General features: G+C 47.9%; 60 protein-coding genes and 1 pseudogene (1 of these 61 only partly in view). 37 read left to right on the top strand and 24 right to left on the bottom strand.

All coding sequences use genetic code 11. The features are described from left to right. The 4 genes from leuC to leuB all read left to right on the top strand — a co-directional run. On the top strand, positions 1-332 hold the 3' portion of the coding sequence (leuC, locus tag FTU55_RS04815; RefSeq protein WP_005182046.1) for a 3-isopropylmalate dehydratase large subunit. The gene continues 1,102 nt to the left of window position 1, outside the view; only the last 332 of its 1,434 coding nucleotides appear in the window; the start codon falls outside the window, past its left edge; it ends in the stop codon at positions 330-332. A gap of 75 nt (positions 333-407) precedes the next feature. Further along, positions 408-1,058 carry a 3-isopropylmalate dehydratase small subunit gene (gene leuD / locus FTU55_RS04810; protein WP_005182049.1) on the top strand — a complete coding sequence of 217 codons (651 nt, stop codon included), beginning with the start codon at positions 408-410 and terminating at the stop codon, positions 1,056-1,058. 101 nt (positions 1,059-1,159) lie between these two features. Further along, positions 1,160-1,723 carry a hypothetical protein gene (locus FTU55_RS04805; protein WP_016659592.1) on the top strand — a complete coding sequence of 188 codons (564 nt, stop codon included), beginning with the start codon at positions 1,160-1,162 and terminating at the stop codon, positions 1,721-1,723. Positions 1,724-1,763: 40 nt separating this feature from the next. Beyond that, the gene (gene leuB, locus FTU55_RS04800) at positions 1,764-2,843 is read left to right on the top strand and encodes a 3-isopropylmalate dehydrogenase (protein WP_005182055.1); all 1,080 of its coding nucleotides are present in this window, start codon (positions 1,764-1,766) and stop codon (positions 2,841-2,843) included. Positions 2,844-2,923: 80 nt separating this feature from the next. Here the strand turns inward: leuB and FTU55_RS04795 are convergent, their stop codons facing one another. Beyond that, complete coding sequence (locus tag FTU55_RS04795) at positions 2,924-3,319, bottom strand: hypothetical protein (protein ID WP_180046330.1); 396 nt, start codon at positions 3,317-3,319, stop codon at positions 2,924-2,926. Positions 3,320-3,482: 163 nt separating this feature from the next. Continuing rightward, complete coding sequence (gene infA, locus FTU55_RS04790; RefSeq protein ID WP_001284370.1) at positions 3,483-3,704, bottom strand: translation initiation factor IF-1; 222 nt, start codon at positions 3,702-3,704, stop codon at positions 3,483-3,485. Between the two features lie 230 nt (positions 3,705-3,934). On the opposite strand from infA, the gene FTU55_RS04785 reads away from it, so the two are divergent. Then, a complete protein-coding gene (locus FTU55_RS04785) occupies positions 3,935-4,942 on the top strand; it encodes an AraC family transcriptional regulator (protein ID WP_005182061.1) in 1,008 nt (335 codons plus the stop codon). Positions 4,943-5,078: 136 nt separating this feature from the next. Here FTU55_RS04785 and truA read toward each other — a convergent pair whose 3' ends face one another. The 5 genes from truA to asd all read right to left on the bottom strand — a co-directional run bounded on the left by truA (position 5,079) and on the right by asd (position 11,066). After that, positions 5,079-5,876: a tRNA pseudouridine(38-40) synthase TruA gene (gene truA / locus FTU55_RS04780; RefSeq protein ID WP_180046328.1), complete on the bottom strand. Its 798-nt coding sequence runs from the start codon at positions 5,874-5,876 to the stop codon at positions 5,079-5,081. Positions 5,877-5,894: 18 nt separating this feature from the next. Next, positions 5,895-6,863 (bottom strand): asparaginase domain-containing protein, encoded by a 969-nt coding sequence (locus FTU55_RS04775; RefSeq protein WP_180046326.1) that lies wholly within the window; start codon positions 6,861-6,863, stop codon positions 5,895-5,897. A 46-nt stretch (positions 6,864-6,909) separates the two neighbouring features. Beyond that, positions 6,910-8,343, bottom strand: coding sequence for a fimbrial protein FimV (locus FTU55_RS04770; protein ID WP_180046324.1), 1,434 nt, complete (start codon positions 8,341-8,343; stop codon positions 6,910-6,912). 66 nt (positions 8,344-8,409) lie between these two features. Beyond that, positions 8,410-9,822, bottom strand: a complete 1,413-nt coding sequence (locus FTU55_RS04765) for a hypothetical protein (RefSeq protein WP_180046322.1) — start codon at positions 9,820-9,822, stop codon at positions 8,410-8,412. Positions 9,823-9,947: 125 nt separating this feature from the next. Then, positions 9,948-11,066, bottom strand: a complete 1,119-nt coding sequence (gene asd, locus FTU55_RS04760) for an aspartate-semialdehyde dehydrogenase (protein WP_005182074.1) — start codon at positions 11,064-11,066, stop codon at positions 9,948-9,950. 194 nt (positions 11,067-11,260) lie between these two features. Here asd and FTU55_RS04755 point away from each other — a divergent pair, with 194 nt between their 5' ends. Next, positions 11,261-12,388, top strand: coding sequence for an endonuclease/exonuclease/phosphatase family protein (locus tag FTU55_RS04755; protein ID WP_180046320.1), 1,128 nt, complete (start codon positions 11,261-11,263; stop codon positions 12,386-12,388). A gap of 321 nt (positions 12,389-12,709) precedes the next feature. Here the strand turns inward: FTU55_RS04755 and lpxL are convergent, their stop codons facing one another. Together lpxL and FTU55_RS04745 are read right to left on the bottom strand one after the other, a co-directional pair. Continuing rightward, positions 12,710-13,645, bottom strand: coding sequence for an LpxL/LpxP family Kdo(2)-lipid IV(A) lauroyl/palmitoleoyl acyltransferase (lpxL, locus tag FTU55_RS04750; RefSeq protein WP_016659582.1), 936 nt, complete (start codon positions 13,643-13,645; stop codon positions 12,710-12,712). A 100-nt stretch (positions 13,646-13,745) separates the two neighbouring features. Continuing rightward, on the bottom strand, positions 13,746-15,656 hold the full coding sequence (locus FTU55_RS04745) for an ATP-binding cassette domain-containing protein (RefSeq protein ID WP_104487702.1): 1,911 nt from the start codon (positions 15,654-15,656) through the stop codon (positions 13,746-13,748). A gap of 35 nt (positions 15,657-15,691) precedes the next feature. Between FTU55_RS04745 and FTU55_RS04740 the strand changes: the two genes are divergently transcribed. From FTU55_RS04740 to FTU55_RS04685, 12 genes are all read left to right on the top strand, one after another. Further along, positions 15,692-15,937, top strand: coding sequence for a SlyX family protein (locus tag FTU55_RS04740; protein ID WP_005182087.1), 246 nt, complete (start codon positions 15,692-15,694; stop codon positions 15,935-15,937). 221 nt (positions 15,938-16,158) lie between these two features. After that, on the top strand, positions 16,159-17,181 hold the full coding sequence (locus FTU55_RS04735) for a hypothetical protein (protein WP_180046318.1): 1,023 nt from the start codon (positions 16,159-16,161) through the stop codon (positions 17,179-17,181). Positions 17,182-17,251: 70 nt separating this feature from the next. After that, the gene (locus FTU55_RS04730; protein ID WP_180046316.1) at positions 17,252-17,701 is read left to right on the top strand and encodes an ammonium transporter; all 450 of its coding nucleotides are present in this window, start codon (positions 17,252-17,254) and stop codon (positions 17,699-17,701) included. Positions 17,702-17,734: 33 nt separating this feature from the next. Beyond that, positions 17,735-20,371, top strand: coding sequence for a type I DNA topoisomerase (gene topA / locus FTU55_RS04725; RefSeq protein ID WP_005182090.1), 2,637 nt, complete (start codon positions 17,735-17,737; stop codon positions 20,369-20,371). A 93-nt stretch (positions 20,372-20,464) separates the two neighbouring features. Next, a complete protein-coding gene (locus FTU55_RS04720; protein ID WP_163142891.1) occupies positions 20,465-21,268 on the top strand; it encodes an NYN domain-containing protein in 804 nt (267 codons plus the stop codon). 4 nt (positions 21,269-21,272) lie between these two features. Next, positions 21,273-22,031: a hypothetical protein gene (locus tag FTU55_RS04715; RefSeq protein ID WP_180046314.1), complete on the top strand. Its 759-nt coding sequence runs from the start codon at positions 21,273-21,275 to the stop codon at positions 22,029-22,031. Positions 22,032-22,087: 56 nt separating this feature from the next. Continuing rightward, complete coding sequence (locus tag FTU55_RS04710) at positions 22,088-23,227, top strand: glycerate kinase (RefSeq protein WP_168396959.1); 1,140 nt, start codon at positions 22,088-22,090, stop codon at positions 23,225-23,227. Positions 23,228-23,278: 51 nt separating this feature from the next. Further along, complete coding sequence (locus FTU55_RS15095) at positions 23,279-23,467, top strand: hypothetical protein (protein ID WP_228289027.1); 189 nt, start codon at positions 23,279-23,281, stop codon at positions 23,465-23,467. Between the two features lie 231 nt (positions 23,468-23,698). Beyond that, a complete protein-coding gene (locus FTU55_RS04700) occupies positions 23,699-25,690 on the top strand; it encodes an ATP-dependent helicase (protein WP_163169941.1) in 1,992 nt (663 codons plus the stop codon). A gap of 92 nt (positions 25,691-25,782) precedes the next feature. Beyond that, complete coding sequence (locus FTU55_RS04695; protein WP_005182105.1) at positions 25,783-26,034, top strand: RNA-binding protein; 252 nt, start codon at positions 25,783-25,785, stop codon at positions 26,032-26,034. 178 nt (positions 26,035-26,212) lie between these two features. Then, positions 26,213-26,716 (top strand): DUF6586 family protein, encoded by a 504-nt coding sequence (locus FTU55_RS04690; protein ID WP_005182107.1) that lies wholly within the window; start codon positions 26,213-26,215, stop codon positions 26,714-26,716. 102 nt (positions 26,717-26,818) lie between these two features. Then, complete coding sequence (locus FTU55_RS04685) at positions 26,819-27,097, top strand: hypothetical protein (protein ID WP_005182110.1); 279 nt, start codon at positions 26,819-26,821, stop codon at positions 27,095-27,097. A gap of 60 nt (positions 27,098-27,157) precedes the next feature. On the opposite strand, the gene FTU55_RS04680 is transcribed toward FTU55_RS04685, so the two are convergent. The 4 genes from FTU55_RS04680 to FTU55_RS04665 all read right to left on the bottom strand — a co-directional run bounded on the left by FTU55_RS04680 (position 27,158) and on the right by FTU55_RS04665 (position 31,060). Further along, on the bottom strand, positions 27,158-28,876 hold the full coding sequence (locus FTU55_RS04680; protein ID WP_180046312.1) for a cation:proton antiporter: 1,719 nt from the start codon (positions 28,874-28,876) through the stop codon (positions 27,158-27,160). Between the two features lie 147 nt (positions 28,877-29,023). Continuing rightward, positions 29,024-29,179, bottom strand: coding sequence for a 50S ribosomal protein L33 (gene rpmG, locus FTU55_RS04675; protein WP_003654787.1), 156 nt, complete (start codon positions 29,177-29,179; stop codon positions 29,024-29,026). A 16-nt stretch (positions 29,180-29,195) separates the two neighbouring features. Next, positions 29,196-29,432: a 50S ribosomal protein L28 gene (gene rpmB, locus FTU55_RS04670; RefSeq protein ID WP_000048256.1), complete on the bottom strand. Its 237-nt coding sequence runs from the start codon at positions 29,430-29,432 to the stop codon at positions 29,196-29,198. Between the two features lie 164 nt (positions 29,433-29,596). Continuing rightward, positions 29,597-31,060 (bottom strand): coniferyl aldehyde dehydrogenase, encoded by a 1,464-nt coding sequence (locus FTU55_RS04665; protein WP_163146150.1) that lies wholly within the window; start codon positions 31,058-31,060, stop codon positions 29,597-29,599. A 115-nt stretch (positions 31,061-31,175) separates the two neighbouring features. Here FTU55_RS04665 and FTU55_RS04660 point away from each other — a divergent pair, with 115 nt between their 5' ends. The 7 genes from FTU55_RS04660 to yddG all read left to right on the top strand — a co-directional run bounded on the left by FTU55_RS04660 (position 31,176) and on the right by yddG (position 36,826). Beyond that, positions 31,176-31,886 (top strand): TetR/AcrR family transcriptional regulator, encoded by a 711-nt coding sequence (locus FTU55_RS04660; RefSeq protein WP_005182118.1) that lies wholly within the window; start codon positions 31,176-31,178, stop codon positions 31,884-31,886. Positions 31,887-31,956: 70 nt separating this feature from the next. Next, complete coding sequence (gene purU, locus FTU55_RS04655) at positions 31,957-32,823, top strand: formyltetrahydrofolate deformylase (protein ID WP_005182122.1); 867 nt, start codon at positions 31,957-31,959, stop codon at positions 32,821-32,823. A 206-nt stretch (positions 32,824-33,029) separates the two neighbouring features. Continuing rightward, on the top strand, positions 33,030-33,815 hold the full coding sequence (locus tag FTU55_RS04650; protein WP_180046310.1) for an energy transducer TonB: 786 nt from the start codon (positions 33,030-33,032) through the stop codon (positions 33,813-33,815). Between the two features lie 20 nt (positions 33,816-33,835). Then, positions 33,836-34,459, top strand: coding sequence for a MotA/TolQ/ExbB proton channel family protein (locus FTU55_RS04645; protein ID WP_005182127.1), 624 nt, complete (start codon positions 33,836-33,838; stop codon positions 34,457-34,459). Then, entirely contained in the window at positions 34,459-34,863 is a 405-nt protein-coding gene (locus tag FTU55_RS04640) for a biopolymer transporter ExbD (RefSeq protein ID WP_005182129.1), read from the top strand. The genes FTU55_RS04645 and FTU55_RS04640 overlap by 1 nt, the downstream gene beginning before the upstream one ends. Before the next feature lie 158 nt (positions 34,864-35,021). After that, positions 35,022-35,936, top strand: a complete 915-nt coding sequence (locus FTU55_RS04635) for a DMT family transporter (protein ID WP_180046308.1) — start codon at positions 35,022-35,024, stop codon at positions 35,934-35,936. Continuing rightward, positions 35,936-36,826, top strand: coding sequence for an aromatic amino acid DMT transporter YddG (gene yddG / locus FTU55_RS04630; protein ID WP_180046306.1), 891 nt, complete (start codon positions 35,936-35,938; stop codon positions 36,824-36,826). Before FTU55_RS04635 ends, yddG begins: the two co-directional genes overlap by 1 nt. A 43-nt stretch (positions 36,827-36,869) precedes the next feature. On the opposite strand, the gene FTU55_RS04625 is transcribed toward yddG, so the two are convergent. Further along, the gene (locus tag FTU55_RS04625; protein WP_005182132.1) at positions 36,870-38,117 is read right to left on the bottom strand and encodes a YihY family inner membrane protein; all 1,248 of its coding nucleotides are present in this window, start codon (positions 38,115-38,117) and stop codon (positions 36,870-36,872) included. Between the two features lie 111 nt (positions 38,118-38,228). Here FTU55_RS04625 and wrbA point away from each other — a divergent pair, with 111 nt between their 5' ends. Next, positions 38,229-38,825 (top strand): NAD(P)H:quinone oxidoreductase, encoded by a 597-nt coding sequence (gene wrbA / locus FTU55_RS04620; protein WP_075167263.1) that lies wholly within the window; start codon positions 38,229-38,231, stop codon positions 38,823-38,825. A 302-nt stretch (positions 38,826-39,127) separates the two neighbouring features. Further along, complete coding sequence (locus tag FTU55_RS04615; RefSeq protein ID WP_045796412.1) at positions 39,128-39,310, top strand: hypothetical protein; 183 nt, start codon at positions 39,128-39,130, stop codon at positions 39,308-39,310. 57 nt (positions 39,311-39,367) lie between these two features. On the opposite strand, the gene FTU55_RS04610 is transcribed toward FTU55_RS04615, so the two are convergent. From FTU55_RS04610 to FTU55_RS04595, 4 genes are all read right to left on the bottom strand, one after another. Further along, positions 39,368-39,748: a hypothetical protein gene (locus FTU55_RS04610; RefSeq protein ID WP_005182135.1), complete on the bottom strand. Its 381-nt coding sequence runs from the start codon at positions 39,746-39,748 to the stop codon at positions 39,368-39,370. A gap of 216 nt (positions 39,749-39,964) precedes the next feature. Next, positions 39,965-40,540: a xanthine phosphoribosyltransferase gene (locus FTU55_RS04605; RefSeq protein ID WP_005182137.1), complete on the bottom strand. Its 576-nt coding sequence runs from the start codon at positions 40,538-40,540 to the stop codon at positions 39,965-39,967. An 89-nt stretch (positions 40,541-40,629) separates the two neighbouring features. After that, positions 40,630-41,343, bottom strand: coding sequence for a DUF3108 domain-containing protein (locus FTU55_RS04600; RefSeq protein ID WP_045796415.1), 714 nt, complete (start codon positions 41,341-41,343; stop codon positions 40,630-40,632). A 152-nt stretch (positions 41,344-41,495) separates the two neighbouring features. Next, positions 41,496-42,179, bottom strand: coding sequence for a hypothetical protein (locus FTU55_RS04595; RefSeq protein WP_127799001.1), 684 nt, complete (start codon positions 42,177-42,179; stop codon positions 41,496-41,498). A gap of 240 nt (positions 42,180-42,419) precedes the next feature. On the opposite strand from FTU55_RS04595, the gene FTU55_RS04590 reads away from it, so the two are divergent. Further along, entirely contained in the window at positions 42,420-43,298 is an 879-nt protein-coding gene (locus FTU55_RS04590) for an energy transducer TonB (protein ID WP_180046304.1), read from the top strand. Here the strand turns inward: FTU55_RS04590 and FTU55_RS04585 are convergent. The 4 genes and pseudogenes from FTU55_RS04585 to miaB all read right to left on the bottom strand — a co-directional run bounded on the left by FTU55_RS04585 (position 43,295) and on the right by miaB (position 46,747). Next, positions 43,295-43,586 (bottom strand): annotated as a pseudogene (locus FTU55_RS04585) (antibiotic biosynthesis monooxygenase). The gene FTU55_RS04590 and the pseudogene FTU55_RS04585 sit on opposite strands and share 4 nt — an antisense overlap. Before the next feature lie 89 nt (positions 43,587-43,675). After that, the gene (gene ybeY, locus FTU55_RS04580) at positions 43,676-44,158 is read right to left on the bottom strand and encodes an rRNA maturation RNase YbeY (protein ID WP_005182166.1); all 483 of its coding nucleotides are present in this window, start codon (positions 44,156-44,158) and stop codon (positions 43,676-43,678) included. A 19-nt stretch (positions 44,159-44,177) separates the two neighbouring features. Beyond that, positions 44,178-45,251, bottom strand: a complete 1,074-nt coding sequence (locus FTU55_RS04575) for a PhoH family protein (protein WP_016659561.1) — start codon at positions 45,249-45,251, stop codon at positions 44,178-44,180. A gap of 41 nt (positions 45,252-45,292) precedes the next feature. After that, on the bottom strand, positions 45,293-46,747 hold the full coding sequence (miaB, locus tag FTU55_RS04570; RefSeq protein WP_005182171.1) for a tRNA (N6-isopentenyl adenosine(37)-C2)-methylthiotransferase MiaB: 1,455 nt from the start codon (positions 46,745-46,747) through the stop codon (positions 45,293-45,295). A gap of 260 nt (positions 46,748-47,007) precedes the next feature. Here miaB and FTU55_RS04565 point away from each other — a divergent pair, with 260 nt between their 5' ends. The 6 genes from FTU55_RS04565 (at position 47,008) to FTU55_RS04540 (ending at position 52,100) form a co-directional block, all read left to right on the top strand. Beyond that, positions 47,008-48,984, top strand: coding sequence for a transglycosylase SLT domain-containing protein (locus tag FTU55_RS04565; protein WP_373686116.1), 1,977 nt, complete (start codon positions 47,008-47,010; stop codon positions 48,982-48,984). A gap of 75 nt (positions 48,985-49,059) precedes the next feature. Beyond that, positions 49,060-49,713: a ribonuclease I gene (locus FTU55_RS04560; protein WP_168408491.1), complete on the top strand. Its 654-nt coding sequence runs from the start codon at positions 49,060-49,062 to the stop codon at positions 49,711-49,713. Between the two features lie 178 nt (positions 49,714-49,891). Beyond that, positions 49,892-50,878 (top strand): malate dehydrogenase, encoded by a 987-nt coding sequence (locus FTU55_RS04555; RefSeq protein ID WP_005182191.1) that lies wholly within the window; start codon positions 49,892-49,894, stop codon positions 50,876-50,878. A 193-nt stretch (positions 50,879-51,071) separates the two neighbouring features. After that, positions 51,072-51,326, top strand: coding sequence for a DUF2789 family protein (locus FTU55_RS04550; RefSeq protein ID WP_005182193.1), 255 nt, complete (start codon positions 51,072-51,074; stop codon positions 51,324-51,326). 145 nt (positions 51,327-51,471) lie between these two features. Continuing rightward, positions 51,472-51,732, top strand: a complete 261-nt coding sequence (locus tag FTU55_RS04545) for a DUF2789 family protein (RefSeq protein WP_005182196.1) — start codon at positions 51,472-51,474, stop codon at positions 51,730-51,732. Between the two features lie 110 nt (positions 51,733-51,842). Next, entirely contained in the window at positions 51,843-52,100 is a 258-nt protein-coding gene (locus FTU55_RS04540; RefSeq protein ID WP_005182199.1) for a DUF2789 family protein, read from the top strand. Between the two features lie 94 nt (positions 52,101-52,194). Here FTU55_RS04540 and FTU55_RS04535 read toward each other — a convergent pair whose 3' ends face one another. Continuing rightward, positions 52,195-52,722, bottom strand: a complete 528-nt coding sequence (locus FTU55_RS04535) for a hypothetical protein (RefSeq protein WP_005182203.1) — start codon at positions 52,720-52,722, stop codon at positions 52,195-52,197. 60 nt (positions 52,723-52,782) lie between these two features. Further along, complete coding sequence (locus FTU55_RS04530) at positions 52,783-53,385, bottom strand: 2OG-Fe(II) oxygenase (protein WP_005182206.1); 603 nt, start codon at positions 53,383-53,385, stop codon at positions 52,783-52,785. Positions 53,386-53,501: 116 nt separating this feature from the next. Between FTU55_RS04530 and FTU55_RS04525 the strand changes: the two genes are divergently transcribed. The 3 genes from FTU55_RS04525 to FTU55_RS04515 are packed head-to-tail and all read left to right on the top strand — an operon-like array spanning position 53,502 to position 56,343. Further along, on the top strand, positions 53,502-54,359 hold the full coding sequence (locus tag FTU55_RS04525; RefSeq protein ID WP_005182209.1) for a 23S rRNA (adenine(2030)-N(6))-methyltransferase RlmJ: 858 nt from the start codon (positions 53,502-53,504) through the stop codon (positions 54,357-54,359). A gap of 46 nt (positions 54,360-54,405) precedes the next feature. Beyond that, entirely contained in the window at positions 54,406-55,230 is an 825-nt protein-coding gene (pssA, locus tag FTU55_RS04520; protein ID WP_075168287.1) for a CDP-diacylglycerol--serine O-phosphatidyltransferase, read from the top strand. 24 nt (positions 55,231-55,254) lie between these two features. Beyond that, complete coding sequence (locus FTU55_RS04515) at positions 55,255-56,343, top strand: DUF6670 family protein (RefSeq protein WP_005182214.1); 1,089 nt, start codon at positions 55,255-55,257, stop codon at positions 56,341-56,343. The last annotated feature ends 162 nt before the right edge of the window (positions 56,344-56,505 follow it).

The following is a 56,505-nucleotide window of genomic DNA, read 5'->3' as shown; positions in this document are numbered from 1 at the left end:
CTGCGGCAGACGTGATTAAAGGCCGTAAAGTAGCGCCAAGCATTAAACAGGCGATGGTGGTACCAGGTTCTGGTTTGGTCAAACAGCAGGCAGAAGCAGAAGGTTTGGACAAGGTCTTCCTGGAAGCCGGTTTTGAATGGCGTGAACCAGGCTGCTCGATGTGTCTGGCCATGAATGCCGACAAGTTACAGCCAGGCGAGCACTGTGCATCGACCTCAAACCGTAACTTTGAAGGTCGTCAGGGCAATGGTGGTCGTACCCATCTGGTCAGCCCGGCCATGGCAGCAGCAGCGGCAATTGCCGGTCACTTTGTGGATGTTCGTTCATTCTAAGTTTAAGCCCTCATCCCAGGCCGCTCCTTGCTGGAGCGGATGTGAGAGAGACTACGGATTCATTGGAACATAAATATGAAAGCTTATACCGTTGAACAGGGTATCGTTGCACCTTTAGATCGTGCCAATGTCGATACCGATTTAATTATTCCAAAACAGTTCTTGAAATCAATCAAACGTACCGGTTTCGGTGACAACCTGTTTGATGAATTGCGTTATTTAGATGAAGGCTATCCGGGTCAGGACAATTCAACCCGTCCTAAAAACCCAGATTTCGTCTTGAACCAGCCGCGTTATCAGGGCGCCAGCATTTTAATTTCACGTGCCAACTTTGGTTGCGGTTCCAGCCGTGAGCATGCGCCGTGGGCTTTAAGTGAATACGGCTTGCGTACAGTCATTGCCCCAAGTTTTGCGGATATCTTCTTTAATAACTGCTTTAAAAACGGCATGTTACCGGTGATTTTAACCGAAGCGCAGGTTGATCAGCTATTTAAGGAATGTGCAGCCAATGAAGGTTATCAGTTAACTATTGACCTTGAAGCACAGGAAGTCCGTACGCCAAACGGTGAAGCATTCAAGTTTGAAGTTGATCCATTCCGCAAGCATTGCCTGTTAAACGGTCTGGATGATATTGGTTTGACCTTGCAAGATGCCGATGATATTCGCGCGTATGAGGAGAAAACCAAAGCCGCGCGTCCGTGGGTGTTTGCGGAAATTCAAGCTTAAGTTATTTCGTAAATAGGCATAGCACGGGCGTCGAACTCTTGTTAACATTCAAGGCATAATAATTTAAATATTCTGCTTTTTGATGAGGTTGGGCTCGGGCTATGTTGAAGGTTTTTCGTCGGCTTGCTGTATTGGGGGGAGTGGCTACGCTGTTAACAGCATGTCAAACCTGGGATACAGCACGTCTAAAACAGGTAAAAGAGACACAGGCATCCCAATCCAATGCACGTATTTATTGTTCAGGTACCGAGCATTGCGAGTTTGAGCGCTTGAACCGGGTCATGATCATGGATGCTGAAAGTCAGCGTCTGAGTCGTGAAGCCATCAAGCAGGGATTGGTGCGCTTGCAGGCAGATTCACTACGACAGCCTAATCCGCTATATCTGTCGGTTCCGGCCAAACAGCATGAAGTGGTGATCCGGTTCTATCCGATTTCCCGTGATCAGGCCGAAACCTTGCACGTCATTCATCAGTTTAAGCCGCGTCAAACGTACACTTTTAAAATGTACCGTGACCGCAGCAAGCATAAAGGCAGTCTGCTGAATGTTTCGGCGCCAGAGCCGCTGTGTGTGGATCTTTTACAAAACCAGAAAATTATTCGACGTTTCTGCAAACCTTATAATGTCTTACATGGACTGGGGGAATTTGTGGAACAGAAAATTTAGTCTCCACAGTCGTTGACTGCTACAGGAAATGGAAAAACTCATGTCAAAACATATTTTGATTCTTGCCGGTGACGGTATTGGCCCAGAAATCGTCACAGCAGCGGAGCAGGTGCTTACGCGTGTTAATGAAAAGTTCAATCTGGGCTTGACGTGGGAACAGGGATTGTTAGGTGGTGCCGCGATTGATGCGCATGGTTCACCTTATCCGGATGTGACGTCTGAACAGGCGAAAAAAGCCGATGCTTTATTGCTCGGTGCAGTTGGTGGTCCAAAATGGGATACGATTGAGCGTTCGATCCGCCCGGAACGTGGCCTGTTAAAATTACGTAGCGAATTAAACCTGTTTGCTAACCTGCGTCCAGCGATTCTGTATCCGCAACTGGCTGATGCGTCTAGCTTAAAGCCGGAAATTGTATCGGGTCTGGATATCCTGATTGTACGTGAACTGACGGGTGGGATTTACTTTGGTCAGCCACGTGGTATTCGCGAGCTGGAAAATGGCGAGAAACAGGGCTTTAACACCGACGTCTATGCTGAATCAGAAATCAAGCGTATTGCCAAAGTGGCTTTTGAAATGGCCAAACTGCGTGGTGGTAAAGTCTGCTCGGTGGACAAAGCCAACGTGCTGGAAGTAACTGAGCTGTGGAAACAGACCGTGACCCAGTTACACGCTGAACAATATCCAGAAATCAACCTGTCACACATGTATGTCGACAATGCGGCAATGCAATTGGTACGTGCACCAAAACAGTTTGACGTACTGGTAACCGGTAACCTGTTTGGTGACATCCTGTCTGATGAAGCAGCAATGCTAACCGGTTCTATCGGTATGTTGCCATCAGCGTCGCTAGATGAAAATGGCAAAGGTATGTATGAGCCATGTCATGGTTCAGCACCAGACATCGCTGGCCAGAACATTGCCAACCCGTTGGCGACCATCTTGTCTGTGGCAATGATGCTGCGTTATACCTTCCGTGAAGAAGCTGCCGCGAAAGCGATTGAAGATGCAGTGGGCAATGTGCTTGATCAAGGTTTACGTACGGCTGACATCATGTCTGAAGGCATGAATAAAGTGGGTACTCAGGAAATGGGTCAGGCTGTGGTTGCTGCATTGGGCTAAGTCTCGACAGCAAATCAAAAAACGCAGCTGCAGGCTGCGTTTTTTTATGGCTATTGAATAGCTAGGTCTAGATTCAGCGCTTAACAGGTGCGACCGGTATAGTGTACAGAGTGGGCAATATTCTGTTCCAGCCGGAACACAATCTGGCAGTGCAGGTTAACATTATAGCTGTTGGCTGGGCCAATGGGCGCTGGAATATGGGCTGGACCGGTGGCCGGGGCATTCGATACAGGAATCGGAATGCTGATTGGGCGTATAACGGTGTAGGTGAGCGCCTGTGGGCTGATTTGTGGTGAACTGACCTGTTCGTAACCGAGCAGGCTTAAATCGAGCTGCTGGCGAATCTGCTGGCTGGACTGGCCGACAAATTGGGCCAGATAGGCATCACGTTCAGCTCGGGTACTGGACGGCGTGGTTACACAAGCGGAGAGACTGAACGCGAGGAGCGCCAAAGCAACGGAGCGAGAGACAAACATGCGCGATCTCCATTGAATAAAACTTCATTCTAGGCAAGGACAGCCTAAAAATATGTGTATATTCGATAAGCGGCAGATCTCGACGCCATTCTTGGCTGTTACACAGCATCAGCAGCCAATAAAAAAGCCACTGTTGAAGGTGGCTTTTTGCTTGCGCTAAAACTTAGCGTGCACGATAGGTAATACGACCTTTCGTTAAGTCATAAGGCGTCATTTCAACTTTCACGCTGTCGCCAGTTAAAATGCGAATATAGTGCTTGCGCATTTTACCTGAAATATGGGCAATCACCTCGTGACCGTTTTCTAAACGTACACGGAACATAGTATTAGGAAGCGTTTCGGTGACAACGCCTTCGAACTCGATGAGTTCCTCTTTATTGGCCATAGCCTACCTGATGATCAAATTGGAAAGGCGCAAATTATAGTCAATTTTTTTGAAAAAATCAAGGTGAAACCCGCCGCAGATGAATCATCTGTCAGTAAAATAAGCGAACAAAACATTTAAATTTTTTCTACAAAAAAACGTGGTGGATGGTTGTCAGTTTGGTCAATCACAGTTAATCTAAAATCAATCTTTTTAAGTATAAATGAAGAACATACAAGGAAGGTCTTTGCGTGGGTCAGCTAACTGATGCATCGGTTGTATTGCGATTAGGCTACCAAGCGATTCGTCGTGCCGGTTTGCCAACCGAAGAAATATTAACAAAAGCAGGTGTCGCACTTAATCAGGTTGAGGCCAATGATCGTACGCCTTTGGGCGCGCAGTATGCGTTTTGGGTGGCGGCGGAAGAAGTCAGCCGTGACCCGGATATTGGTTTGCATCTGGGTGAACATTTGCCACTCTATCGGGGGCAGGTGATTGAGCATCTGTTTATTTCTTCGGAAAACTTTGGTGAAGGTTTAAAACGGGCACTGGCCTATCAGCGTTTAATCAGTGATGCCTTTGATGCCAAACTGGTGATTGAAGATGACCGCTGTTATTTAACCAATGGTCAACAGCCGTGGGCTGACAATATTGTCAATCGTCACTTTTCTGAATGTGCCATGTCGGGCATTTTACGTTTCTTCAAGTTTATTACCGAAGGCAAATTCCAGCCGCTATATATCGACTTTAATTTCCAGCAGGGCGCTGCCGATGATGAATATTTCCGGGTCTATGAGTGTCCGGTCAGTCTGGGGCAGAATGAAACACGGTTGTATTTCGATCCTTCCATTTTAGAATACCCGCTGTGGCAGGCCGAGCCGGAGCTATTACAGTTACATGAGCAGCTGGCGCTGGAGAAACTACAGGAACTGGCGCGTTATGATCTGGTCGGTGAAGTACGCCGGGCGATTGGCTCGACCCTGGAAAGCGGGGAAACCACATTGGAAACCGTGGCTGCGCAGCTGAATATCACGCCGCGTCGTTTACGTACCCAGCTGAGCGAGGCCAATACCAGTTTCCAGCAGATTCTCTCGGATTATCGTTGTCGTCTGGCTAAAAAGCTGCTGGCCAATACCAATGAAAGCGTGGAACGGATTGTGTATCTGACCGGATTTTCTGAACCGAGTACCTTTTACCGGGCCTTTAAACGCTGGACCAATGAAACACCGGTCGAGTACCGGAAACGTAAACAGCGTTAAGCATCTCCGCAGTCCCCCTTGATTAAAGGGGGATTTTTTTAGAGTTGCCGCTTGATGCAAGGGTGACTTTCGTTTTTAAAGCTTGGAGTGGCAAGAATGAAACCACTCCCTGAGTAAAAGGGGGGGCGGAATACAATTATTCCGGCATATTCAGCCAATGCGGACCTAAAGGCACTTGAGGCAAGTCAAACTGCTCTGGATAGTGCGCCTGGATAAAGTACAGGCCATCGGGTGGGGCGGTAATGCCAGCCGCTTTACGATCCTGTGCGGCAAAAATTGTATCAATATGGTCAATATCATACATACCTTGGCCAATTTCCAGCAGACAGCCCATGATATTCCGCACCATATGATGCAGGAAACCATCGGCCTGAATATCGAGCACCAAATAATGCCCATGACGGATCAGGCGGCAATGGCTGACGGTACGGACCGGCTGATTGGACTGACAGGCTGCGGCACGAAAACTTTCAAAATTATGCGTGCCTTCAAACTTTTGCGCGGCAGCAATCATCTTGTCGACATCCAGCGCATAGTAGGCATGGGTGACCTGTTTATGCAGCAGGGCCGGGCGCTGTGGATGGTTATAGACCACATAACGGTAGCGGCGCGCACAGGCCTTAAAGCGGGCATGAAAATCCATGTCCATAGCCTTAATCCACTGAATGGCAATGTCTTTGGGTAGCTGGCTATTGGCTCCCATCAGCCAGCCGCGTTCAGGGCGAATGGCTGCCGTGTCGAAATGTGCCACCATGTTGGTGGCATGCACGCCTGCATCGGTACGGCCAGCGCCATGCAGGATAATCGGTTCATTGGCAATTTTGGAGAGGACCTTTTCCAGCGTTTCCTGCACGCTCGGGACGCCTGGTTGCTGGGTTTGCCAGCCCCGGTAGCGAATACCACAAAATTCAATCCCGACCGCAAAACGTTGCATATTCACCTCAAATTGGCCTTAGTCATACCAATGCTGTTGCCATTGTTCTCTGCGCGGGTATTGTAAATACATTTTTAATGCTTTTGCATACAGATCTGCATGTCCAAAGCCATCATTGACTAAAATTTTACTGTTCTGGATCCAGCTGCTGATCGCATAACGCTGATCCAATGGGCCAAATGGCACTTGGGTGGTCAGAATCACGGCACAATCTTGCGTCTGTAAGGACTGTAGCAACGTCAGGAGTGTTTCATTTACAGCCAGATTACCAGTACCAAAGCCTTGTAAAATCAGGCAATGCGGTGGCTGCTGGGCGATCAGTTTCAAATTGGCGAGCTGCTGCTCTAAACCAATCGGCTGCATCATCACACTCATGCAGTTGAAGTGTTGTGCTTTGTCCAGATCTGCAGCCTGTACCAAGTAGGCGGCTTGTTCTTTTTGATTTAAAGCACTGCTGGCGGCCTGACCCTGAAAGGCATCCAGCTCGGTGGTGTGGCATTTTAAGGCGCTGCGACCATGGAAACATTGATGATGAAACGCCAGATACACGCCAACCGGCAATTGCAGCACCGATTCCAGGGCAAAATTCAGGTTATCCAGCGCATCGCTGAAGTCACGGGTGTTCTGTCCATCTATGGTCAGCAGTGGATACTGGCTGCCAGTCAGCACTACATGTGCAGACTGCGCGATAAAGTGTGCCAGCACGGCACTGGCATAGCTTAAAGTATCGGTGCCATGAATGACGACAAAATGCTGAAACTGTTGTAACTGCAGCTGCTGGATAAACTGCACCAGACGTAACCAGTCGGTCGCGGTACAGCGGCTGCTGTCCTGAATCACCGGCGCCACAAAACATTCTACCGACAGATGTAGCGGTAGCACATGACGCAGCTGGGGAAGAAACTGCTTTGCAGGCATGGGGCTGAGTGGCTCACCGACACAGCCAAAGGTACCGCCCATATAAATTAATGCAATTTTTTTCATCATAAAAAAAGCAGCCAAGGATGACTGCTTTATCTTAGTGAGATTTACTTTAAGAAGCTATTTGATTGAGTAACTGCGTGGCGTGTTGCTGCTGTGCTGCAGAATAGTTTGCTTCTTTTTCTGCCAGCAGGGCACGGGCCGCATCATAGGCACCCAGCTCAATATATTGCTGAGCTAGCTCCAGATTCAGCTGGATTTCATTGACTTCGGCCAGTTCAGGGAAGGACTGAATCAGCGGATCATGCGGATCAACCGCGGTTGCCGCCACGGCAGCCATAGCGGGTTCTTCAACCATTGGTGCTTCAGGCGTTGCTGGTGTCGCTTCAATGGTTGGTGCGCTATCTAGGTCAAACTGGAACAGCGGTGCAGTGTCTGTTGGTGCGGTAACCGCAGGTTCTACCGGCTGTTCAGCCACCGGTGTAGGACTGATCGAGAAATCAAAACTAAATTCTGATTTTTCTTCCGCAGGTGGGGTGGTGACAGCTGGTGTGGTCGCAGGTGTGGCTTCAGTTGCAGTCTTTTCCAGCTCAAACGAGAAATCCAGTGCCTGAGGTTCTTGTGCAGCCGGAGTCACTGGCTCAACCGGTGTTACCGGTGCAGCTTGGGTTGGTGTTGGTTCCAGCTCAAACGAGAAATCTAATGCCTGAGGTTCCTGCGCTGCTGCTGGAGCCGGTTCGATCGGTGTAGCTGCTTGTGTGCCGGCAGCCGAGTCAAAAGACAGATTAAATTCAAGAGGTTGAACTTCTTCTGCTTTTGCTGGCGCAGGGGTGTTAACAGGCGCAGCCGAGGTACTTGGGGTAAATTCCAGATCTGGTACCGGAGCGCTTTCGGTTTTTGCGACTGGCGTTTCGGTTTTGAGTGACTGTTGTAACTGGTCAAATGACGTGCTGGCTGTGCTTGAACTGCTGGATTGAATCAGTGCATCAAAATCCGCAGGGGGTTGTGTTTTTGCGCTAACTGGTGTTTCAGAAAATGCTGCAGTAGTTGGCGCTGCAGAGGCCGGTGTTTCTGCTTTGGTTTGAGAAGCTTTCTGTGCTTCGATTTTAGCTTCAGCCTGAGCCAGAATATCTTCCAATCCCAGATTCTTCAGATGATCCAGCAATTGGCGGGTGGCAAATTCATCTTTTTGGGTCAGATGCACGTCCAGTAACAGCAGATACAGTTCATGCAACGACGGGTCACGTTTCAGCGCCTGATTAATCTGCGCTTCGGCCGAGAAAAAGTTACGGTCACGAATCTGGGTCTCAATGGTCTGGCGTAAATCTGCCGGAAGTGGTGTGCTTCCTTGTGGTTCGGCAACAGGCTCGGCCACTATGGCAGTTTTGACCGTAGTTTTCTTCGTAGTGGTGCTTTTCTTGGCCTTGGTTTTACTGGCTGCAGCCGGTTTTTTTGCTGCTGGTTCGGATTCTTTATTGGCTTCACGCTTTTTTAACACCAGCGCGATGACCAGTAACAAAATAAATGGAATCACATAAATCAGCATGTTGCTACCCCTTAGGCAGAGAGGGATAAACCATCTCTCCTGAAAAAAATCATGTTGAGTAATACGTTAGAGTTTTGGCTTATTTTCGGCTTGTTGCTTTTTCAACTGTTGTTGCAATTCAGCAAGACGCGCATTGAGTAATTGAATTCTTTGATCCTTCTGACTTAATGCCAATTCTAACTGTGTTACGTTTCTCTGTAATTTAACGGTTTTCTCACGCGCTGTCATAACTTTTAGTGACAACTCTTCTGAGGTTTGCGCGCTTTGTGTGTTCTTTTTGGCAGAACCTTGGGCAGAATCTTGCTGATTTTCTGCCACCAGACTCATTTCGGCCTGACTGATCCGGTATTTGGCCTTGCCAGACTGGCGTGAAGGCTGGGTTGCCGGGATTGGCACGGTCTTTTTCGCGGCTTTTTGCCCGCTGCTGACGGCCTGTAAATTCAAGGTTGCACCGCGGCGTAAACGGTTGGCATCGCCCTGAATAAAGGCATGTTCATTGTGGGCTTTAATCTGCTGCATCACTTCGCCGACCGGCTGCTGGTTCTCTGCGGCGATACGTGAGGCAATGGCCCATAGCGATTCATTGGATTGCACCACATGCCGTGCTGTGGTTGATGCTGGCGCAGATGGAGCAGGTGCTTTGGGTGCTGTAACCGGTGCCGGCTTTGCCGGTGCTTGCTGTTGCTGCGCTTTTAACTGCTCGGCATATTTCTTGACCAGTGGATCTGCTGAAACCGAGGCAGATGTATTTACGGCAGCTGTGTTGCCCGCGTTATGTGTAGAGGCCGGTTGAGCTGATGTCGCCGGAGTTGATGGCGTAACCGCTGACACAGGGCTTGCAGCCGGCTGTGCTGCTGCGCTGACAGCTGCTGTAGTTGATGGACTTAAAGCCGGTGGCGGGCTGGCTTGAATCGCTAGGGGTGCTTCTACACTGCGCGTGGTGCTGGCAGATGCCGTGGCTGTGGTATAGGCGGTACTGGTCGGCAAGTTTAAGGCAATGTCCCGTTCATTCACGACCATGACCGGTGTTAGTGGCTGCTCTTTCGGTTGCAACTGCGCGCGTTGTTCTGCCAGGGTACTGCGTTTTAGTGAGGTTTTAATATGCTGTAAACGCGTGGCCGAGCCTTCACGAATTTTGACCACAATATTCAGTTCGGTATCGGTCAGTGGCCGAGAAGAGGTAATGGTAATCACCCCGTTGCCGGCACCATCACGTCGGGTAAAGAAATTTAAATGACCCGGTGGACGATGGCTGGCACCAATGGCCATCAAGTCTTCTGCCGAGGCCAGACTGACTTCAATCGGCGCATTGACATTGGACTGACGGAAGTTCATTTCAGCATACAGCAATTCCCCAGGTGCTGACTGAATCTGAACAGGATCGACATTAATCGCATGAATATGTTGTGAGGCAAGAATAGCTAAAATCGCGATCTTTAATTTGTTATATACGGTCATCTTAATCGTTAGCTCGGTCATTTATCGCATAGCGAAAAGAATAGATTAGCGAGTTGTAAGTCGATTGTAAAATATTTACAGGCTAGTTACATAAAAAGCCGATCTTTTCAGATCGGCTTTTGGTAATTTACTTTTGCTTAAAAGGCTTACGCGTTTTTATAGTCAATTAAGATGCGTAGCATACGGCGTAATGGTTCTGCCGCACCCCAAAGCAACTGGTCACCGACGGTGAACGCGCCCAGGTATTCTTTACCCATGTTCAGCTTGCGTAAACGGCCCACAGGAACAGTTAAGGTACCGGTTACTGCAACAGGGGTTAAATCTGTCATAGAGGCTTCACGGGTATTTGGTACCACTTTCGACCAGTCATTGGCGCTGGCGATGATATCTTCGATTTCATCCAGAGGTACATCTTTACGCAGTTTCAGGGTAAGGGCCTGAGAGTGACAACGCATGGCACCAATACGGACACAGTGACCATCAATTGGTACGATTTGCTGGTTGCCTAAAATCTTGTTGGTTTCAGACTGACCTTTCCATTCTTCTTTCGACTGGCCATTTTCCAGCTGTTTGTCGATATATGGAATTAAAGAGCCAGCAAGCGGTACACCAAAGTTGGCTGACGGGAAACCTTCGCCACGTTGCAGTTCAGCAATTTTAGAGTCGATGTCCAGAATTGGAGAACGTGGGTCATCTAGCAGTTCTTTGGTGTTGTTATACAGGTAGCCCATACCGGTGATCAGTTCACGCATGTTTTGCGCGCCTGCACCAGAAGCAGCCTGATAAGTCATCGAGGTTGCCCATTCCACCAGATTGTTCTGGAACAGACCGCCTAAGCCCATCAACATGAGTGAAACCGTACAGTTACCGCCCACAAATGTTTTGGTGCCTTTCACCAGACCGTCTTTAATCACGTTCATGTTCACCGGATCAAGTACGATAATTGCCTCATCATCCATACGCAGGGTAGATGCTGCATCAATCCAGTAACCGTTCCAGCCTTCGGCTTTCAGTTTCGGGAACACGTCTGAGGTATAGTCGCCACCTTGACAGGTAATAATGACATCCATTTGCTTCAGACTGTTAATGTCCGTTGCATCCATAAGTGCTGGGGCAGTTTTACCGCCAAACGCTGGTGCTTCACCACCGGCATTACTGGTAGAGAAATAAAATGGCTCAAAATGAGCAAAATCATTCTCTTCAACCATACGTTGCATAAGGACGGAACCTACCATCCCGCGCCAACCGACCAGACCTACTTTCATGTCACTTTGCCTCGGTGCGTAAAAAAACAAAAAGGAGTATGAGTGTATCAAAAGGGGACACAACTGCAAGCTCTACATAATCAAAACATCATTATTATTGAGTGAAATAACTTGTTTGTGTTACATACAAAATTGATAACGTTAGATTTCTATTTAAAAAAAACGAGAAAAATGAACTTTCTAAGTAGGTGCATATGATTTGGGTGGAAATGCTGGCCATTTTCGTCATCTGGATCAGCTTCTGGTCGCTGATTCCGCGCGATGAATGGTGGTTTCGAGGTGCCGATTTTCCCAGATTGCAGGTTCTGATGCTGGGGATTGTGGCCTTTGTGCTGATGCTGCTGTGGGATGCGGCCTGGGATACGCTGCGCTATGTGATTTTAACCGGCCTGATTGCCGCCCTGGCGTACCAACTGAAAATGGTGCTGCCTTATACCTTTATCTGGAAAAAGCAGGTCAAAAAGGTCAAGCCGGAGCAGTTAAATCCCGATCAGCAAATTTCGTTAATGGTTTCCAATGTATTGACCACCAACCAGAAATATCATCTGCTCATTGCTGAAATCCGGAAATACCAGCCCGATTTGGTACTGACGCTGGAAACCGATACGGTCTGGCAGCAGCAGCTGGCGGTGATTGAACCGGATTATCCTTATCGCGTGCCGGTGCCGCTGGACAATTTATATGGCATGCATCTCTATAGCCGCCTGCCCTTAAAAGAGACTGAAGTGAAATTTATCCTTAGCGATGAAATTCCGTCAATTCATACCACAGTGATCCTGCGTTCAGGCCAGCCGGTGCAGCTGTACTGTCTGCATCCGAAACCGCCGAGTCCGACTGAAGCCAAAGATTCGACCCTGCGTGATGCCGAGCTATTAATTGTCGGCGATCAGATTAAAGATCTGGATGAAAGCTGTATTGTGATGGGCGACCTGAATGATGTGGCCTGGTCCCGCACCACACGTCTGTTTCAGCGCATCAGTGGCCTGCTGGACCCGCGCGTCGGCCGGCATTATGTCAATACTTTCCATGCAGATTATCCCTTATTGCGCTGGTCGCTGGACCATGTGTTTCACAGTACCGATTTTGCCTTGGTGGAGATGAAGCGTTTGCCACATATGGGCTCAGATCATTTTCCGGTCTATGTGGTGTTACAGACCGGTCGGGTGTTTGAGCACATTCAGGAAGAGCTGGAACAGACTGAACCCGATGAAGAAGAAGCGCAGGAGGCGATTCAGGAGGGTATTGAAAAAGCCGAGCGGGAAGAAAAAATCGTGACCGATGATTTGGCTCAGGATTATAAGCAGGGCAGCAAGACGCCATGAAATTTGAGGAAAAGTGTAAGAAATGGCTTACACAGATTTAGGCCGATGGCCAATAGCTGAAACCGAGCAAGCTGCGTATTCTAAGCATATCGGCAGATGGAGTTGGGAAAGGAGAGTCCCGTTAAGGAAGTTGAAGCCGGTGGATTGTCATAATGGAGATGATGCAGGAATGGAAAGCCAGAGATAACAACAAAAAAGTTTTGAAAGCACAACCTCATAAGCCCGAGTTTTGCAGGATGCAGAACTCGGGTTTAACTTTATGGGCTGTCGTGTCCTGGTATTTTAATCAGTATATGGTATTTGGCTTGTAGAAAGATTGGCTTAATACAGCTGCTCATAGCCTTGTGGACGGGTCTTAAAACGGCGATGGAACCACATATATTGAGTCGGCGCGATGCGCAGCTGACGTTCAATAATCAAATTAACACGCGTCGCGTCATCGACTTCATCTTCACTTGGTAAACGCTCAACCGGTGGTTCAATCAAGACATGGTATTTCGGATTTTTAAGATCGCCATGGCGGTAGAAATACAGCGGAATTGCGGCGGCTTTGGTCATTTTCAGTAAACGACGATGCGCAGTCACGGTGGCTGCCGGCACGCCAAAGAATGGCGCCATTACACCTTGTTTCAGGCCAAAATCCTGATCCGGACTGTACCAGATGGCATGGCCATTTTTCAGGTTACGTACCAGACCACGCATATCATCATGGTCAATCTGATGGGCATAAATGGTGGCCCGGCAGCGGTAAATCAGCATATCTAACAGCGGATTGTTCTGCGGACGATAGACCACATCGGGTTCAAAATACTGGGCACATAAATAGCCACCGGCATCAAGCAGGGTCGAGTGGGTGCCCAGCAACAAGACGCCTTTGCCTTCCGCTTGCGCCTGCTGAATATATTCCAGACCTTCAATACTGACCCGGCCCTGGAACCATTTCGGGCTATACCAGGCATTTAGGGTTTCAAATACGCCAATCATCTGGTCAACAAAAACCTGGCGCGCGTTGTCCTGCACCTCTTGCGCAGACCATTCCGGAAAGCAAAGCTCCAGATTGCGGACAGTGGTTTTACGGCGTGAATGCAGATAGCGAAACGCCAGCTGGCCCAGCCACTGGCCTAAACGGTACTGAATGGCCCACGGCAAGATTGCCAAAATCATCAGGAAGATAATACCGATCCAGATGCTCCAGTATTTCGGTAGCAGAAAGGACCATTGAAATTCACCAGGTTGATAATCTTGCGGTTGCGGCATAGTGACGTTTTAAAATGAAGGTTAAATGCAGTGTAGCATGAACGATTTTGAAGATAAAAAGCATCTGCCGCTGTCCGGCAGATGCTGCGGAACGGTTGAATTAACCGCCTTTGCTCATATTTTCCAGCTCATCCCAGCGTTCCAGTTTTTCCAGCAGGATTTCTTCAATTTCTGCCAGACGCTGCGAAGCCTGGGTTGCAGCTTCGGCATCGGATACAAACCAGGAACCATCAGCCAGTTTTTCTGACAGTGCAGCCTGTTCTGTTTCCAGCGCTTCAATTTCAGCCGGCAGTTGGTCCAGTTCACGCTGATCTTTATAGCTGAGTTTCTTTTTCACAGGCGCCGGAGCAGCTTCTACTTTTGCTGCTTCTGCCTTGGCCTGGGCCTTTTTCACCGCCATTTTCTGGTCAACCACGGTTTGATCCGGACGCTGCTGTAAATAGTCCTGATAGCCGCCGACATATTCTTCAATATGGCCTTTGCCATCAAACACCCAGGTCGAGGTGACCACGTTGTCCATAAAGGCACGGTCATGCGAAATCAGCAGCAAGGTGCCTTTGTATTCAGCCAGCATTTCTTCCAGTAGTTCCAGCGTGACCATATCCAGATCGTTGGTCGGCTCATCCATCACAATTAAATTGGATGGTTTCAGCAAGAGTTTGGCCAGTAGCACGCGGTTACGTTCACCGCCGGACAAGGCTTTGACTGGGGTACGCGCACGTTCCGGGTTAAACAGGAAGTCTTGCAGATAGCTGTAGATATGACGGCGCTGTCCATTGACATCAACAAAGTCGGAACCTTCAGAAACGTTGTCCTTGACCGATTTTTCCAAATCGAGCTGGTTACGCAGCTGATCAAAATAGGCAATTTCCAGCTGGGTGCCGATTTTAACGGTACCGCTGTGTTCTACTTCATCCAAAATGGCTTTAATCAGGGTGGTTTTACCGACCCCGTTATCTCCGACCAGACCAATCCGGTCGCCACGCATGACAATGGCCGAGAAGTCTTTGATTAGCGGCTTGCCATCATAGCTGACGCCCAGATGCTCAATATCAAAGACCAGTTTGCCTGAACGCGCAGCTTCCTGTACGCCCATGTTGACTTTGCCTTGCTGGAAGCGACGCGCTTTGGATTCTTCGCGTAAGGCTTTCAGGGCACGAACACGACCTTCGTTGCGGGTACGACGCGCTTTAATACCCTGACGGATCCAGGCTTCTTCTTCGGCCAGTTTTTTCTCAAACAGGGCATTCTGTTTTTCTTCTGCTTCCAGCTGCTGGGCTTTGAGATCCAGATAGCGTGAATAGTTGCCTTCATAACTGCGCAGAATCCCGCGATCCAGTTCGACAATACGGGTTGCCAGACTGTCGACAAAGGTCCGGTCGTGCGAAATAAACAATAAGGTCAGGTTGTTCTGATCGAGCAGGAATTTTTCCAGCCATTCGATACTTTCAACATCTAAATGGTTAGTCGGCTCATCCAGTAACAGGATGTCCGGTTGGGTCAGCAGGGCACGGGCCAGCAGCACGCGGCGTTTACGGCCACCGGAAAGATCTGCCAGATCGGCATTCGGGTCCAGCCCCATTTTGCTTAAAATAGAGTTGACCTTGTTTTCCAGTGCCCAGCCATCAAGCTGATCCAGTTTGTGTTGCAGTTCACCCATGCGCTCGCAGGCGGCCATATCGCCCAGTACGCAGGCATCATTGGCGGCATGATAGGCACGCAGGACCTCTGCTGCTTCACCGGCACCATCGGCGACAATATCGGCAACCTTGCCCGAATCCATCGGGACATCCTGGGTGAGCATGGACACGGTTAAGCCATTTTGAATCGAGACTTCACCGGCATCGGGCAGTAAGCTTCCTTCAATCAGTTTAAGTAAGGTAGACTTACCTTCACCATTACGGCCGATCAAACACACTCGTTCGCCACGTTCAAGAGTAAAGTTCGCGCCGTCGAGCAGGGCGGGTCCACCAAACGCGAGTTGGACATCCCTTAGGGTAATATAGGCCATAGTGTTTCCTGAAAAATCTCAAATGAGGATTTAAAATGACTAAACAACAAAATCTAAATGATCAGGCGTCATTTTCCGCACCCATTGAAGATTTGCAAGTCCGAATTGCATTTTTAGATGATTTAGTTGAACAGCTGAATGAGCAGGTGACTAAACAGAATCTGGAAATTGCCGACCTCAAGAAACAAATGCAGCTGCTTTATCAACGGGTTGAGTCGGCTGACCTGTCAGAAGGCATTGCTCCCTTCGATCCGCTGACCAATATTCCGCCGCATTATTAATCTGTCAATTGCTAGAGCATCCCGCACAATCTATGAATACACCCGCAGCCTGAATGCGGGTTTTATGTTGAGGTATCTATATAAAGCGGGGGCTAGTGGGGCGGTTTAGCTCCAGTCGCTTTTGAGGCAGCGATCACAGCGCCGCAATAAAAAAATTTGACCTTTATCTCACTTCCGGCTCTAATGCCCACTTTCGGCTCTCAGATCCTTTATTTTTTGTCATGACCCAGAAAGTTGTACTTTTAGATCTTGAACAGAATATGCCTACGGCACAACTGCTGCGCGATATTCTGCAGCATTATTCGACACTCTACCTGTTTAACTGTGCCGGACGCTTTGAGTACGCGCTGGATGACCTGACTGAACTGGCCAGCTGGATGAACAGCGCTCAGGTGGTGGTACTGGACACCCCAGAAGCACCGCATAAAGAGTTTGAATATGCCGTGGTGGTCGGGCAGTTAATGGCATTACTTGAGCCAGATAGCCATGTCGAAATTATTTCGGCCCAGGACAGCAGCGATATTCTGGTGCAGATGCTACAGGCCTCGAATATCAGTGCCCATCTGATTTTGATTCAGCCAGAAGATGCGGCGCAGCCACTTCATACGCCAAAATACAGCTTGCCGAGTATTGCCACCATCCAGCAAAAACCGTATTTGCAACTGGTCAAAAAATACTGTGATGCTCTGGCAAAAATGAGCGGTAAACCGAATACGGTCGAGAAGCTGAAAAACTCCATCAGCAATATTTTGCAGGTGGTGCCGGAAAAAGCCCAGCGTCTGGTCGGTTTGTTAATTAATCTGAAAATTATCAAGCGTTATGATGAGCAAATTGCCTTTCGCAAGAAGGTGCTGAAACAGTGGATTCAGCTGGATTTAAATGCCTCTGCTGAAAAAACACCGGTGGCCAGCAGTCTGGATCAGGCCTTAAAACAGTTACAGTCGACAGAAAGCGGAGCTGCTCCTGTTATTGAACAGGACTCTGTCGCCGTGCCGATTCAAAGTGCGCAGCAGCCGCTGTTTAAAAACTTTGACCAGATTGATCCGGTACAGCTGGAAGTGGCGCGTAAACTGCGCGAACTGAAAGCCGATAAACCCAAAGATATTTATGCCTTGCGTGACCTGTTAGAACAGATGTTTCCCCAGTCCGACGTGCGGTTATTGCTCAAGGAACTGCTGGAAAAAGGCTATATCTACTGGAACGGGCATGAAGTGGTCTATAGCCACGAAATGTTCCTGAATTAATTTTATCGTGCAAACTTGCGTTTTATATGGCGCTTATGCAACTCTAATAAAAGAACATAAAGGTTGAGCTATGGAAAATACTGGAATTTGGGTGGCACTGGCCATCATCATTTTTGTGCTGGGCTCGATTTTTGGTTTGCGTGTCAGTCCAAGAGAAAAAGCCCTCGGCCTGATGCGTGAAAAAGCCCGCAAGATGGGCCTGCATCCGCGTCTGGTGGCTGCGCCGGACTGGACCAAAATTCCGATGGCCACAGAAAGCCGTGCCAGTATGGTGGCCTATTATAGCGTATTGATTCCAGAGGCTCGCCTGCCGTTAATGCGCGCCCGGGTGGTCGATCAGAAGCTTGAGCTGGTGCATGGTGAGGAAAAATTTAATCATACACCCGTTGCATTAAAGGGCATTTATGCTATTGATATGCAGGCAAACTGTGTAGGACTCTATTGGGATGAAGAAGCTGACCTGAAAGCCACCCAACTGGATGACATCAAGGCATATTTACATTCTTTGGCTGAACTTTAATTTAAAACATTTTCACAGGAACTACGGTTAACTATGGCGAACGCTCCTCGCTCCACATCGAAAAGCACTACAGCAAAATCTGCCGATGGCGCTAAACGTGCCTTGGTGATTGTGGAGTCGCCTGCAAAAGCGAAAACAATCAACAAATACCTCGGTTCGAATTACATTGTAAAGTCGTCGGTCGGTCACGTGCGTGATTTGCCTACAGGCGCCAGTAAAAGTACAGAAAAGAAAACCACCACACGTGCCAAACTGACCGAAGCACAAAAAGCAGAAAAAGCTCAGCAGGCCTTGGTCAACCGCATGGGGGTAGACCCGGAGCATGGCTGGAAAGCCCAGTATGAAGTGCTACCGGGCAAGGAAAATGTTGTTGCTGAATTGAAAAAACTGGCATCGCAGGTCGATGAAGTCTATCTGGCAACGGATTTGGACCGTGAAGGGGAAGCCATTGCCTGGCATTTAAAAGAAGTCATTGGCGGTGATGATGCGCGTTATCAGCGTGTGGTATTTAACGAAATTACCAAAAATGCCATTCAGGAAGCCTTTAAGCATCCGGCACGTCTAGACACCAATAAAGTCAATGCGCAGCAGGCGCGCCGTTTCCTGGACCGTGTGGTTGGCTTTATGATTTCGCCATTGCTGTGGGAAAAAATTGCCCGTGGTCTGTCAGCCGGTCGTGTCCAGTCAGTAGCCGTCAAACTGGTGGTAGAGCGTGAACGTGAAATTCGTGCCTTCATTCCGGAAGAATACTGGCAGGTATTTGCCGATACCAAATCTGCACAAGATGATATTCGTCTGGAAGCAGTCAAGCAAAATGGCAAGACCCTAAAGCTGCGTAACAAGGCTGAAACCGATGCCTTGCTGAACCTGATTAAAGATGCAGACTATACGGTGGCTGCACGTGAAGACAAGCCGACCAAGGTGAATCCGAGTGCGCCGTATATCACCTCAACGCTGCAACAGGCGGCCAGTACCCGCTTAGGTTTCTCGGTCAAGAAAACCATGATGCTGGCACAGCGTCTGTATGAAGCCGGTTTTATTACCTATATGCGTACCGACTCGACGTTCCTGAGTGATGACGCCGTGAATATGGTGCGTACGCATATTGAATCTGAGTACGGCCAGAAATATTTACCGGCCAAGCCAAACCGTTACGGCAACAAAGCCGGCGCGCAAGAGGCTCACGAAGCGATTCGTCCATCCAATGTTGGTCTGAAAGGCGACAGCCTGGCCGGTGTCGAGCGTGATGCCCAGCGTTTATACGATTTAATCTGGCGTCAGTTTGTGGCCTGTCAGATGACTCCGGCCGAGTATTTATCATCGACCATTCTGGTCAATGCTAACGGGGTAGAACTGAAAGCCAAAGGCCGTACCCTGGTCTTTGATGGTTTTACCAAAGTGCGTGGTCAGAACAAGTCTGATGATGATGTATTGCTGCCTGCAGTGAAAGTCGGCGAAGTGCTGAAACTGCAAAAGCTGGACCCATCACAACACTTTACCAAGCCGCCGGCACGTTTTACCGAAGCCTCGCTGGTGAAAGAACTGGAAAAACGTGGCATTGGCCGTCCATCGACCTATGCGGCGATTATTTCCACCATTCAGGACCGTGGTTATGTCAAGCTGGAAAACCGTCGTCTGTTTGCGGAAAAGATGGGTGAGATTGTCACCGACCGTTTGGATGAAAGCTTTAACAACCTGATGAACTACGACTTTACCGCGGACTTAGAAGGTCAGCTGGATAAAGTGGCCGATGGTGAACGCAACTGGAAAGATCTGCTCGACAGCTTCTATGGCGATTTTAAAACCCGTTTGACCAATGCACAGGGCGAACAGGGCATGCGCCGTAATCTGCCGGTGGAAGTGGATGCCGTGCATTGTCCGGAATGCGAACGTCCAATGCAGATTCGTACCGGTACCACCGGGGTATTCCTGGGCTGTTCCGGTTATAACCTGCCGCCAAAAGAACGCTGTAAAGGCACTTTGAATTTAACGCCAGTTGAATCTCTGGCGGCCCTGTCAGATGATGACAGTGCTGAAACCGCCGACCTGATGTCGAAAAAACGCTGCCCGATCTGTGAAACTGCCATGGATAGCTACGTGATTGATGGTGGCCGTAAATTGCATATTTGCGGTAATAACCCGGACTGTGCCGGTTTTGAGCTGGAAGAAGGCGAGTTCAAGATTAAAGGCTATGATGGCCCGACCATTCCATGCGATAAATGTGATGGCGAAATGCAGCTGAAAACTGGCCGTTTTGGTCCGTATTTTGCCTGCACCAGCTGTGACAATACCCGTAAAGTCTTGAAAAACGGTCAGCCTGCGCCGCCGCGTGTCGACCCCATCAAGATGGAACATTTACGCTCGACCAAGCACGATGACTTCTTTGTCCTGCGTGATGGCGCTGCCGGTCTATTCCTGGCGGCCAGCAAGTTCCCGAAAGTGCGTGAAACCCGTGCACCGAAGGTGGCGGAACTGCGTACGGTTGCTGACCAGCTTGATCCAAAATATCAATTCATTTTGCAAGCACCCGATGTAGACCCAGAAGGCAACCCGACTCTGGTGAAATTCAGCCGTAAAAATCAGGCGCAATATATTGGCTCTGAAACCCCTGAAGGCAAGCAGACCAAATGGAGTCTGGTATATCAGGATGGCAAATGGGTTGAAGCCTAAAAGCTAAAAATAAAAAATGCCGACATCAGTCGGCATTTTTTATGTCAAAATCAACTCCACAATAAATTTGAATAATAAGCGCTTGGGGAACCGGTGGATATCCAAACAAAAAAATTTGCGGTGTTAATTGATGCCGATAACTCTTCGATTCACGCTATTGCTTCGGTGCTTGAAGAAGTCGCCAAATATGGCATTGCCAGCGTGAAACGGGTCTATGGGGACTGGAGCAGTGAAACCCTGAAAAAGTGGCGTGATGTGCTGTTGCCGCATGCCATTACCCCGGTACAGCAGTTTGCCTATACCAAAGGCAAAGATGCCACCGACATGATCCTGATTATTGATGCCATGGATTTGCTCTATGCCGGAGCGCTGGATGGTTTCTGTATTGTGTCCAGTGACAGTGACTTTACTCCGCTGGCCTCGCGGATTCGTGAAAATGGCCTGAGTGTTTATGGTTTTGGCAAAAAATCGACCCCGGAAGCATTTAAAAAAGCCTGTGATAAATTTATTTATATTGAAAACCTGATCTCTGAAAATGAACTGAAAAATGCCGAAGAAGATGAAATCAGCCCGGTTCAGGACAAAAAGAACATAGAAAGTGCAAAAAATTCCGAGCTAAAATCCAGCACTGCGCCGAAAGAAAACCCGGCTGCGGAGATGATGGATCGCGCCACACTGAATCTGATTTATAAAGCAGTCAAAGACAATGCCGATGAAAATGGCTGGGCCAATCTGGGCATGGTCGGGCAATATATCAGCGCGGTAAAACCGGATTTTGATTCCAGAAACTATGGCCGGGCCAAGCTTTCCGGACTCATTAAAACTCTGAATCTGTTTGAAACCAAAATTGAAATGAGTCAGATGTATCTGAGAAAACTCAAAAAACAGAGCGCTTAAGCCGATGTGGAAAAAGATTCGTATCCTGATCCTGTTGCTGATTCTTTTCATTGTGGCGGTAAATGCCTATCGTGACCAGAATCAGGACTGGAATAAACCAGTGCGGGTGCTCTTGCATCCGGTGAATGCTGATGGACATGACAGCACGCAGCTTTATATCCAGCAGCTGTCTAACAGCAGTTTTCAAACGGTGCAGCAGTATTTGCAGCAGGCCGCAGCACAGTATCGCCAGCAACCGGTATATTTTTATCTGCAGCTTGGCCGGGAACTGAAACAGTTGCCGCCACAGGTACCGGAACAGGCTTCTTTACTCGATAGCATCATCTGGAGTCTCAAGTTCCGGTTTTATGCCTGGCGTCAGCATCAGTCAGTTGATGGCGCACCGCATGTGACCCTGTATTTAAACTATTATGATCCAGCTCATCAAAAAGCTTTAAAACATTCTACCGCGCTGGAAAAAGGCCGGATTGGTTCGGTTAACCTGTTTGCCGCCGAGCGTCAGAACCAGCAGAATCATGTGGTACTGGCACATGAATTACTGCATGCTTTTGGCGCCCGTGATAAATATGATCTGGCCACCGGACTGCCGATTTATCCGCTGGGTTATGCCAACCCGCAGCAACAGCCACGCTATCCACAGCAGAAAGCTGAGTTAATGGGCGGGCATATTCCGCTAAGTAGCAGCACCAGCAAAATGCCGGACAGCCTGCAATACACCGTCATTAATGACCTGACCGCTGCGGAAATTGGCTGGCTACGCTAATATGCGGATAAGTCAACACTTATCCACAATGGACACCCACGCTGGGGATAAACCACATGCCACTTCGTTTTGTGATTGCACCAGATTCCTTTAAAGAAAGCCTGAGCGCAGTACAGGCCGCCCAGGCCATGCAGCGCGGAATCTTGCGGCAGTTTCCGGATGCAATCTGTCGCTTAGTACCGCTGGCCGATGGCGGTGAAGGCACCGTCGATGCCCTGTTAAATGCATGTGCCGGGCAGAAAGTTTCGTGTCGGGTACGCGGCCCTTTGCCGCAGCAACAGGTTGAAAGCTACTTTGCCCTGATTGACGACGGCAAAACTGCAGTCATTGAAATGGCCAAGGCCAATGGTATTCATCTTATTCCGTTGGCGCAGCGCAATCCGGCGCTTACTTCTACTTATGGCACTGGCGAGATGATCCGCCAGGCGCTGGATCTGGGCGTGTCTAAAATCGTGATTGGACTGGGCGGCAGTGTCACCAATGATGCCGGCAGTGGAATGGCGCAAGCGTTGGGGGTGAAATTTTTAGATCAGGCTGGCCTGGAGGTGCAACCTTGTGGCGGCAATTTAAAGCAGATCTGCGAGATTGACCTTAGTGCTTTGGATGCCCGTTTGGCAACCACCGAGATGCTGATTGCCAGCGATGTCAATAATCCGCTCTGTGGGGAATATGGTGCCTCGGCCATTTTTGGACCGCAAAAAGGTGCCACACCGGAGCTGGTCAAAATTCTCGATCAGAACTTGGGTTATTTTGCCAATCTGGTTGAAACAACGCTCGGGGTTAATGTGCAACATCAGGCCGGGGCCGGTGCAGCGGGTGGACTGGGCTTTGGCTTGCTTGCTTTTGCACGCGCAAAAATTCAGTCAGGTGTTGAACTGCTGATTCAGCAAACCGGGTTGACTGAAAAAATTACACAGGCCGATGTGGTCCTGACCGGCGAAGGGAAAATTGATCGGCAGACCTTCATGGGCAAAACCCCATTTGGCGTGGCACAGGTTGCGAAAAGCTTGAATAAACCGGTCTATGCGTTTGCAGGAATGATTGGTGAAGATATTGAGCCACTGCTGGAGGCGGGATTTACACAGATTATTGGTATTAATCCACCTGATATTTCAGTGGAAGATGCGATTCGAAATGCAGAAAACAATTTAACCGACAGCGTCGAAAATGTCATGCAATCACTAAAGAAAGCGTGACAAACCCAGATGCCAATAGGGTTTAAAAATAAAATGCTAAATGGGGAAATGATGAAAAAGATCATCTTGGTTTTGATATTAAGCTGCATCACTGTACACAGTTTTGCAAAACCGGCCTACCGCGAAAATATGCAAAATTATCTCAAGAAAAACCCTGTGCAGCAGCACTCACAGCCGAGAGTGCTGTCTTTTCATTTTGATGAGGTGCATCTGAGTGTTTTAAAATCTGCTGGCAATTGAAAAGAAGGTCACGCTGATTGTGGATTCAGATGTCGACATGAATCATCAATTTCCCCTTCATTTACGCAATTCGAACTTTTTTGAATTTTTGGACGTAACGACCCGACAGCTGGGGCTGCAATACGAAGTACTCAATTCGAAAACGATCCGGGTTTACAAATAGGCTAGTTTTTATGTTGATGGGATGCTTATGATAAGATCTCGCTTTGAATTTTCGAGAAATGATTTGGTATGTCACTTGCACAGCTCATCGACGAGTTAAATCCCCAACAGAAAAATGCAGCCACCACTGAAGCAAAGCACAGTTTGGTCTTGGCTGGGGCAGGCTGTGGCAAAACCAAAACCATTGTGGCGCGTGCGGCGTATCTGATTGATCAGGGCGTTCCGGCCAACCAGATTCAGATTCTGACTTTTACCCGCCGTGCCGCTGCCGAAATTGTAGCGCGGGTCGAACTGGCGCTGGGCGAGCAGGCCAAGGGCTTGCGTGCTTCGACCTTCCATACCTTCTGTATGTATCTGCTGCGCCGGATTCCAAAAGCCTTTGGGCTGGAACAGTTCTCGATTATTGATCGTGATGACCAGATCATGATGTTTCGTTTACTGCGTGGTAAAGATGACAAGAAAAATCCAAATGCCTTGCCCAAGCCGCAGCAGCTATGTGACCTGTATTCATTTGCCCGCAATACCCGGCAAAAACTGAGTATTGCCCTGGAAAAGCAGCTGCCGGAATGTCTGGATTATAAAGATCAGATTGCCGAGATCATGAAAGAATATGAAGCGCGCAAGCAGGCGCGTCATTTTCTGGATTATGATGATATTCTGGCAATTGTCGCTTCGGCGCTGGCCCAATCAGAGGGGCTGGTCGATTATGTCGCGTCGTTGTGCCAGCACATGCTGGTCGATGAAATGCAGGACACCAATCCTTTGCAATGGGCCTTACTAGAGCCGTTAAAAGAGCGGGTGCAGCTGTTCTGTGTTGGTGATGATGCGCAGTCGATTTACGGTTTCCGTGGTGCAGACTTTGAAAACATTCATCACTTTAAAGAACGTGTTCCGGGTGCCCAGATTTATAAGCTGGAGCGTAATTATCGTTCAACCCAGGAAATTTTGGATCTGTCGAACTGGTTGCTGGAGCAAAGTCCGATCGGCTATGACAAACGGCTGGAGGCGTATCGTGGCAGTGGCTTAAAACCGCGCATGCATATTTTCCCGAATGAGTTTGATGAAGCCAAATGGATTGCGATTGATATCAAAGAGCGTCACTTTATCCAGGGGGCAGCATGGCAGGAGCATATGGTGCTGGTGCGTTCCAGCTTTGCCGCGCGGCATATTGAAGCGGCCTTTATTGCGGCCAATGTTCCGTATCGTTTTATTGGCGGCATGAAATTACTGGAATCGGCACACGTTAAGGATTTGCTCAGTCTGCTGCGGGTCATTGCCAATCCGGCCGATGATATTGCCTGGATGCGTTTTCTGACCCTGTGGAATGGCGTTGGAGATGTCGGTGCCAGTAAATTGGCACAGCAGTTATTGTTGAATCCGGAAATGGAGCAGATTGCGGAAAAGCTGGAGAAATTTGGCCGGATTCCGGATAAAACCATTTTGATTATGAAGCAAATGGCCGTACTGAAACAGGAAGTCGACGTCTGTGTCAGTCTGGCGATTGAGGCACTGGTGGAGCAGCTGGAACAGAATTACGCCAAAAAAGACTGGTCAAAACGGCTTAAAGATTTTGATCTGGTCAAGCAGCTGGCCAGCAAACACGGTCAGCTCAGCGAGTTTCTGGAAGAATATGTACTCGATCCGATTTCGATTAGTGAAATTGAGCGCCAGTCAGATGATGATGTGGTCACGCTCATTACCATCCACTCGGCCAAAGGCACCGAGCAGAAGGTCTGCTATGTGGCCAATGTCACTGCCGGGCAGTATCCACATGCACGGGCGCAAGGGAATTTTGACGAAGTTGAAGAAGAACGCCGGGTGCTGTATGTGGCTTTAACCCGGGCGCAAAACGAGCTGATTCTGACCAAGCAGAACATCAGCTGGTGGGCCAGAGATACGGTCGATGAACAGGGACGTACTGTAGAAAGCTATTTTCTGAACGATTTGACCCGTAACCTGTGTCAAAGTGAAACCCATTATAAAACCCGTGAACAAACTGTTAAAAGTGCACTGATCGAACGCCAGAAGATTCGTTTAGATTTTGGGATTGATCTCGATTAAACTAGAGCCATGTGTTGTGCAGCTTGATGCACAATCTCCAGAGTAGAGTAGGCGCATGCTTTTGGATGATTTGGCCTATTTGGAAAAAGTAAATGAAAATTCTTGTACGTAATTTAGAGCGTTCTATCACCGATGCTGAACTGCTGGCGCTGTTTCAGCCGTTTGGCACAGTCGAATCTGCGGTGATTGTTAAAGAGGCTGACAGTGGCAAGTCCAAAGGGTTTGGCTTTGTGGAAATGCCGCATGGTCGTGAAGCCGTCAAAGCGATTAAGGGCCTGAATACCCTGAAAGTCAAAGGTGCTGGCATTCGCGTTAAAGCTGCGGAAGACAAGCCGAAAGCTTGAACATCAACAGGAGTCCTTAGTGGCTCCTTTTTTAACGCTGCATTTTTCTCTATTTAAACTTATCGTAGAAAATATCGATGCTGATGATAGCGCTCATATGTATTTTTTGTTGGGCATTTGGACGCAGAGCGTTTAAGCTTAATGTTGAAATAAAAGCCAAAATTTAGGAACGCTATTCATGTCCCGTGTTGCTCGCTTTCATGCCGACCGTACCAATCAAAAACTGTATTTTGCCCGTCTTTCATGTCAGCAAGCCGAACAAACCGAACATATCCAGCAGGCGCAGGCACATCGCGAAGCAGCGGTGTTTCATCTGCATGGTGCAGTACTGGCCTTTTTGCAGGAACTGGTGCGTTACTACCGCCTGAATGAGCTGCAGCCGACCTTAAAATCAATTGAAGAAGCTATGGCGGCCAAAGGTCAGGTATCGCCTGAAGTGGTGATTTTGCAAAAACTGGCCAAAGAAGGCTTTATTGCCGAATTAAAACGCGCTTATCGTCTTTGCCAGTACACACCGGAGCCAAGCGCACCAGAGCCGGAAGATGAAACCTCATCGAACCTGATTATTAAAGTCACCCAAACCCCGCAAGCATGGCTGCCAGATACCAAAATTCTGCGTGAATGGCATCGTGAGCTGATGCAGTTAATTGATGGTTTCAGAAATGAGATGGTGGAATTCTAAACCCGACCTGTGCCCCTTGAATTCTGAAAACCTGACATCATATTAACTATCTAAGCGATGCAAAGAGTCCATCTTTGCCACCATGTTGAACATGGAGGAATTATGTCTATAGAACAGTTAAAAGCCTTATTTGGAAATCAGGACGCGATTTTGGAATTGGTTCAGCTTGAAGGTGGTGAGTTGGCATTGCGTAATGCTGGTTCAGAACAGGAACCTCTGGTCAAAATCCAGTTTAATGATGAAGTTAAAGCCCTGCTGGGAGACCAAACGCCAATTGTCGCCCAGCACATGATTCAGGCCGCGTTATTTGGGCTGCTGGAAAAGCAGGTTAATGAATGGCAGGCCGAAGTGGTCGATGAGCAGCCGAAGTATCTGAGCTAGCCAGATCATGCTCTGTAATGCAAAAGCGCACCCGAAGGTGCGCTTTTTTGTGCCTGACGCTTAATGTGAGGGTGGTTGATGATGGGCAATTTCAATCTGGTTTAAAATATGATTGCTCATGTTCTTGGCCATTTCTTCTTTGGCAAAATACACCTCACCAATATTGTCACGGCGAATGACTTCGGCTTCTTCTTTGCTTTCCGCACAGATCAGCACCTGAATTTGCGGATTCAAAGTGGTGGCAATATCAACAATTTTATGAATATCAATAATGTCCATGGGTGAAATCACCAGTAAACGGGCATGCTGAATATGTGCCTGAATCAGTACTCCAGGCTCAGTGGCCACACCAGATACCGCAGCAATGCCTTTTTCCCGTAGGTTTTCGACAATCTCACGGTTTTCTTCGGTAATCACCACCTTAATATTTTCCGCCATCAGGTTTTTGGTAATGCGGCGGCCGACTTCGCCGTGGCCAATAATCACCACCTGATCGCGCAGATAATCTTGCGAGACTTCATCAGGTAACATCGCCAGCGGGTCGCCACTGCGTTCCAGCAAACGGGCCAGATGTGAGCGCTCGCGAATCCAGTGCTGTACCGGTTCAATCGCCGAAAATAGGAAGGTGTTTAAGGTAATGGAAATCAGGGCACCGGCCAGAATCAAGTTTTGGCCTTCTAGAGACAGCAGCTGTAATGATACGCCGAGCGTGGCCAGAATAAAGGAGAATTCACCAATCTGCGCCAGTGAAGCACCCACCGTTAATGCCGTGTTAATCGGATAGCGGAAGAACAGGACCAGGGCCATGGCGGCAATGGTTTTACCAATCATAATAATACCGACCACTGCCAGCACATGCAGTGGTTCTTCTAGCAGAATCCGCGGGTCAAATAGCATCCCCACCGACACGAAGAACAGGATCGAGAAAATCTCCCGTAGCGGCAGGGTTTCTTCTTCAGCACGATGGCTAAAGTCAGACTCTTTCACCACCATACCGGCAAAGAAGGCGCCCAGTGCCATCGACACACCAAAGACTTTATAGGCACCAAAGGCAATTGACACGGCCGCCGCGACCACAGTCAGGGTAAACAGTTCACGGGAACCTAGACGCGCCACCACCTGCATAATCCAGGGTACCAATCGTTTTCCGACAATCAGCATAAAGGCAATAAAGCCGGTGACTTTTAACAGGGTAATGCCCAGTGTCAGCCAGATGTTTTCATCAGCTGCACTACCGGCAAGTGCCTGTCCACCCAACAGGACCGCAGTAGCCGGTAACAGTACCAGCACCAGTACCATCACCAGATCTTCGACCAGCAGCCAGCCCACGGCAATCTTGCCGTTGACCGAGTCTAGCAGGCCGCGATCCCCCAGTGCTTTGAGTAGAACTACCGTACTGGCACAGGACAGGCTAAGACCGAACACCAGTGCAGAGCCGAAACTCCAGCCCCACATCATCGAGACTCCAATCCCCAGTAAAGTGGCGACAGTAATCTGCAGGATGGCACCGGGCAGGGCAATCCGTTTGACTTGCATCAGGTCATTGAGCGAGAAATGCATCCCGACGCCAAACATCAGGAACATCACACCTAGTTCAGCCAGCTGGTTGGCCAGGTGAATATCACCGACCACGCCGGGCGTATTTGGACTAATCAGGATACCGGCCACCAGATAACCGATCAGGGGCGGTAAACGTAAACGGGCGGCAATATAGCCGAACAGTAAGGCCAGTCCAAAGCCGACAGCCAATAAGATAATAAGTTCTACATCATGCGGCACTAACAACTCCTTAAGCCAAGGTTAAGGGTAAAAAAGACAAGCACAGAGAGTGCCAGATTGAAAAGATCAGGAAATTTTAACAACTGGAAGAAAAAAAGTGCAAAAAAAACGACCTGCAGAGAGGTCGTTTTTTTCAAAAAGCCAAAATTATTTGATTTTAGCTTCTTTGAAGATTACGTGTTGACGGATTTTTGGATCAAATTTTTTGATTTCCATTTTTTCCGGCATAGTACGTTTGTTTTTAGTCGTGGTATAGAAATAACCTGTACCAGCTGTAGAAACTAAGCGAATCTTATCACGCATTGTCCTGACTCCTTACTTAGATCTTTTGACCTTGAGCACGTAGGTCAGCAACAACCTTTTCAATGCCCAATTTGTCGATAATACGCATACCTTTAGTGGTTAAACGAAGACGTACAAAACGTTTTTCGCTTTCTAACCAGAAACGGTGGTGGTGCAGGTTCGGCTCGAACCGGCGCTTAGTTTTGTTGTTGGCGTGTGAGACGTTGTTACCAACGACTGGACGCTTGCCGGTAACTTGGCAAACCTTAGACATGGTGTAACTCCATTGATTTAGCCAACAGCAAATCTGTATGGCCAGTCAAAAATAAACGGATGAATTCATTCAAGGGGCGTTTTATACCAAAAATGCGCTTAAAAGACAAGCGATTTCCAGGAAAACGCAGCACGAGCCATGCTAATAGCTCATGCCTTGATCATTTAGCGAAGAAGTATCTTTGAAATTAGTCTGTGAATCGGCTTATTGAACGGCGGCAGGATGTATTTCAAGCTATACAGCTTCGGATTAGACATCACCGAGCGTTCATGCGACAAACTGAAGAATCCTTCGGGACCATGATATTTGCCCATCCCTGACGCACCGACACCACCAAATGGTAAGTCATCCTGTGCGACATGGGTCAGTACCATGTTTTGTCCGAAATGCCCTGAATGGGTACGCTGTGCGACATAGTCGGCACGCGCCTGATCAAAGTCGAAGTAGTATAATGCAAGTGGACGCGGACGGCTATTAATAAACTCGATTACATCATCAATTTGTTCATATTCCATGATGGGCAGCAGTGGTCCGAAAATTTCCTCTTTCATGATGCGCATTTCGGTGGTGACCCCGGTCAGTACGGTCGGAGCGACTTTGCGTACATCGTCCAGCAGTTCATTTTGCGGATTGATTTCAATCAGTTGGGCGCCCTGTTCACGGGCATTGTCTAAATAGCCCTGCAGCCGGTTGTACTGCTTGTCATTAATAATGGAGGTGTAATCCTGATTGTCGCGCAGACTTGGATACATCTGCTTAATATATTGTTCATAATGATTCAGGAATTCGGCGGTTTTGCCTTTAGGCAGGAACATATAGTCCGGTGCCACGCAGGTCTGTCCGGCATTCCAGAGTTTACCAACGGCAATCCGCTCGGCAACATCAGCCATATCACTTGATGGATGCACCAGCACGGGCGATTTACCGCCCAGCTCTAAAATCACCGGCACCAGATTTTCGGCTGCCGCCGCCATCACGGTTTTACCGACATTGGTCGAACCGGTAAAAATCATTTTATCGAAGGCCAGATGACTAAAGGTATCGGAAATTGCACCACCACCGGTAATGACCGCCACCAGTTCCTGTGGGAAGGCTTCAGCAATGGCATTTTCCAGCACGCGGCCAAAATGCATCGATGCACTGGAAATTTTAATCATGGCATGGTTGCCGGCTGCTAAAGCGCAGATTAACGGACCGACCGACAGTAACAGCGGATAATTCCACGGTGCAATAATGCCGACCACACCCAAAGGCTGATATTGCACCCAGGCTTTGGCCGGCTGATGAATAATTCCGACGTGTCGCTTGGACGGTTTCATCCAGCCGCTAAGGTTTTTGCTGTAGTATTTGATATGTTCAAGGCAGGTGAGTAATTCGCCAATTTTGGTCTCGTCCATCGAACGGTTACCATAGTCTTCATTAATTGCTTCGGCAAACTGATCCTGATATTTCACCAGCACCCGTTTTAACCGTGTTAGACGGTCAATCCGTTCTTTGGCAGTTGGCAGCGGATAGCGCTGATAGGCGTATTTCTGCAGGGCCAGAACATCATGTAAACGTTGTGCATCAAGGTTATGGGGCGTGCTGTCGGGAGTGGTCATCGAAGTTGTTTTTGTTTGACTGTTCATGGCGTGTTACCATTCGATTGAATCAATTAATTTAGTTTTTAGAGTATTTACTCTAAATAGTCAAGTTACTTTATCTGTTAGTTTCTTAACAGTTTGAAAGAATGGTTACTTTAGGATGTCACACTCGAAAACGGTGAAAACCAAAGAACGTATTTTGCAGTTAAGCCTGCAACTTTTTAATGAACGTGGCGAACGTGTCGTGACGACCAATCATATTGCAGCTGAATTGGGCATGAGTCCGGGTAATTTGTACTATCATTTCCGCAATAAAAACGAAATTATTAAAGAGCTGATGGAGCAGTATCAGGCCGAAACCCTGAGCATGCTGGCCTTGCCAGATGACCGTCCGCTGGATGCCAACGATAAGATTCATTACTTTCAGGTCCTTAGCAGCCAGTTATGGAACTACCGCTTTTTGCATCGGGATGTCTATCATCTGGTGGAAAATAACGAAGATTTCCGCAAAATGTATCCGCGTTTTGCCGGACAGGTGATGCAGCAGGGACAAAAAATTTATAAAGCTTTCGTGGAAGCCGGTTTAATGGAAATGACCGACTCGGAAATTGAAGCCTTAATTATTAACCTGTGGATTGTGCTGACCAACTGGACCAACTTCCTGTATATGTCGGGGCATATTACCGACTCGAATACGCTGGAAGAGAAGTGGGTCTGGCAGGCGCTGCGTCAGATGGTATTCCTGGAAGGGGCGTATTTGCGTGGTGAAAGCCGTCAAACCTATGAAGGCCTGTTACAGACCCTGGGTTCATCGGAACTGTTTGCCAGCTTATCTTCAAGCAAGAATACAGAAACTGATTCCCCTATTTAGTCTGTTAAGGAAACGCGCTAGAATAGCCGGCTTATTTTTTCAATTTAACTGATTAGTGATATAAACCAACATGAATATGACGACTGCGAATACTGCACGTTTACTGATTACTTGTGAGGATAAGCCAGGTATCGTGCAGGCTGTATCGAGCTTTTTGTATCATCAGGGAGCAAATATTACCGCACTTGATCAATACGCGACTGAAGCTCAGGGCGGGCGTTATTTCATGCGCGTTGAATTCGAGCTGGATCATCTGCAAAGCCGTCGTGAAAGCCTGATCCAGACCTTTGCCAGCAATGTGGCCGAGCGTTATGAAATGCAATGGCGTCTGGCCTTGGTGGCCGATGTGAAAAAGGTCGGTATTTTAGTGTCTAAAGTCGATCATGCCTTGCTGGAACTGTTATGGCGTCATGCGCGTGGTGGTCTGCCGTGTGAAATCACCAAAGTGGTGTCGAATCACGAAACTTTACGTGAAGCGGTTGAGAACTTTGGTATTCCATTTGAAGTGGTGCCGGTTAACAAGGAAAATAAACGCGAAGCCTATGCCAAAATTGATGAATTGATGCAGGGCAATGATGTACTGGTGCTGGCACGTTATATGCAGATTCTGGATGAAGAATTTGTCAGCAAATGGGAAATGAAAGTGATCAATATTCACCATTCCTTCCTGCCAGCTTTCGTTGGCGCCAACCCGTATCAGCAAGCCTATGACAAAGGCGTGAAACTGATTGGGGCAACTGCGCACTATGTGACCGCGGATTTAGACCAGGGCCCGATTATCGAGCAGGATGTGGAGCGTGTTAGCCACGATTTTACGGTCGAGCAGCTGCGTGAACTGGGTCAGGATGTGGAGCGTAACGTGCTGGCGCGTGCAGTGAAATGGCATCTGGAAGACCGGATTATTGTTGATGGCAATAAAACAGTGGTATTCCAATAAGTTGTTGTGAATCACCAGATTTAAAGGCATACTTTTAGTATGCCTTTTTTATTGATTATTTGAAAAAGCCATTAAAATAGCCAAATTAATTGTTGCAAATGAAAACACTTCTCATTTATCATTGCGGTACTTTAATTGTGCTAACCGATGAGCTTGATAGGTCAAATCTGAAACTGGCTATCACCTCTTTAAGGTAACTGAGTTTAATGAGTCCATCTTCTACTCCCATGATGCAATCTCCTCATCCCATGAAAAAGAAAGTGCTGTCTGCACTGGTGGCCGTAGTTATTGGCCATATCGGGGTGTTGTGGGCGGTTAGCCAGATGGAATCACCGGAACTGAAACCGATTGACAAGGAGCCGCTAAAAGTCCGCTTTGTCAAAATTCAGGAACCACCAAAACCTTTACCGCCACAACCAAAAGCAGAACCAAAACCGGCACAGCCTAAGCCACCAGAAGTCAAAGAAGTGAAAGTGGTTGAAAAAGCATTGCCACCACCACCGAAAAAAGTGGAAAAAGTCCAGCAGGTGAAAAAGGCCGAAGCGCCAAAACCTGTGGTCAAACCGGTTGAGCCAACGCCGCAGCCAACCCCAACGGTTACCACCACGGTTTCTGAAACCAAAGTGGTGAAACCGGCACCGCAACCGGTGGTACAGCCTGCGCCAGTAGCGCCGCCTGCACCGGCTGTGCCAGCAACCAAATCGGTATCCATTGGGGGTTCGGGCGTGCAGTGGAGCCGCTCACCAAAACCATCGTATACCAACCGAGATTTACAGGGTGAAACCCGTAGCGTGGTGGTCTTAATTGAAGCCAATGAAAAAGGCTCAATCACCAGTGCGCGGATTACCCGTTCAAGCGGCATTGCTGCTTTAGATGAAAAGATTTTACGCGCTGTGCGTAGTGCAAAATTCAAACCGTACAAGGAAAATGGCGTTGCTTATCCAATTCGTGCCGAGCAACCCTTTGAATTGACATTGAATCCTAACGGCTAACTTTAATCAGGAGTTCGAGTATGAACTTTTCAGTTTATTGGCAACATGCAGATGCAGTCAGCAAAACACTGTATTTCGTGTTACTGGCAATGTCGATTGCGACCTGGACAATTTTTGTGCTGCGTCTGATGGGCACCCGCCAACTTAAACAGCAAGCCTATGCTCAACTCGCTCAAGCGCTGAACAGCCTGAAAGCCAAATTTGCGCCTTTAAGTTTTGAACAGCGCAAGGCCGTGGCAGAGCAGGCGCTGTTACGCCAGATTTCGGCAGAAAAAGCCTCTGCAGAAAAAGGCGTATCGGTACTCGGAACTATTGCATCGCTGGCACCGTTTGTCGGTCTGTTTGGTACCGTATGGGGGATTTTCCACGCGCTGGTAGCGGTGGGTAAAAGCGGTCAGGCTGGCCTTGCTCAAGTGGCGACGCCTGTCGGTGAAGCACTGATCATGACCGGTTTTGGTCTGGCTGTCGCAATTCCAGCAGTTATTGCCTATAACATCTGTAGCCGTTTTAACCGGACCTTGTCACATGAGCTGCAAGATCATGCACACAACCTGTTAATTGACACCATGCTACAGCAGGATTCTGCGACCGCTCAGGCTGAAGTGAAAACTGCACAGCAAGGTTTAGTGGGAGGTCAGGCTTAATGGCATTTCAATTGGGTGAAGACAACGATAGCGGCATGAATGAGATGAACCTCATTCCGCTCATCGACATTATGCTGGTCTTGATGATCATCTTCCTGGTGACAGCGACCGTTGCCAACCCATCAATACCATTAACCTTGCCAGAAACCACGGCAGAAATTATTGATCCACCACCACAGGCGATTACCGTTAGCATTAATGCTTCGGGTGAAGTGGCCTGGGATGATCAGATCATCAGTCTGGATGAGCTGGAAAACCGTTTAAATGCGGCAGGCGAGCAGGAACGTAAGCCAACGGTACAATTACGTGCCGACAAAGATGCCCGTTATGATACCGTTGCCCAGGTAATGTCACGTGCGAGTGAAGCCGGACTCAGTGATATTGCCTTTGTCAGCGATAACTAAACGTGACAGGCCAGACTCAGGACGACCCATCACGGGTCGTTTTTTTATGGCAGCTGTTTATGTGCAAATTGCAGGAAAAGCGTGCAGCACATATTTTAAATGCCTGCCAATTCAATTAAGGTAGGCTAGGGAAAAACGAGAATTTTCAAGGAATTTTGGTGAAACAACGACAGGCACTGGATGCCAGAGCAGCCAGCATAATGTTTGTGCTGTGTATTTTCTGGGGACTGCAGCAGGTGGTGCTGAAAATTGCCGCGCCTGATATTTCACCGCTAATGCAAATGGCGCTGCGTTCCGGGATTTCTGCGCTGCTGGTCTGGCCGTTAATTCGGCTGGCTCAAGGTGTGCATTTATGGACACCGACGTATTTGTATCCGGGCTTGCTGGTCGGGCTGCTATTTGCCGCCGAATTTTTTATGCTGGCTGAAGCCATCCGCTTTACCTCGGCCTCCCATACCGTGGTGCTGCTGTATACCGCGCCAATTTTTGTAGCTTTAGGCCTGCACTGGAAGCTGCCCAGTGAACGGCTTTCCCTGCTGCAATGGAGCGGTATTCTGCTGGCTTTTCTGGGCATTGTAGTGACTTTTTTGGGGCGTGACAGTCAGCTCAGTGCCGCAACCAGTTCCATGCTCTATGGCGACTTTCTGGCTTTATGTGCCGGTATTTTATGGGCGGCCACTACCATAGCGGTGCGCTTAACCCCGCTGGCCGAAGCACCAGCCACCCAAACCTTGTTCTATCAGCTGCTGGGCGGTTTTATCGTGCTATTCCCTTTGGCCTACTGGTCCGGACAGGCGGTGGTGCACTGGAGTCCGGTCGCGATTGGCAGTCTGTTGTTTCACGCCATTCTGATTTCTTTTGTCAGTTATTTAATCTGGTTCTGGTTACTGAAAAACTATCTGGCCTCACGCTTGGGGGTATTTTCTTTTTTAACCCCATTATTTGGGGTGCTGTTCGGCGTGTGGCTGCTGGGTGAGCAACTGGAACACAGCTTTATTATGGGGGCTATCCTGGTGATGCTGGGCGTGGTCATGGTCAGCGCACAGGGCTGGTTCAAGCGGCGCGTGGCCTGATGCTGGGCCAATCACAACGTTTTACTGCGCTGGGCTTGAGCTCGCTGCTGATCTGGGCCAGTCTGGTGGGTGTGGTCAAGCTGATCAGTGAACAGCTCAGTCCGGTGCTGGCACTTGCACTGATTTATAGTGTCAGTGCGCTGGTGATTCTGTTACATCAAGGCTGGCCTAAACTTAGCCAGATGCCGAAAATCTATCTCTGGGGTGGTGGGGCGCTATTTGTTAGCTATGAAATTCTGTTCCTGCTGTCGATTGCCTTATCGACACAGCGCGAACAGGTGCTGATGATTGCCATGATCAATTATCTATGGCCGCCGCTGAGTATTGTGCTGGCGATTCTAGCCAAACAGCTACGTTATCACTGGGCGGTAATTCCAGGCTTTGTGCTGGCCGTACTGGGCTTGATGCTGGTGGTCAATCCGGAGATCTGGAACTTGGCCCAGCTCTGGAGCGTACTGACGGAAAATCCGTTGGCTTATAGTCTGGCATTTTTAGCGGCCTTGTTATGGCCCTGCTACGGGGCGCTGACCCGAGCCTATGCCCAAGGCAGCAATGCAGTGTCACTGTTTTTTGTGGTGACTGCGGGTTTGCTGTGGGCGCTGCATGTAGGACTGGATGAGCCATGGCAATGGCCAAGCCTTTCGCTATGGGGATGGATTGTGCTGGCCGGTGCCCTGATTGGGATGGCCTATCATAACTGGAACCAGAGTATTCAGTTTGGCCGTATTCAGCTGCTAATTCTGGCCACCTATTTTATTCCGGTGCTGTCTTCATTGATCTCGATGTGGCTGTTGCAGCTACAGCCTGGCTGGGTGTTCTGGCTCGGCTGTAGTCTGGTCAGTCTGGGTGCGCTGATCTGCTGGAAAAGCACCAGCGAAATTTCCGCTTAGCTGGCGCTTATTTCCCGGCCTTAAAGATCAGCAGGTGCTACCTCTATTTTTCTTCAAAAATTTTCGACAATGGAATCGACAGCTTGGCTGCCAAATAGTCATCAGCTTCAATCAGTGCCGGTCCGAGTTTCTGCATCCATTCATCATCCGGATGAATATTGCCGACATCTTTGCGCTGCGGCAGCGGATAAGGCAGCTGGGTATAAAAACTCCAGAAATTGACCTGCGATAAATTCCGTACCAGCACCAGTTCATCGTTATCGGTGCGTTTAATCAGGTTTTGCTGCTCCAGCATCCAGATATAATTTGGTAAGCGGCCAATTTCATCGCGGCCCAATACTTCCAGTGCTTCCTGCTCGGTCACGCTTTCGCCTTTTTTCTGCTTTTGATAAAACAGCTCCAGCAGGTCCAGCAGCATAATCATCGGATGGCGTTTCTGGTCTTTGCCGGAATTAAAAGCGGTGAGGGCAAAGCTAATTTCTACGCCCAGCAAAATAATATTCCACGACAGAAAAATCCACAGCAGGAAAATTGGCACGGCAGCAAAGGCGCCATAGACAATTTCATAACTGGTGAAATTCGACATGATAAAGCCGAACAGGTTTTTTAATGCCTCAAATACCACCGCACTAAAGACGCCGGCAATCAGCGCGGCTTTAATTGGTACATTGCGGTTGGGAATGGTCCAGTACAGAATAAAAAAGCCGACAATGGTCAGGGAGAAGGAAATAATCCACAGAATAAAAGCGCCGTTGACCTCATAACCGGCAAAGTTATTGCTCAGCACATTCATCGAGGCAACGGTAGATGACAGCACAAAGGCGCTGCCAAGTAAAATCGGCCCCAGCGAAATAATGGTCCAGTAGCGCATAAAACCCATAATCCCGCCGCGGGTTTCTTTCACTCGCCAAATCCGGTTAAAGGCAGTTTCGATACTGGTCAGCATCAGTACAGTGGTAATGAACAGGAACAGAATCCCGATAATGGTGAGATTGCTGGATTTATCGGTAAAGGCATTCAGGGCCTTATCAAAGGCGATGGTGGTTTTGGGCAGAAAGTTGCTGTAAATCAGCTGCTGTAACTGCTGACGCGCCGGTTCTAAAGCTTTAATCGAGGAGATGATGACCAGAAAAACCGTCAGCATTGGCACCACCGCAAACAGTGTGGTATAGGTGAGCGAGCCGGCCTGTTCACGACAGCGGTCTGCTTCAAAACGGCGTAATACAAACAGCACGAATTGAAACCACTGGTGGTCATAAAAGGGCAGCTTTTTTAAATACTCAACAATCATGCGGCTAAAGTCTCGATTTTTTAGTGATCTTTCTGTGTTTTCCTGTGCCAGCTTAACCAAAAATACAGCAAAATACCGTATAGTTTTCTTTTTTACTCTACAGATAACATTATGCAACCCTATGTTTTAGTTCTGTATTACAGCAAGTATGGCAGCACCCGTGAAATGGCCCATCTGATTGCCAACGGGGTAGAAGCAGCAGGCGTAGCGGTAAAAATACGTACAGTACCGAATATTGCCCCGGTGGTCAAAACTGCCGAGCCGAGTATTCCGGCCGAAGGCGATATTTACTGTAGCCTAGATGACCTGGCCAACTGCGCTGGTCTTGCGCTTGGTTCGCCGACCCGTTTTGGCAATATGGCCTCGGAAATGAAATTCTTCTGGGATCAGACCACCAGTCTGTGGCTAAGCGGCGCTTTGCATGATAAACCGGCCTGTGTATTTACTTCTTCCGGTTCACAGCACGGTGGCCAGGAAAGTACCTTGCTGACCATGCTACCGCCGTTATTCCATCATGGCATGATGATTATGGGACTCAGCAATGCTCATCCGGCTTTATCCAATACCAAAACCGGCGGTACACCGTATGGTGCATCGCATGTCAGCGGCCCGCGTCATGACCAGAGCTTAAGTCAGGATGAAAAGAAACTTTGTGAAGCGCAAGGATTACGTTTAGCAGACGTGGTGAAAAAACTGCACAGCGCTTAAAAAATAGCTTTAAAAAAAATAGCAGCAGCAAGGCCAAAATAGCGCTCAGATCCGTTAATGGCTTTCTGCTGTTGATGCTGGTTTTTTGATTGTTAATTTAAATGAATTTCATGTGAAAATGACTGCTTCTGGTGATTTTCGACCACCCCAATTCGGCGTCTATCTAATAGTCTTTCTATACACAGCCTATGCTGTGACGGTTCTCTCCCTATTCATGATCGGTTGGGTGCTTTCCTGTGGAGGAAAAGAGCACCTTGCCGTCATGCACACTGAGAAAAATCCAAACTACTGAGGAATACGAGATGAAAATGTGGTTCGTTATGGGATTCAGTGTACTGAGTCTAAGTCTGGTGCTGTCCAATGCAGTAGCAAGCGTGGTGCATCATCCGGATTATCCTGAAGAAAAAGCACAAACCAAAGCCAAAGATCAGGCCAGCTCAAAAGAGCCAGCGGCGACTGAACAAGGCGCCCCGACACAGAAGTAATGTATGCGGTGCTCCGTTGGTGAGCTCGCACCCTCCATCGACCTCACCTCAAAGGTGTTAGAGTTTTTCTTTAAAGCGGTGTTTGCAGTTGAGGCACTGAAAATCCAGGAAGATATTCTGGTCCACAATGACCCCGGCTTTTTTACCAAAGCGATGACCCAGAAAACCGCCGGTAATGCCGACACTAATTGCACCCACAAAGGTACCAATGGTGCCGCCCATAATCACCCCTAACGGTCCGGCCACGGTGCCTATGGCAGCGCCTAAAGAGGCACCGGAGGCGGCCCCGCCGACAGTTCCGGCTGCTGTTCCGGCCGACCCGAGCAATACTCCGCCAATTTTTTGTAAGTTTTGTTCATGGTTGCGCTTTTCAACCTGATTTGAGCCACATTTCGGACAGACGATACTGTGTTCCATCAACGGATTGTCTTGTGTCATGAGTGTAGAGTGCCTTCTAAAAATGCTGGGTCAATCCAAAGAGCCAATAGCTTAGGACAAAAGGCGTTAGCTGACCTTGGTCAAAACGCTCAGAATTTGCCGTTAGGCTTATGCTAAGCCATTCGGTCTGGAGCGTGGTAGAGAATTTTGTAAATCACATCGCCATAAAAAAAGAGCACCTGAGTGCTCTTTTAGATATAAATTGCAGGCGAAGTCTTAGTCGCGAACAAATTCAACCGTACCATTGGCCAGTGACTTGACACGCGCCAGAGATTCAACCCGGTAGCCTTTTTCCAGGAGCAGGTCACGACCTGGCTGGAAGGATTTTTCAATCACAATACCAATACCGACCACTTCCGCTTGGGCCTGATGAATCAGGTCAGCCAGACCTAAAGCCGCCTGACCATTGGCCAGGAAGTCATCAATCACCAGTACTTTGTCGCTTGAGCTGATGTGCTTGTTTGAAATCGCAATGGTGCTTTCGACCTGTTTAGTGAATGAAAACACTTTAGAGCGATACAGGTCATCTTTTAGGGTTAAAGACTGATATTTACGTGCAAAAATCACGGGAACGCCCAGCTCTAAACCTGCCATGACTGCCGGTGCAATACCTGACGCTTCAATGGTAATAATTTTGGTGATGCCGGCATCTTTAAACAAACGCGCAAATTCTTGACCAATTTGCTGCATCATGACCGGATCAATTTGATGGTTTAGGAAAGAATCGACTTTCAGAACTTCTTCAGACAGAACGATACCTTCAGCTAAGATTTTCTGTTCTAGTGCGTGCACGGGAGAATCCTCAACAGCAGGTGCTTTTTAAAGCAAAAGCGTATTTTAAAAAGCACCTGAAAAAATGCAAGCAAAAATCGAGAAAATGATTAACTTGTTGGGCCTTTATAGCCGGTTAACAGCAGGCCATAAGAGTTCTTCTTGTCCAGATGGGTCACTTTCACCGGTAAGTAGTCCAGTTTTGGCGCTAACCAGAAAATGGTTTCACGGCCCGGCTTGTCATGCTTAATCGCCACTTTAATGGTGTCAAAGGTGCCATAATTGGTTTTTACGCTTTCACTGCCTTGGCGTACAAATTTACGTGCTTCGACCTCCTTGGCATCGGCCAGGTAATAGGTCGATTTGAGCGAACCATTTTTTAAGTCTTCACGAATCTGCAATTCGGCATTTAGCTCATCGAGTACACCGGCTTTCCAGGCAAATGAACGCGACTCTTTGTCTTTTTTGGTATTAATTTTTTTCGCAGCCGGATTAAAGTGAATACTCATGGTGTTGTTATGAATCAGGATTTTGCTGCTGCGGCTAAAGCTGGAAGAACCAATTTTGCCATTTTCAAAGGTGAAGCGGCTGGTTTCCGTGGCCGAAGCAATCCCGCCGGCTTTGGCGGCAAAAACATAGTTCCACTGATTGCCGGATTTGCTTAAGGTTCGGGTCGCAGAGCCAAGGTTTTTGCCGTTATAGCTGAACTGATAACTGGCCTGGAATGGACTCATGGCAAAAGTCTGGCTTGAGAACCCTGCAAATAACAGTGCAGTCGAAACTCCCGCTGCCATGCCCATCGTTTTCAATACGTGTTTAGCCATAAGTAAATTGTTTCCTATGCTGTAAATAAGCGCACATTGTGCTTTGTTCTATTATGCGCTTGAATGATGAAGAGAAAATTTGCAAATATGCACTTTATGTAAAGCTTGTGTAGCAATCCTGATAGGTATCTGCAATCTCTTTCCCTGAGCTTTTAGCTCTTTTTCTGTTTGATGGGCGTCACTTCTGTGGCCGTTTGTGCTTCTTCGGCTTCTTCACGATCGCGATCTTCAGCAATTTTTCGAAATAGGGCGGTTAGGTTGACATTGCCCATGACCACCAGTTCGGCTTCACGCAACACCGCATGATTGACATGCACTTTGCCCAGAGTGTCAATGATCGAGCGGTTCTTACCCAGCCAGCGGTTCAGGTCTAAATGTAATAGATCATCTTTAACTTTAATTACATTCAGTTTTTCCAGAATCATGCCGAGTGGATCTTTGTTCAGCACTTTCTGATAGAAGAACAGCGCAAACCGAACACCCAGCTTATGCAGGATACTTGGATATTTGGCTTCAATCACCTGGGTATCACTAATCTGTTCAAATACAATCAGCTGGACATTTTTATTCAGTTCCATCTGCACCAGTTTCAAATCTACCGACAAGGTAATATACAGCCCGTTATAATCCAGGGTCGCGTACAGACGCAGCCACTCGTCATGTAAATCGGCATGTAAGTCTTTCAGCATTTTGACATTGTCGGTGACAAAGCGCTGAAAAGTCGCATTCAGAAAAACCTGAGACATTGGAAATTCGCGTTCATCTTCAATAAATCCTTCCGCCTTCTGATACATCTGACGTAAACGTTTTGAAATGAGAGAAATAAGAGGGGACATACAGGGCATTCCAATGGGTTAATCTTTATTAACTTTGCAGAGATCTTGTCGAATTGTATTAAAAATACGCCAATTGAAGCTTGCAGTTTAGCAAAATAAACTGCACCATTTTCAAGATTTTATTTATCGTGACACGACATGTTGACGAGTGTCTCGCTTTTTTTTTAAAAGTAAAAACCAGTCTTATTTTATCTCGTTTTATACGATTTGGGGAATCCGCGATTTTGTCGGATTAATGTGATGTTAAAGAAATTTCATTTTGCACCTTTGACGCAGCAGTGGTGGAAAGATCCACTATTTGGCACCGTACTGACGCTGGCAGCACTTTCGCATCTGGCTGTGTTAACGGTGCAATTTGTCATGCCACAGCAAAGCGATGCCGCGGTCAAGGAAATTGCAGTCAGCTTAAGACCAAGTGCCACCGAAATTAAGGATGCCGACTTTTTAGCACAGGCCGACCAGCAGGGTTCTGGCACCTTCCGGGAAGCGCACCGCATGTCCAGCGATATGCCCGCACCAATGATTGAACAGAGTGCCGGTGATCAGCAGCTGGAAAGTCTGGAGCGTTTGCAGCAGCAGCGTGAACTGAGCTTTGAAGAAAAAGTGCTAATGACTACCTTAAGCTGGCAAAAGCAGGCGGCGGAAAACCAGCGTAAAAAAGCGCTGGAAGAATTAAACAGCCAGTTTCAGGCCAAAGCGGCGATGGTGGCCAGTCTGGAAGCGCAGTATTTACAGCGTCAGCAAAATTTTAGCCGTCAGCAGAAAATTAAAACCGTAGATGGAGTTCAGGCCAAGCAGGATGTCGCGGCCGGTTATCTGGAAAAATTCCGTCAGAAAGTCGAATTTTATGGTAATCGTTATTATCCGGAAGCGGCCAAGCAGCAACAGCTGGCCGGTGAAGTACGTTTAATGGTGATTTTAAATGCCAACGGCGGGATTCGCGCGATTCGTTTAATTGAAAGCTCGGGACATGCCATGCTGGATGAAGCTGCCAAGGCTTCTGTGCGTAAAGCTGCTCCTTTTGGTGCCTTTGATGCCAAGATGAAAGATATTTCCGAGCTACGCATTATCCGGACCTGGCGTTTTGACCCGGCTGAGGCGGAGTTTGAGGTGCGCTAGCGTTTGTAGTGACGTAATACTTCACAAATTTCAACACTGAAATTTTTATACCAAGTGTTATGTCCGAGTTGTTGTGCGACTTGGTGTTCCGCATCTAAATGCCAAGCGTGTATATCTGAAAGATCATGCCAATAGGATAGGGCGATTTCAGATAAACCTTCTGTTAATGTTTTAAAATGAATGCAGCGGAATTGGCTTAAGGCTTTCTGACATAACTGCTGTGCTGTGGCAAAATACAGAAGGATCAAGTTTTTTAATTTTCGCTTTAAAAATAACAACGTATTTCATGATTGTGGCTTATCTATTTTTATTCATCTCATCATAAAATAAACCCTATAAAAAAAGCGAGCCTAAGCCCGCTTCTTCATTGTTTAACTTTAATCGCGTTCTAGATACGGGTTTTCAAAACCGAGCTTATCCAGAATTTCAATTTCAATGCCTTCCATTTCTTCAGCATCTTCATCTGAAGTTTCATGGTCATAACCCATCAAATGCAAGGTGCCATGCACTAGCATATGGGTGAAATGGGTTAGCGGTGCTTTGCCTTGCTCATTCGCTTCGCGTAGCACCACCGGAATACAGATCACTAAATCCCCAATGGGGAAGGCATCAAGAAATTCGGCCATTTCATCGGGCAGTTCACTTGGGAAAGACAGCACGTTGGTCGGTTTGTCTTTCTGGCGATATTCCAGATTCAGTTTATGGCTTTCTTCATTGTCGACACAGGCGATCCCGATTTCACAGTCACTTTGGGTGCCAATATGTCGCAAGGTGGTTTCTACAACTTTTTTGATATAGCCACGTTTCAAGACCAGTTCAGGGGCTTGAACATCCTGTTGTAGAGAAAGACTCAGTTTCAAAATATATCCTTAGATCAGTTTAGTCCTGCGCATCGGCCTTGGCATCGTTTTCTGCAATCAGCGCTTCCTGACGGGCTTTGCGTTCGGCACGGGCTTCTGCACTCAGACGTTGTTGCTCACTGTCCCAGCCTTCGTAGGCTTCAACAATTTTCTGCACCAGTTGATGACGCACCACATCACGTGAATGGAAACGGGTAATATGAATTTCCTTGACGTGCTCCAGCACGCGCAGGGCATGCGCCAGACCAGACTGCTGACCACGCGGTAAATCGACCTGAGTCACGTCACCGGTAATTACGGCACGTGAGCCAAAGCCCAAACGGGTCAGGAACATTTTCATCTGTTCTGGTGTGGTGTTCTGCGCTTCATCCAGAATCACAAAAGAATGGTTCAGGGTACGACCACGCATATAGGCCAGCGGCGCGACTTCAATCACCTGACGTTCAATCAGCTTGGCGACTTTTTCAAAGCCGAGCATTTCATATAACGCGTCATACAGCGGGCGCAAATACGGGTCAATTTTCTGGGTTAAATCACCCGGCAGGAAACCGAGTTTTTCACCGGCTTCAACCGCAGGGCGAACCAGTAAAATCCGCTGGATTTCATTACGCTCCAGCATATCGACGGCTGCAGCTACCGCCAGGTAGGTTTTACCGGTTCCTGCTGGGCCAATCCCGAACGAAATATCGCTTTGTAAAATACGCTGCACATAACGTTTCTGGTTGGCACCGCGCGGGTTAATCCGGCCTTTGCGGGTCTGTAACCAGACCGCATCTAAACCGGTATGTTCCTGCTCTTCATCAATCTGCAATTCACGGTCAGTCTGGCTGCCCTGAATCATCATGTGTAAGGTGTCGGCACTAATCTGGCTGGAATTTTCCGATTCTTCATATAAACGCTGAAGCAAGAGCTCGGCTCTCTCAACTGCATCTATTTCACCATCAATAAAAAAGGCATCACCTCGATGAGAAATTTGCACATCTAGACGCTGTCCAATCTGTTTCAAGTGGCCGTTATAAGCACCGAGCATGCTTTTGAGACGTTCCATTGAAATGCCAGGAAAATTTACTGTACGTCGAATTGCTGCAGTCAAGAGAATTCCTTATTCAGAAGTAGTCGTATTGTTCCCTTACATTACGCCACGTCTGGTTCAAGATTCAAGAGTTCACCATAAACTAAATTTAAAGTTTTAATCTCGGTAATCTCAATCTCCGCAAAGCGTCCGACCCAAGCCGGATCACCAATAAATGTTACCAAACGTGTATTGTCCGCCGTGCCGACCAGTACATTCGGATCTTTGTTCGACACGCTCTCAATTAACACACGTTGCACGGTGCCGAGCATGGCATCAGTTTTGTCAATACTGGACTGTTTAATCCATTGCTGCACTTTGGCCAGACGTTCTTTTTTGACATCTTCCGGGGTGTTGTCCGGCAGTTCAGACGCCGGCGTGCCCGGACGTTTTGAATAGACAAAGCTGTACGAATGGTCGAAGTCCATATCCTGAATAAACTGATAGGTTTCTTCAAAGTTCTCGTCGGTTTCGCCCGGGAAGCCAATAATAAAGTCGGAAGACAAATGCATGTCCGGACGTACTTTACGTAACTTGGCAATTTTTTCGATGTAAACATCAATGGTGTGGTTACGTTTCATGGCCTGTAATACATCATTGGAGCCACTTTGTACCGGCAAGTGCAAATGCGACACCATTTGTGGCAAGTCGCGGTAGCATTGAATCAGGTCATCATTAAATTCTAGCGGATGCGAAGTGGTATAACGTAAACGGCCAATCCCCGGAATTTCGGCGACCAAACGCAACAGGTCAGCAAAGGTACAGATGTTGCCGTCAAAAGTTTCACCGCGGTAACCATTCACGTTCTGACCGAGCAGTGAAATCTCACGCACACCTTTTTCTGCTAAACCGGCAATTTCCGCCAGTACGTCATCGAGTGGACGTGAAACTTCTTCACCACGGGTATAGGGCACCACGCAGAAAGAACAGTATTTGGAACAGCCTTCCATAATCGACACAAAGGCTTTAAAACCTTCGACGCGCGGTTCTGGCAGGAAGTCGAATTTTTCAATGTCCGGGAAGGAAATATCCACCAGCTTGATTTTTTCTTTTTTCGGTTTTTCAACCTGATCATTATGCTGATCCAGCATTTGTGGCAAACGGTGCAAGGTTTGTGGGCCAAACACCATGTCGACATACGGCGCACGTTTTTGAATATTGTCACCTTCCTGAGAAGCAACACAGCCACCCACGCCAATCACCAGATCCGGATTTTTTTCTTTCAGTTTGCGCCAGCGGCCCAGTTCCGAGAACACTTTTTCCTGTGCCTTTTCGCGGATGGAACAGGTGTTCATCAGCAGGATATCGGCATCGGCCGGATTGCTGGTCAGCACATAGCCGTGAGAATCGCCTAAAAGGTCTGCCATACGATGACTGTCATACTCATTCATCTGACACCCTTGCGTTTCGATGTACAGCTTTTTCACTGAACCGTCGGCTGGGGTGTGCTGTGGCTGGGTAACAGTGTTTTCTGAGGCAGCTTTGGCACCATTTGGAATGAAGGTTTGAACCGTCATGTAGGCTCCTGAAGGATAAAATCGAGATCGTCCGTTCTGAAATGTTTGAACGGCAGAGGTGATAGAAAAACGCGTATTTTAACAGGAACTGGGTATAAACTTATAGCCCTAAATGAGGGAAGCAGAAGATTGATTTATCAATTAAAATTGTTCGAAAATTAATATTGTTTAATCATGAGGTTACATAACACAACAATTGAGGTGTTTGAGAATAATGAAACTGTTTTAGTATATTGCGGTAAGAGAGGAGGGGCGAAGTAATGACTGAAAATAGGCACATGCGCACATGGACTGAAAAGAAAAGAATTTTTTGCAAAAAGCTTGTGTTAGGTTTGGCATCACTGAGCATTTTCCCAACCTTGTACGCAGCCGAAGAGCAGTTTAATGATGCGCTGCGGGCAGCCAATGCCAGTAACCTCTCTTTATTGCAGCAATATCAAAGTGCCATGCAAAATGATGTGCTCGGCTATTATCCGGAATACTGGATTTTAAATACCAATCTGGCCACTCAGTCACCCGCCTCGATTGTGCAGTTTGCCCAGCGTTATCCACAGTCGGCCATGGCAGAAAAACTGGCCGCTGACTATGTCGAAGAAAAAGTCAAACAGGCCGATTTTAGCAATGCTGTATCAGTGCTGCCCTATGTGACCAATGCCGACCGTGCCGAAAGCTGTGCCGTGGCGCAGGTGCGTGCCCAGTCAGGTGATCCGCTGGTTTTTGCCGAATTTAAAGATGTCTGGCTAACCACCAATTCGCAGCCGGAATCCTGTACCGGTCTGGGCCGGATGATGTTATCCAGCCCACTGATGACCCAGGAAGATAAACAGCAGCGTTTGTGGGTGCAGCTGCGTGCCGGCCAATCCGGACAGGCGCTTGCCACTGCACAGGGACTAGGTTTAAACCTGAGTCTGCCGCAGCTGAATAGCATTCAGGCCAATCCGCTTAACTATTTATGGTCTGCACCAAAAGCCAGTGCTGAAGATCAGGCTTATCTGATTTATGCCTTGGGCCGCCTGGCCGATACCGACCTGAACTCGGCTCTATCTGCGGTGAAACGTGCTGCAGAAGGTACCCCGCAGTCGGTGCAGCGCGCCTTGTATCGTGCTGTGGGCTATATTGGCGGCACCACCGTCATGAAGAACAATTTTAACCGTGAAGTACTGAATGCGCTGGATGCCAGCTATGGACTGCCATTTAGCCCGGAAGAAGCGGAAATTTATGCCCGTCAGGCGATTCGTTTTGGTGCCTGGGAAAGTGTAATTCGCGCGATTGATGCCATGAGCGTGTCGCAAAAGCAGGAAGACCGCTGGCAGTACTGGCTGGCGCGTGCCTCTGAGCAGCGTGGCGATGCCACTTCAAAACGCAGTGCTGACGCGATTTATAAACGTTTGGCTCAGGGTGATGATTACCACAATTTGCTGGCCAAAGATCAGCTCGGATACAGCTATTCTTCGATTCCTGTGAGCCGTGAGCCAAGTTCGCAGGATGTGCAGCGTTTAAATCAGGATATTCACTTTAGACGCGCCTTTGCCTTGCGCCAGATTAATGCACCGGCCAGTTATATTAACCGTGAATGGAACTGGGCTGTGCGTCAGGCCTATTTAAAACATGATGATGGTCTGTTATTGGCTGCAGCCAAACGCGCCACCGATATGGGTTGGTATGACCGGGCCATTTATGCGGCAGACCGCACCACCAAGCAGCATAATTATCAGTACCGTTATGCCATGCCGTACAAGAATTATGTGGTCAGCCACAGCCAGAATGCCGGGATTGATCCGGCCTGGGCCTATGGCTTGATGCGTCAGGAAAGCCGTTTTGTGACTACGGCGCGTTCGCATGTCGGGGCGGGTGGTTTAATGCAGATTATGCCGGATACCGCGCGTTTAATTGCCCGTCAAATGGGAGAAACCTATAATCCGGCGGCACTCACCGATATGAATACCAATATTCGTTATGGCACGTTTTATCTGTCGACCATCCAGGGTCAGCTTAGTAATAACTCGGTTTTAGCAACTGCGGGCTATAATGCCGGGCCAAACCGTGCCCGTCGCTGGCAGCCTGAATTTCAAAACATGGCAGCGGATCAATATACCGAATCCATTCCGTTGCTGGAAACACGCGATTACGTTAAACACGTTATGACCAATGCCACGCACTATGGATTATTGCTGGGTCAGGGCGCGCAATCAATCAGTAAACGTATGCAGCAGATTCCAATGCGCAATACGCAGTAAACAAGATGGGGTGTCTCCTGCATGGATGCTGGAGGATGGGACTCAAAACGACACGAGAAGGTGCTAAGTTTGAGAATGAAGAAATTGACAGCCGGGGGGCAGCCAGCGGGAATCCTCATCCTGATTTCGGGTGGGACGGGGGTATTGCTCAGTAGTGCTGCATGTGCTGCCACGGTGCAGGGCTATGTCATGGATGTACAAATGACACCCGCCGTGTGCATGTTTGACAGCAACCGCGCCAAGCAGCGGAAATGCCTGCAAGGCTACTCGCTGAATATTACCGGGCTGTATCCGGAAACCTCCCGTCGTGACTGCGAAACCAGCTCTTCAGCCAAACTGTCTCCCATTCAGGCCAAAGTGGTGGCACGGGTCATGCCCGATGAACATGCCCGGGTGCAATTGTGGCAGGGTATTGGTGGCTGCGTACCGATGAATGCCAGCCAGTATTTTCGTACCATTATTAACTATGCCGACCGGCTGAAAGTCCCGGCGGTGCTGACCGGTCAGGAAACTACCGTGGTGCAGCAGAATGAACTGAACCGGCTGTTTATTCGCCTGAATCCGGGCATGCATTCCAAGAGCATTCATTTTCAGTGCACCTCGCATCAGGCCAAAAGTTATTTAACCGAATTGAAAATCTGCTATAGCCCGAATGGGCGCTATAAACAGTGCAGCAGTAGCGTGGAAACCCAGTGTCCATCGGCCTTTATTATTAAAGGTTCATACTAAAACCCGACGTTTTTCGGCATTTTATTTATATTTCCTATCAGACTTTTGTTGAAATCCATAGCCTTTTACATGCATCTGACAAAGGATTGGAGTACAATCTTTGCCGTTTATGATTATTAAGATTAGATAGAACAGCTATTTAATCGCATTAACTATCCTCTCAACTGGAGATAATTACATGAAGCAACCTGTTCGCGTTGCCGTTACTGGCGCTGCTGGTCAAATTGGTTACAGCCTATTATTCCGTATCGCTAGCGGTGAAATGTTGGGTAAAGACCAACCAGTTATTCTTCAATTATTAGAAATTCCTGTTGAGAAAGCTCAACAAGCGCTGAAAGGCGTAATGATGGAACTTGACGACTGTGCTTTCCCATTATTGGCTGGCATGATCGGTACTGATGATCCTAAAGTTGCATTCAAAGATGCTGACTATGCACTTTTAGTTGGTTCACGTCCACGTGGTCCAGGTATGGAACGTGCTGACCTTCTTAAAGTCAACGGTGAAATCTTCATCGGTCAAGGTCAAGCGCTGAACGAAGTTGCGAGCCGTGACGTTAAAGTTCTTGTTGTAGGTAACCCTGCGAACACGAATGCTTACATCGCAATGAAATCTGCTCCAGATCTTCCAGCGAAGAACTTCACAGCAATGTTACGTCTTGACCACAACCGTGCGTTGACTCAACTTGCTCAAAAAGCTGGTGTTGCAGTTTCTGACATCAAAAACATGACAGTTTGGGGTAACCACTCTCCAACAATGTATGCTGACTACCGTTTTGCGAACGTAAACGGCGAAAGCTTGAAAGACAAAATCAACGATGCTGAATGGAACAAAGACGTATTCCTTCCAACTGTTGGTAAACGTGGTGCTGCAATCATCGAAGCGCGTGGTCTGTCTTCTGCTGCTTCTGCTGCAAACGCTGCAATCGACCATATGCGTGACTGGGCGCTTGGCACAAACGGCGAATGGGTAACCATGGGTATTCCTTCTGATGGTTCTTACGGTATCCCTGAAGGCGTAATGTTCGGTTTCCCTGTAACTTGCGAAAATGGCGAATACAAGATCGTTCAAGGTCTTGAAATCGACGAATTCAGCCGTGAGCGTATCAACTTCACGCTAAACGAGCTTGAAGAAGAACGTGCAGCAATTGCTGACATGGTGAAATAATTTAGTGTTGAACTAAGTTAGAAAAAGCACTCCATTTGGGGTGCTTTTTTTATGCAGCTGTATGGATTGTTGTATTGATCAGCGCCATGACAAACCTCACAAAACATAACAAGAATACATCGGCTTGTAGCCCTAATGCTGTTCCGGATTTGCTAGTTTATGGACTTCGCCTAGAAAAATACGGAGTCATTCCATGGTACTCGAACAACAGCCGACCTTAGAATTATTATTTGAACAACTGGGTTTAGCCGCAGACGAAGCATCTATTGAGCAATTTGTGCGTGCCCATCAATTGCCGGCAGAAGTGACCTTGCCCGATGCTGGATTCTGGAGTGAGGGACAAAGCGCCTTTTTACGCGAACACTGGCATCAGGATGATGAGTGGATTGTGATTATCGACAAATTAAACCAGTTACTACACGTTGAAAGCGACAAGCTGGCGCAATAAGCCGGAGCCAGTTCAATCAGGCTCATCCGCCTTACATGCTTTGGTACAAAAAAATACAACAAGCGCAGTCACAAGGCTGTGCTTTTGTGCAGAATTCTTATAACGTAAAGCTACAATACAGTAAAAAAATGCTGAGGAGGGCGCCATGTTTGATCAGCAACCCACATTAGAACTGTTATTTGAGCAGCTGGGTCTAGAGTCCAGTTCAGAAGCCATTGATCAATTTATTGAAAGCCATCAATTAACTTCCGATATTCCCCTACATAAAGCCGCATTCTGGAGCAAGGCCCAGCACGATTTCATTATCAGTCACTGGAAAAGTGATGATGAATGGGCCATCGTGATTGATGTCTTAAACGAGCAATTACATACCGAACATAAGCTTTCCGGCTCTTGCGAACTTTAATCACAAATTGAAACAACAAACCTGGTCGCAAAGACTAGGTTTTTTTTGCTTTATCTTATAAGTTAGATGGATAAATAACTACAATTTATCTGATATATAAGGAGGGCGAGATGCTCAATCACAACACACCATCCTTAGCTCTATTATTTTCTCAACTTGGTTTAGCCAATAGTCCGGCGGCCATTGAACTTTATGTACGTACCCATCAACTGCCTTCCCATATTTCTTTGCATGATGCGCCGTTCTGGAATAAATCCCAGCGTGCTTTATTAATCAGTCATCTGGTCCAGGATGATGACTGGGCGATCTGGGTCGATGAATTGAATCAACAATTACATATGGATGCCTATAAAGCCCAAACCGCTTAATCCTGCCTGAAGATTCAAGCGTTTCTGTAGTCCATAAAAAATGCCTCAATCAATGAGGCATTTTTGTTGTTAAATATTTTTTTCGTGCTGAGCTTTAGTGTAAACGCGGCTGAATCAGCTGCACAAACCAGCTTTGACCATGACAGTGTTCAAAGGCAGTATGTTCACGTAGTACATCGGCATCAAACTCGGCTGTTTTACGGTATTTGGTCAGCCAATGCTGAGTCAGTGCATTTTCTTTTTTCGCTGCGCTGGCATAGGCCAGGAACAGGTAAATATCGCCATGATTATAATTGGTCAGCGGTTTTAGAATCTGCTGGGTAATTAAGGCAAAGCGGGTTTCCTGACTGATTTCAAAATACAGCATATAGGCCTTGGCCAGGGTTAAGGACAGATTTAAATATAAGGACAGCGGCATTTCCTCAAATTCAACCCGGCCTTGCTCCAGCAGCACAATCGCTTCTTGCAGGAAATAGGTCTGTTCCTGACGGACCTGACTCAGCATCACCAGTTCTAGGCGTAATGAAGCACGTTCCAGCGCCAGTTCCGGGGTGTTGCCCTGTAAATAGAGCTGGTCAGTTTCACCGATACGCTGAATAATCGGTTGGGTGGTATCACGCATCGGCACAATCCTCAGTTCACAATACGGTTTATATGAGGCCACTTGCCAGGATTTAAAGGATCACCACAACTGTGGATCACTACGCAGCCAGGCAGTAATCGAAAGGCGCTGCTGTTTGGAGAGCAGCACTTCATGCAGCAAATCACTTTGGAATAAGGCCATCCGGTTGGGCTGTGGCGCAATGATCTGCCATTCGCCCTGTTTGTCCTGCAAGCGTAATTCACCGCCCCAATCGGCCTGCCACTGTTCATGCAGATAAAAGACGCAGGAAATCATCCGGCCATTTTTACCTTGCGGATTATCGCGGTGCAGGGCATAAAATTCGCCGGCGTTATAACAGGCAAAATGGGCTTCGACTTCCTTAATGCCCAGAAAAAAGGCACGATTTAATTGCTCGGCCAGCGCCATTAAGGTTTGGGTATGCTGCTCGGCAACCGGCAGGCTTGAATCCAGCCATAAGATATGATCACTGCGAATCTGGCTGACCACACCGTTTTGAATGGCTGCGTTACGAAACTCATTCAAATGTGCGGTACATTCTGCTACCAAAGCTTGTACATAATCCTGTGGATAGGCATCATCAATCAGGGCATAACCGGATTGATCCAGATCATTGAATATCTGTGCCAGATTCCAGGATGGTGGTAGAGAATGTGTTTGCATAGGCAAAACTCGAACAAGGATAAAAAAGCGGGGGAACTATTTTAGAGCAAGATAAGCCTCTGAATGAAACTTTTTTTCATGCTAAAATACCGGTTGATTTCAGGAATTAAAGAAACATGAATTACCGTCACCATTTCCATGCAGGCAACTTTGCCGATGTCATGAAGCATGTGCTTTTGCTTCAGTTACTGACACGTTTAAATGCCAAAGATAAACCTTATCGCTATATTGATACACATGGCGGTGCAGGCAAATACGACTTATCTTTAGCACCTGCACAGAAGTCGGGTGAGTTCTTAAATGGTATTCACCGTCTGGTCAAACTGGATGACTCGATTATCCGCAATGCACCGGAAGGCGTGAAGCAGTATCTGAATCTGGTCGAGCAGATGCGCGAGACGGATGGCAAGGGTGCTTATCCGGGTTCACCATGGTTTGCCTTACAAGGCATGCGTGAGATGGATAAAGCCACGGTGTTTGAAATGCAGCGTGATGTTTTTCAGCAATTGCGCAGCAATATCCGTGACCGTCGTGCTGGCTTGCATGAACGTGATGCTTACGAAGGTCTGCTTGGGGTGATTCCACCGAAAGAAAAACGCGGTCTGGTCATGATTGACCCGCCTTATGAGCTGGAACGTAAAGACTTCCCGCAGCTGGTAGAACTGCTGGTCGCGGCCTATAAAAAATGGCCAACAGGCGTGTTTGCGGTGTGGTATCCAATTAAAGACCGCGCCATGATTGAACGTTTTGAAAAGAAAATGTACAAATCGGGCATTCGCCGTCAGCTGGTTTGCGAAATCTGTGTCTGGCCAGATGATACCCCGGTTGGCTTGAATGGCTGTGGTTTACTGGTGATCAATCCACCTTGGAAATTCTCTGAAGATGCAGATGAAGCCTTACAATGGTTATTCCCGCATTTACGCATGCAGGACAATGGTGGACATGCAGCAGTACGCTGGCTGGTTGGCGAATAAGCCAAGCAGTCACAACAGAGATTAGGTTAGAGTTAGGAATAAAATAATGATAAACACACCGAAGCCCGAGGGTGATTCCGTGACGCGTGAACATGATTACGATGGAATCACATTTGAAGTGGTGGAAGAGGAACGTACCCGCGAGGGGCAAAAGGTCAAACGCCGTGGCATCTACCTGTGGCCTAATCTCATTACCACCGCGGCTTTACTGTCGGGCTTTTATTCAATTATTGCCAGCATGAATGGCGAATATAGCCAGGCCATTTATGCCATTTTCCTGGCGGCCTTATTTGATGGTTTAGATGGTCGTGTTGCGCGTGCCATTGGTGCGCAAAGTCCGTTTGGTGAGCAGTTTGACTCCTTGTCCGATATGCTGGCCTTTGGTGTGGCCCCGGCAATTTTAATGTATAGCTGGAGCCTGAATGATCTGGGCCGGATTGGCTTGGCCTGCTGTTTTGTTTATACCGCCTGTGCGGCTTTCCGTCTGGCGCGTTTTAATGTGCAGATTGGCGTGGTTGATAAACGCTATTTTATTGGCGTGGCCAGTCCATTGGCGGCTTTAATGCTGGTGTCGCTGGTCTGGGTCGGCCGCGATTTTCCTGAAATTTATAATATTCAGGACTTTGGTATTCAGATCATCAACGCCGTGATTATTGTGGCGGTTGGCTTGCTGATGATTTCCAATATTAAATATTATTCCTTTAAGACATTGGACCGTAAGCGGGTGCCGTTTATTGTGCTGCCAATTGCCGTTTTTGTACTGGCGGCCATGACCTATAATATTCCGGTCGGTATTCTGGTGATTTCTATCATCTATGCATTATCAGGTTTTGTGACCACTTATATGGCGAGAAAAACCGCCGAATCATAACAAGATGACACCCAGGAGCTTGCTATGCAGATGTTTCAAGATTTTCTCGATCGATCCAAACAACTGAATCAAGCTCCACATCAACTCAAGCTTGAGCAGCTGCCTTTTCACGCCCCGAACCAGAAATATAAAATCATTCATCAAGGGCTGATGATTCCCAATTTGCCCGCGCCCTTACATTATCTTAATTTCCTGAGCCTGATTGGGCAGCCAAATGCCCCGATGCTGCGTAATGACAGCGCGATTCAAACCCATCCGCTGGATACTGCTACGGTACTGGTCAGTTCCAGTCCACATATGGTGGGGCAGCTCAGCAGTTATTCAGTGGAAAAAGAATGTTATTTCAAGCCGGCACTGTTTCAGTTTGGTGGTCGGGAGCAGCTGGAAGGACATTTTCCGGAGTTTCGGGTCCAACGTCTGGATTCTGAACTCAGTTTTGATCTGAAGATTCGTACTACCCCGGTGATTTCCTATTTTGCCAAGCTACGCATGGGGCTGGCCGATCACTGGTCTTTGCTGTGTGAATGCAGTGGACAGCTTCAATATAAACAGCAACATTATCAGATCCAGCAACTCGGCAGTTTTGAATATGCGCGAGCCATTAATTTTCCTTATCTACCTTTAGCCTTTTTTACCTATCAGGTGATTAATCTGCAGCAGCAACGGCAGTTATTACTGGCCCAAGTGCGGGACCGCTTTAACCGGATTTTGCAGTCGCGGATGTATTTGCGTGACCTGAGCGGTGGCCAAAGCCAGCTGTTTGATGAAGGCGTATATTTTAAAGTGCACCGGGTTTATCCGGCGGTGATGACTCCAAACCGGCAAAGCATGTATCTGCCGCGTGAATTTGAATGGTGTTACAGCGGTGCAGATGGCACGCGTATCCATATTCAGGCACAAAGCCGCGGGGATTTTAAATTTGGCTTGGCTGCAGGTTATGTCGGCAGTTTTCATTATCAGGTCAAAATAAATGATGTCGAAGAACAGGGCGAAGGCGGCTATTGTGAATATATTGATTGTCGCGCCTTAAAATGGCAGGAAAAAAATCAGGCAGAAAAATTAGGTGATCATTTGGCCAATCCGGTCCCATTTTTAGTGAAAAAAGAAAAATAAGTGTATTTTTGTTGAATAAATAAACAGTTGTGTCGTATTTCCCAAAATAATTAAAAATAGGGGTTGCGTCAGGTTTTATTTGCTCTATAATGCACATCCATCGGCGGTGATGTTGATAAAAACTTGTTGATAAACAAGGATTTAGCTAAAATGGTTGAGTTC

Source organism: Acinetobacter sp. YH12117 (assembly GCF_013418865.1).
Lineage (GTDB): Bacteria > Pseudomonadota > Gammaproteobacteria > Pseudomonadales > Moraxellaceae > Acinetobacter > Acinetobacter indicus.
This window is presented reverse-complemented; position numbering and strand designations above follow the sequence as displayed.

Coding starts and splice junctions, on each gene's coding strand:
- FTU55_RS04715 (WP_180046314.1), top strand. CDS start 21,273: ATGTGGAAAAAGATTCGTATCCTGATCCTGTTGCTGATTCTTTTCATT.
- FTU55_RS04690 (WP_005182107.1), top strand. CDS start 26,213: ATGTCCCGTGTTGCTCGCTTTCATGCCGACCGTACCAATCAAAAACTG.
- wrbA (WP_075167263.1), top strand. CDS start 38,229: ATGCAACCCTATGTTTTAGTTCTGTATTACAGCAAGTATGGCAGCACC.
- FTU55_RS04615 (WP_045796412.1), top strand. CDS start 39,128: ATGAAAATGTGGTTCGTTATGGGATTCAGTGTACTGAGTCTAAGTCTG.
- leuD (WP_005182049.1), top strand. CDS start 408: ATGAAAGCTTATACCGTTGAACAGGGTATCGTTGCACCTTTAGATCGT.
- FTU55_RS04590 (WP_180046304.1), top strand. CDS start 42,420: ATGTTAAAGAAATTTCATTTTGCACCTTTGACGCAGCAGTGGTGGAAA.
- FTU55_RS04710 (WP_168396959.1), top strand. CDS start 22,088: ATGCCACTTCGTTTTGTGATTGCACCAGATTCCTTTAAAGAAAGCCTG.
- FTU55_RS04560 (WP_168408491.1), top strand. CDS start 49,060: ATGAAGAAATTGACAGCCGGGGGGCAGCCAGCGGGAATCCTCATCCTG.
- FTU55_RS04660 (WP_005182118.1), top strand. CDS start 31,176: ATGTCACACTCGAAAACGGTGAAAACCAAAGAACGTATTTTGCAGTTA.
- FTU55_RS04745 (WP_104487702.1), bottom strand. CDS start 15,656: ATGGCCTATATTACCCTAAGGGATGTCCAACTCGCGTTTGGTGGACCC.
- FTU55_RS04775 (WP_180046326.1), bottom strand. CDS start 6,863: ATGATGAAAAAAATTGCATTAATTTATATGGGCGGTACCTTTGGCTGT.
- FTU55_RS04540 (WP_005182199.1), top strand. CDS start 51,843: ATGCTCAATCACAACACACCATCCTTAGCTCTATTATTTTCTCAACTT.
- topA (WP_005182090.1), top strand. CDS start 17,735: ATGGCGAACGCTCCTCGCTCCACATCGAAAAGCACTACAGCAAAATCT.
- FTU55_RS04695 (WP_005182105.1), top strand. CDS start 25,783: ATGAAAATTCTTGTACGTAATTTAGAGCGTTCTATCACCGATGCTGAA.
- rpmB (WP_000048256.1), bottom strand. CDS start 29,432: ATGTCTAAGGTTTGCCAAGTTACCGGCAAGCGTCCAGTCGTTGGTAAC.
- FTU55_RS04665 (WP_163146150.1), bottom strand. CDS start 31,060: ATGAACAGTCAAACAAAAACAACTTCGATGACCACTCCCGACAGCACG.
- asd (WP_005182074.1), bottom strand. CDS start 11,066: ATGAAAGTAGGTCTGGTCGGTTGGCGCGGGATGGTAGGTTCCGTCCTT.
- FTU55_RS04645 (WP_005182127.1), top strand. CDS start 33,836: ATGAACTTTTCAGTTTATTGGCAACATGCAGATGCAGTCAGCAAAACA.
- FTU55_RS04685 (WP_005182110.1), top strand. CDS start 26,819: ATGTCTATAGAACAGTTAAAAGCCTTATTTGGAAATCAGGACGCGATT.
- FTU55_RS15095 (WP_228289027.1), top strand. CDS start 23,279: ATGAAAAAGATCATCTTGGTTTTGATATTAAGCTGCATCACTGTACAC.
- FTU55_RS04625 (WP_005182132.1), bottom strand. CDS start 38,117: ATGATTGTTGAGTATTTAAAAAAGCTGCCCTTTTATGACCACCAGTGG.
- FTU55_RS04640 (WP_005182129.1), top strand. CDS start 34,459: ATGGCATTTCAATTGGGTGAAGACAACGATAGCGGCATGAATGAGATG.
- FTU55_RS04550 (WP_005182193.1), top strand. CDS start 51,072: ATGGTACTCGAACAACAGCCGACCTTAGAATTATTATTTGAACAACTG.
- leuB (WP_005182055.1), top strand. CDS start 1,764: ATGTCAAAACATATTTTGATTCTTGCCGGTGACGGTATTGGCCCAGAA.
- FTU55_RS04545 (WP_005182196.1), top strand. CDS start 51,472: ATGTTTGATCAGCAACCCACATTAGAACTGTTATTTGAGCAGCTGGGT.
- FTU55_RS04730 (WP_180046316.1), top strand. CDS start 17,252: ATGGAAAATACTGGAATTTGGGTGGCACTGGCCATCATCATTTTTGTG.
- FTU55_RS04755 (WP_180046320.1), top strand. CDS start 11,261: ATGATTTGGGTGGAAATGCTGGCCATTTTCGTCATCTGGATCAGCTTC.
- FTU55_RS04535 (WP_005182203.1), bottom strand. CDS start 52,722: ATGCGTGATACCACCCAACCGATTATTCAGCGTATCGGTGAAACTGAC.
- FTU55_RS04765 (WP_180046322.1), bottom strand. CDS start 9,822: ATGACCGAGCTAACGATTAAGATGACCGTATATAACAAATTAAAGATC.
- FTU55_RS04565 (WP_373686116.1), top strand. CDS start 47,008: ATGACTGAAAATAGGCACATGCGCACATGGACTGAAAAGAAAAGAATT.
- FTU55_RS04600 (WP_045796415.1), bottom strand. CDS start 41,343: ATGGCTAAACACGTATTGAAAACGATGGGCATGGCAGCGGGAGTTTCG.
- miaB (WP_005182171.1), bottom strand. CDS start 46,747: ATGACGGTTCAAACCTTCATTCCAAATGGTGCCAAAGCTGCCTCAGAA.
- FTU55_RS04515 (WP_005182214.1), top strand. CDS start 55,255: ATGCAGATGTTTCAAGATTTTCTCGATCGATCCAAACAACTGAATCAA.
- FTU55_RS04595 (WP_127799001.1), bottom strand. CDS start 42,179: ATGTCCCCTCTTATTTCTCTCATTTCAAAACGTTTACGTCAGATGTAT.
- FTU55_RS04700 (WP_163169941.1), top strand. CDS start 23,699: ATGTCACTTGCACAGCTCATCGACGAGTTAAATCCCCAACAGAAAAAT.
- lpxL (WP_016659582.1), bottom strand. CDS start 13,645: ATGCCGCAACCGCAAGATTATCAACCTGGTGAATTTCAATGGTCCTTT.
- FTU55_RS04735 (WP_180046318.1), top strand. CDS start 16,159: ATGACCCAGAAAGTTGTACTTTTAGATCTTGAACAGAATATGCCTACG.
- yddG (WP_180046306.1), top strand. CDS start 35,936: ATGCTGGGCCAATCACAACGTTTTACTGCGCTGGGCTTGAGCTCGCTG.
- pssA (WP_075168287.1), top strand. CDS start 54,406: ATGATAAACACACCGAAGCCCGAGGGTGATTCCGTGACGCGTGAACAT.
- FTU55_RS04805 (WP_016659592.1), top strand. CDS start 1,160: ATGTTGAAGGTTTTTCGTCGGCTTGCTGTATTGGGGGGAGTGGCTACG.
- truA (WP_180046328.1), bottom strand. CDS start 5,876: ATGCAACGTTTTGCGGTCGGGATTGAATTTTGTGGTATTCGCTACCGG.
- FTU55_RS04530 (WP_005182206.1), bottom strand. CDS start 53,385: ATGCAAACACATTCTCTACCACCATCCTGGAATCTGGCACAGATATTC.
- FTU55_RS04555 (WP_005182191.1), top strand. CDS start 49,892: ATGAAGCAACCTGTTCGCGTTGCCGTTACTGGCGCTGCTGGTCAAATT.
- infA (WP_001284370.1), bottom strand. CDS start 3,704: ATGGCCAATAAAGAGGAACTCATCGAGTTCGAAGGCGTTGTCACCGAA.
- FTU55_RS04650 (WP_180046310.1), top strand. CDS start 33,030: ATGAGTCCATCTTCTACTCCCATGATGCAATCTCCTCATCCCATGAAA.
- FTU55_RS04795 (WP_180046330.1), bottom strand. CDS start 3,319: ATGTTTGTCTCTCGCTCCGTTGCTTTGGCGCTCCTCGCGTTCAGTCTC.
- FTU55_RS04525 (WP_005182209.1), top strand. CDS start 53,502: ATGAATTACCGTCACCATTTCCATGCAGGCAACTTTGCCGATGTCATG.
- FTU55_RS04770 (WP_180046324.1), bottom strand. CDS start 8,343: ATGCTGATTTATGTGATTCCATTTATTTTGTTACTGGTCATCGCGCTG.
- rpmG (WP_003654787.1), bottom strand. CDS start 29,179: ATGCGTGATAAGATTCGCTTAGTTTCTACAGCTGGTACAGGTTATTTC.
- purU (WP_005182122.1), top strand. CDS start 31,957: ATGAATATGACGACTGCGAATACTGCACGTTTACTGATTACTTGTGAG.
- FTU55_RS04610 (WP_005182135.1), bottom strand. CDS start 39,748: ATGACACAAGACAATCCGTTGATGGAACACAGTATCGTCTGTCCGAAA.
- FTU55_RS04740 (WP_005182087.1), top strand. CDS start 15,692: ATGACTAAACAACAAAATCTAAATGATCAGGCGTCATTTTCCGCACCC.